This window comes from Sulfuricella sp., assembly GCF_035531155.1.
Classification (GTDB): domain Bacteria; phylum Pseudomonadota; class Gammaproteobacteria; order Burkholderiales; family Sulfuricellaceae; genus Sulfuricella.
Genome location: NZ_DATKTK010000035.1, coordinates 1 through 44,315, shown reverse-complemented (window position 1 = coordinate 44,315; position 44,315 = coordinate 1). Strand labels below are relative to the sequence as shown.

General features: G+C 57.9%; 42 protein-coding genes, 1 tRNA gene and 2 pseudogenes. 33 read left to right on the top strand and 12 right to left on the bottom strand.

Features of this window, described 5'->3' with window-relative positions:
* The first annotated feature begins 147 nt into the window (after positions 1–147).
* From VMV64_RS07315 to VMV64_RS17370, 8 genes are all read left to right on the top strand, one after another.
* The gene (locus VMV64_RS07315) at positions 148–1,683 is read left to right on the top strand and encodes an AMP-binding protein (protein ID WP_325329297.1); all 1,536 of its coding nucleotides are present in this window, start codon (positions 148–150) and stop codon (positions 1,681–1,683) included.
* A 25-nt stretch (positions 1,684–1,708) separates the two neighbouring features.
* Complete coding sequence (gene leuA / locus VMV64_RS07310) at positions 1,709–3,397, top strand: 2-isopropylmalate synthase (protein ID WP_325329296.1); 1,689 nt, start codon at positions 1,709–1,711, stop codon at positions 3,395–3,397.
* A 95-nt stretch (positions 3,398–3,492) separates the two neighbouring features.
* Positions 3,493–4,719, top strand: coding sequence for an aminotransferase class III-fold pyridoxal phosphate-dependent enzyme (locus VMV64_RS07305; RefSeq protein WP_325329295.1), 1,227 nt, complete (start codon positions 3,493–3,495; stop codon positions 4,717–4,719).
* A complete protein-coding gene (locus VMV64_RS07300) occupies positions 4,707–5,417 on the top strand; it encodes an RraA family protein (RefSeq protein WP_325329294.1) in 711 nt (236 codons plus the stop codon). Before VMV64_RS07305 ends, VMV64_RS07300 begins: the two co-directional genes overlap by 13 nt.
* Positions 5,414–5,962, top strand: a complete 549-nt coding sequence (locus tag VMV64_RS07295) for a hypothetical protein (protein WP_325329293.1) — start codon at positions 5,414–5,416, stop codon at positions 5,960–5,962. The genes VMV64_RS07300 and VMV64_RS07295 overlap by 4 nt, the downstream gene beginning before the upstream one ends.
* 411 nt (positions 5,963–6,373) lie before the next feature.
* On the top strand, positions 6,374–6,505 hold the full coding sequence (locus VMV64_RS07290; RefSeq protein ID WP_325329292.1) for a hypothetical protein: 132 nt from the start codon (positions 6,374–6,376) through the stop codon (positions 6,503–6,505).
* 299 nt (positions 6,506–6,804) lie between these two features.
* On the top strand, positions 6,805–7,311 hold the full coding sequence (locus tag VMV64_RS07285; protein WP_325329291.1) for an autoinducer binding domain-containing protein: 507 nt from the start codon (positions 6,805–6,807) through the stop codon (positions 7,309–7,311).
* On the top strand, positions 7,199–7,528 hold the full coding sequence (locus VMV64_RS17370) for a response regulator transcription factor (protein WP_414718854.1): 330 nt from the start codon (positions 7,199–7,201) through the stop codon (positions 7,526–7,528). Before VMV64_RS07285 ends, VMV64_RS17370 begins: the two co-directional genes overlap by 113 nt.
* Here VMV64_RS17370 and VMV64_RS17365 read toward each other — a convergent pair.
* Positions 7,520–7,732, bottom strand: coding sequence for a hypothetical protein (locus VMV64_RS17365; RefSeq protein ID WP_414718856.1), 213 nt, complete (start codon positions 7,730–7,732; stop codon positions 7,520–7,522). The genes VMV64_RS17370 and VMV64_RS17365 overlap by 9 nt on opposite strands.
* A gap of 299 nt (positions 7,733–8,031) precedes the next feature.
* Positions 8,032–8,404: pseudogene (locus VMV64_RS07280) on the bottom strand (IS3 family transposase); the annotation flags it as partial.
* 221 nt (positions 8,405–8,625) lie between these two features.
* Between VMV64_RS07280 and VMV64_RS07275 the strand changes: the two are divergent.
* The 9 genes from VMV64_RS07275 to VMV64_RS07235 all read left to right on the top strand — a co-directional run bounded on the left by VMV64_RS07275 (position 8,626) and on the right by VMV64_RS07235 (position 16,410).
* Positions 8,626–9,216 carry an acyl-homoserine-lactone synthase gene (locus VMV64_RS07275; RefSeq protein ID WP_325329290.1) on the top strand — a complete coding sequence of 197 codons (591 nt, stop codon included), beginning with the start codon at positions 8,626–8,628 and terminating at the stop codon, positions 9,214–9,216.
* A gap of 169 nt (positions 9,217–9,385) precedes the next feature.
* Positions 9,386–9,754 carry a diacylglycerol kinase gene (locus VMV64_RS07270; RefSeq protein WP_325329289.1) on the top strand — a complete coding sequence of 123 codons (369 nt, stop codon included), beginning with the start codon at positions 9,386–9,388 and terminating at the stop codon, positions 9,752–9,754.
* A gap of 74 nt (positions 9,755–9,828) precedes the next feature.
* Complete coding sequence (locus VMV64_RS07265; RefSeq protein WP_325329288.1) at positions 9,829–11,091, top strand: glycosyltransferase family 1 protein; 1,263 nt, start codon at positions 9,829–9,831, stop codon at positions 11,089–11,091.
* Positions 11,021–11,557, top strand: coding sequence for a phosphatase PAP2 family protein (locus tag VMV64_RS07260; RefSeq protein WP_325329287.1), 537 nt, complete (start codon positions 11,021–11,023; stop codon positions 11,555–11,557). The genes VMV64_RS07265 and VMV64_RS07260 overlap by 71 nt, the downstream gene beginning before the upstream one ends.
* Before the next feature lie 125 nt (positions 11,558–11,682).
* Positions 11,683–13,263 carry a methyl-accepting chemotaxis protein gene (locus tag VMV64_RS07255; RefSeq protein ID WP_325329286.1) on the top strand — a complete coding sequence of 527 codons (1,581 nt, stop codon included), beginning with the start codon at positions 11,683–11,685 and terminating at the stop codon, positions 13,261–13,263.
* A gap of 66 nt (positions 13,264–13,329) precedes the next feature.
* Positions 13,330–14,268, top strand: coding sequence for a carbohydrate kinase family protein (locus VMV64_RS07250; protein ID WP_325329285.1), 939 nt, complete (start codon positions 13,330–13,332; stop codon positions 14,266–14,268).
* Between the two features lie 3 nt (positions 14,269–14,271).
* Entirely contained in the window at positions 14,272–14,733 is a 462-nt protein-coding gene (locus VMV64_RS07245) for a glycine zipper 2TM domain-containing protein (RefSeq protein WP_325329284.1), read from the top strand.
* A 107-nt stretch (positions 14,734–14,840) separates the two neighbouring features.
* Positions 14,841–15,608: a GNAT family N-acetyltransferase gene (locus VMV64_RS07240; RefSeq protein WP_325329283.1), complete on the top strand. Its 768-nt coding sequence runs from the start codon at positions 14,841–14,843 to the stop codon at positions 15,606–15,608.
* Positions 15,577–16,410, top strand: a complete 834-nt coding sequence (locus tag VMV64_RS07235) for a lysophospholipid acyltransferase family protein (RefSeq protein ID WP_325329282.1) — start codon at positions 15,577–15,579, stop codon at positions 16,408–16,410. Before VMV64_RS07240 ends, VMV64_RS07235 begins: the two co-directional genes overlap by 32 nt.
* On the opposite strand, the gene VMV64_RS07230 is transcribed toward VMV64_RS07235, so the two are convergent.
* Positions 16,331–17,158: a symmetrical bis(5'-nucleosyl)-tetraphosphatase gene (locus VMV64_RS07230; protein WP_325329281.1), complete on the bottom strand. Its 828-nt coding sequence runs from the start codon at positions 17,156–17,158 to the stop codon at positions 16,331–16,333. The genes VMV64_RS07235 and VMV64_RS07230 overlap by 80 nt on opposite strands.
* 112 nt (positions 17,159–17,270) lie before the next feature.
* Here VMV64_RS07230 and VMV64_RS07225 point away from each other — a divergent pair, with 112 nt between their 5' ends.
* Entirely contained in the window at positions 17,271–19,256 is a 1,986-nt protein-coding gene (locus VMV64_RS07225; RefSeq protein ID WP_325329280.1) for a UvrD-helicase domain-containing protein, read from the top strand.
* A gap of 44 nt (positions 19,257–19,300) precedes the next feature.
* Here VMV64_RS07225 and VMV64_RS07220 read toward each other — a convergent pair whose 3' ends face one another.
* Positions 19,301–19,789, bottom strand: a complete 489-nt coding sequence (locus VMV64_RS07220; RefSeq protein ID WP_325329279.1) for a c-type cytochrome — start codon at positions 19,787–19,789, stop codon at positions 19,301–19,303.
* A gap of 126 nt (positions 19,790–19,915) precedes the next feature.
* On the opposite strand from VMV64_RS07220, the gene VMV64_RS07215 reads away from it, so the two are divergent.
* The 14 genes from VMV64_RS07215 (at position 19,916) to VMV64_RS07150 (ending at position 32,664) form a co-directional block, all read left to right on the top strand.
* Positions 19,916–19,992 (top strand) — tRNA-Arg (locus VMV64_RS07215).
* A 147-nt stretch (positions 19,993–20,139) separates the two neighbouring features.
* On the top strand, positions 20,140–20,430 hold the full coding sequence (locus VMV64_RS07210; RefSeq protein ID WP_325329278.1) for a phosphopantetheine-binding protein: 291 nt from the start codon (positions 20,140–20,142) through the stop codon (positions 20,428–20,430).
* A 202-nt stretch (positions 20,431–20,632) separates the two neighbouring features.
* Positions 20,633–21,271, top strand: a complete 639-nt coding sequence (locus VMV64_RS07205; protein WP_325329277.1) for a hypothetical protein — start codon at positions 20,633–20,635, stop codon at positions 21,269–21,271.
* A 17-nt stretch (positions 21,272–21,288) separates the two neighbouring features.
* Positions 21,289–22,965, top strand: coding sequence for an AMP-binding protein (locus VMV64_RS07200; RefSeq protein ID WP_325329276.1), 1,677 nt, complete (start codon positions 21,289–21,291; stop codon positions 22,963–22,965).
* Positions 22,962–23,900: an acyl-CoA synthetase gene (locus tag VMV64_RS07195; RefSeq protein WP_325329275.1), complete on the top strand. Its 939-nt coding sequence runs from the start codon at positions 22,962–22,964 to the stop codon at positions 23,898–23,900. Before VMV64_RS07200 ends, VMV64_RS07195 begins: the two co-directional genes overlap by 4 nt.
* Before the next feature lie 44 nt (positions 23,901–23,944).
* A complete protein-coding gene (locus VMV64_RS07190) occupies positions 23,945–24,499 on the top strand; it encodes a LolA-related protein (protein WP_325329274.1) in 555 nt (184 codons plus the stop codon).
* Positions 24,496–26,889, top strand: coding sequence for an MMPL family transporter (locus VMV64_RS07185; RefSeq protein ID WP_325329273.1), 2,394 nt, complete (start codon positions 24,496–24,498; stop codon positions 26,887–26,889). Before VMV64_RS07190 ends, VMV64_RS07185 begins: the two co-directional genes overlap by 4 nt.
* A complete protein-coding gene (locus tag VMV64_RS07180) occupies positions 26,882–27,685 on the top strand; it encodes a polysaccharide deacetylase family protein (protein WP_325329272.1) in 804 nt (267 codons plus the stop codon). The genes VMV64_RS07185 and VMV64_RS07180 overlap by 8 nt, the downstream gene beginning before the upstream one ends.
* 167 nt (positions 27,686–27,852) lie before the next feature.
* Positions 27,853–28,533: a phosphatase PAP2 family protein gene (locus VMV64_RS07175; protein WP_325329271.1), complete on the top strand. Its 681-nt coding sequence runs from the start codon at positions 27,853–27,855 to the stop codon at positions 28,531–28,533.
* 73 nt (positions 28,534–28,606) lie between these two features.
* Positions 28,607–29,818, top strand: coding sequence for a beta-ketoacyl-[acyl-carrier-protein] synthase family protein (locus tag VMV64_RS07170; protein ID WP_325329270.1), 1,212 nt, complete (start codon positions 28,607–28,609; stop codon positions 29,816–29,818).
* Entirely contained in the window at positions 29,815–30,621 is an 807-nt protein-coding gene (locus VMV64_RS07165; RefSeq protein WP_325329269.1) for a beta-ketoacyl synthase chain length factor, read from the top strand. Before VMV64_RS07170 ends, VMV64_RS07165 begins: the two co-directional genes overlap by 4 nt.
* Positions 30,622–30,746: 125 nt before the next feature.
* Complete coding sequence (locus VMV64_RS07160; protein WP_325329268.1) at positions 30,747–31,160, top strand: 3-hydroxylacyl-ACP dehydratase; 414 nt, start codon at positions 30,747–30,749, stop codon at positions 31,158–31,160.
* Positions 31,157–31,876, top strand: coding sequence for a 3-oxoacyl-ACP reductase FabG (gene fabG, locus VMV64_RS07155; protein ID WP_325329267.1), 720 nt, complete (start codon positions 31,157–31,159; stop codon positions 31,874–31,876). The genes VMV64_RS07160 and fabG overlap by 4 nt, the downstream gene beginning before the upstream one ends.
* A 14-nt stretch (positions 31,877–31,890) precedes the next feature.
* On the top strand, positions 31,891–32,664 hold the full coding sequence (locus VMV64_RS07150) for a class I SAM-dependent methyltransferase (RefSeq protein WP_325329266.1): 774 nt from the start codon (positions 31,891–31,893) through the stop codon (positions 32,662–32,664).
* Between the two features lie 24 nt (positions 32,665–32,688).
* Here the strand turns inward: VMV64_RS07150 and VMV64_RS07145 are convergent, their stop codons facing one another.
* From VMV64_RS07145 to phnD, 8 genes are all read right to left on the bottom strand, one after another.
* The gene (locus VMV64_RS07145; RefSeq protein WP_325329265.1) at positions 32,689–33,453 is read right to left on the bottom strand and encodes a glycosyltransferase family 2 protein; all 765 of its coding nucleotides are present in this window, start codon (positions 33,451–33,453) and stop codon (positions 32,689–32,691) included.
* Positions 33,450–34,250, bottom strand: coding sequence for a lysophospholipid acyltransferase family protein (locus VMV64_RS07140; RefSeq protein WP_325329264.1), 801 nt, complete (start codon positions 34,248–34,250; stop codon positions 33,450–33,452). The genes VMV64_RS07145 and VMV64_RS07140 overlap by 4 nt, the downstream gene beginning before the upstream one ends.
* 2 nt (positions 34,251–34,252) lie before the next feature.
* Positions 34,253–35,326 carry a Rid family hydrolase gene (locus VMV64_RS07135; RefSeq protein WP_325329263.1) on the bottom strand — a complete coding sequence of 358 codons (1,074 nt, stop codon included), beginning with the start codon at positions 35,324–35,326 and terminating at the stop codon, positions 34,253–34,255.
* Positions 35,326–35,532, bottom strand: coding sequence for a hypothetical protein (locus tag VMV64_RS07130; protein ID WP_325329262.1), 207 nt, complete (start codon positions 35,530–35,532; stop codon positions 35,326–35,328). The genes VMV64_RS07135 and VMV64_RS07130 overlap by 1 nt, the downstream gene beginning before the upstream one ends.
* A 143-nt stretch (positions 35,533–35,675) precedes the next feature.
* On the bottom strand, positions 35,676–38,690 hold the full coding sequence (locus VMV64_RS07125; protein WP_325329261.1) for a hypothetical protein: 3,015 nt from the start codon (positions 38,688–38,690) through the stop codon (positions 35,676–35,678).
* 308 nt (positions 38,691–38,998) lie between these two features.
* The gene (locus VMV64_RS07120; RefSeq protein WP_325329260.1) at positions 38,999–40,336 is read right to left on the bottom strand and encodes a sigma-54 dependent transcriptional regulator; all 1,338 of its coding nucleotides are present in this window, start codon (positions 40,334–40,336) and stop codon (positions 38,999–39,001) included.
* Positions 40,333–41,790 (bottom strand): HAMP domain-containing sensor histidine kinase, encoded by a 1,458-nt coding sequence (locus VMV64_RS07115; RefSeq protein WP_325329259.1) that lies wholly within the window; start codon positions 41,788–41,790, stop codon positions 40,333–40,335. Before VMV64_RS07115 ends, VMV64_RS07120 begins: the two co-directional genes overlap by 4 nt.
* 8 nt (positions 41,791–41,798) lie before the next feature.
* Entirely contained in the window at positions 41,799–42,794 is a 996-nt protein-coding gene (gene phnD / locus VMV64_RS07110) for a phosphate/phosphite/phosphonate ABC transporter substrate-binding protein (protein WP_325329258.1), read from the bottom strand.
* A gap of 682 nt (positions 42,795–43,476) precedes the next feature.
* On the opposite strand from phnD, the pseudogene VMV64_RS07105 reads away from it, so the two are divergent.
* Positions 43,477–44,315 (top strand): annotated as a pseudogene (locus tag VMV64_RS07105) (cytochrome C); the annotation flags it as partial.

The window sequence follows — 44,315 nt, the reverse complement described above, 5'->3', positions numbered from 1 at the left end:
ACCGCATTCGAGCCTGGGCAAGAGAACACCGGATGAGGCTTATGCCGTGATGCTGCCGACGGTTAAACTGGCAGCGTGAGCATCAGCAGAGAATCCACTTAAAAAACTCAGGCTGCTGTTCAAACGAATGGGGCCACTTCTCATGGCCTGCTAACGGATGGGGCTAAACACTGGCCAGAGAGGCTCGCGATCGTCGGCATGGAATGCTCTTGGACTTACCACGAGCTTGCGCAACATGCAGAGGCGTATCGCGCTATGCTCGTAGCGGCTGGCATCTCGGCGGGTGACCGGGTCGTTTTTCGACTACCTAATTGCCCGGAGGCGATTGCCCTAGCGGCTGCGTGTGCCGCCTTGAGGGCTCCTTTCGTTCCGCTGGACCTACATGCACCCGAGGAGCGCATTGCGCTCCTGTTGGAAGATGTGGAACCGGCGCTGATCATCGGAGAAGGAAGATATGCTGGTGCGGCGGCGCGGGGGATTTTTAATGATGGGAAGTTGCACATAGAGGGGCGTGTGCAGCGTATCTCGGATACTGGCTTCGAGCCGCTCTACATCATCTTTACCTCTGGGAGTACTGGCCGACCCAAGGGAATCATGATGAGCGAGGCCGCAGTCCTGGCATTCTTCCATGGACTCATCGGGTTCATGCAGTTGCCCGAGAGTAGTCGCTATGCCACTACTTCACCGCTCCATTTCGACTACTTCTGGTTAGACGCGGGGCTCACCCTCGGTTCGGGTGGCACTTTGTTGTTGCTTGATCGTACCCTATTGCGTCAGCCGCGTAGGTTGGTTGAAGAAATAGCACGCTCCGCGGCTCGTTACGTTAGTGCTGTGCCAACGGTATGGAAAATGATCCTCGCAGTCGCGGAAGACGACCTTGTTAAGCTTGCCAACCTGAAAGAGATTGTCTTCGCAGGTGAGCACTTCCCTCAGGCTTGCATCAAGCGGCTATATGAACGACTACCTGGGCTTGTGGTTACTAATGTTTACGGTCAGTCAGAGTCAATAGCATGCGCGTTCCAGCGCCTGCCATCACCGTTACCGCAGGGGCTTCAGCACCTTCCAGTTGGGGTCGGCCATACTGAAGCTGAGTTGTTTCTCATCGACGCGGCAGGTGCGGAGGTGATTGCCCCCGGGGTCGGCGGCGAGCTCCACTTAAAGGGGCGAATTTTATTCGACGGATATTATCGTAATTCGCTTGAAACTTTAAGGCGGTTGGTGCCCGACCCGCGCGGACTGGACGGCGTGGTATTCCGTTCCGGGGACTGGTGCTATTTTGACGAAAACAAAGTGTTCTATTTCGTTGGTCGCATTGACAACCAAGTCCAGGTAGCCGGAAACCGGGTTGAGCTTGGAGAGGTGGAAGCAGTTCTTTTAGCACACTCTGCAGTCAATAACGTAGCAGTAATTGCCGTCGAAAAGGAGGCGGGTGCCACGCTACATGCCTTTGTGGTGTCATCGGAGGGGCTGGCGGAGAATGAATTGGAAGAGCAATTGCGGACCCACTCTGCTGAATGGCTGCCGCATTATATGCGCCCTAATCGTTTCCATTTGATGAAGAGTTTGCCACTTACATCGAATGGTAAGACCGACGCATTGGTACTCAGAAGTTACTTAAACCTAACGGACGGTGAATTGATTCGGCACTGCAGTGGGCCGCGGAGCTCAATCCTCAGTATTTAATAACGCAACGCCAAGACAAAAGCATATGAAAACCTTTCCGGCACTCAAATACAAAAAGTTTCCACCCATCCAGTTGCCCGTCCGCGCTTGGCCCAATCAGGTCCTTGAGCACTCACCAATCTGGTGCAGCGTTGACCTAAGGGATGGCAACCAAGCCCTCATTCATCCGCTCGGGGTCGAGGAGAAGCTAGGTTTTTTCCGCCTTCTTGTGGACATGGGCTTCAAGGAAATTGAGATAGGCTTCCCATCGGCATCTGAAACCGAATACACGTTCGTGCGCCGATTGATTGAGGAAGGACATATTCCAGACGACGTCACTGTGCAGGTATTGGTGCAGTCGCGAGAACATCTCATCCGACGCACCTTTACTGCGCTTCAGGGGGTTAAGCGGGCGATTGTCCATCTCTACAACTCTACGTCCGAGTTACAGCGACGCGTGGTATTCCAGAAGAGCCACAAAGAAATTATCGATATTGCAGTAGAGGGGGCAAAATTTATCAAGGAATTCGCGCCCACCCTGGAGGGGGGAGAGGTAATCTATCAATATTCGCCGGAAAGTTTTACTGGTACGGAACTCGATTTTGCAGTTGATATCTGCTCCGCAGTGTGCGAGGTATGGCAGCCGACAGAGAAGAAGAAGACCATTATTAACCTGCCGGCGACGGTAGAAATGTCTACGCCTAATATCTATGCCGACCAGATCGAGTGGTTCTGCCGCAATTTTCCATACCGCAAGCAGTCCATCATTAGTATCCATACCCACAATGACCGCGGCACAGGTGTTGCAGCAGCTGAGTTGGCATTAATGGCTGGCGGAGAGCGAGTGGAGGGAACGCTATTTGGTAACGGTGAGCGCACCGGCAACGTTGACCTCGTTACCATTGCGCTTAACTTGTTCTCACAGGGAATCGATCCTGCGCTTGATTTCTCCAATCTAATAGAGATATCCCATATGGTGGCGCGCTACAACCAGATTCCGATCGGGTTGAGGCACCCTTATGTTGGAGAACTGGTATTCACTGCCTTCTCAGGATCGCACCAGGATGCCATCCGTAAAGGGCTTGCGGCGATGCGTAGCAATGGATCATCGTTGTGGGAGGTGCCCTATCTTCCGATCGATCCAACTGATGTAGGCAGACATTACGAGCCACTGGTACGAATCAACAGCCAATCGGGTAAGGGAGGCATTGCCTTCGTACTGGAAGACCAATTTGGCTACAAGCTACCCCCCAAGCTACAGATCGATTTTAGCCGGGTCATACAGAAGATCTGTGATGCTGACGGGCGAGAGCTCGGCCCCGAAGAGATAAAGCATATATTCGAGGTGGAGTATTGTCGTCCAGCGCCGTTCGCGCTCAAAGGCCATACCACTTCCTATGATTTGACCACTCAGAACACATGCATTAGCGCTAGTGTGATTTGCAAGGGCGAACCTCACATGGTGGAAGGTACGGGCTCAGGTCCGCTCAGCGCACTGGTACACGGCATAGGACAACAGTTTGGTTATCACATCGCCATTCATGATTATCACGAGCATGCCATAGGTGAAGGGCTGGATGCGTTGGCGGTGGCCTATGTACAGGGCAGCATCGACGGCAGCCCACCCACTTGGGGCGTTGGTATCCACCACAGTACCGAGGTGGCTACGCTGCAGGCGGTGTTGAACGCGCTCAACCGTTCGATTGAAGAGAGGAAGAAGAATGGTCGGAGATGATGAATCCGGTGTTCCTATGAGGCAACTGCGGAAAATAAGGCCCTGGTGCAGGGGCGGACTCGAATGCTTTTCATCATAACCACAAGGAGAGAATCATGGCTCGGGTAAGCAACGCGCCCGTTTCGAGGCTGAGCTTCCTGAACGACGAGGGGACCTATCCGAAGGGATGGAGGCTCATCGAAGCGTTCAACAGCGATGTTGTCCTGGAGCGGCACGGCAGGCGGCGGTTGTTTACCGACCTAACAAGTGCCTACGGTTCAGTGAACTTTGGGCACCGAAACCCGGAGATCGATCCATTTCAAGGTGCTCGGGCTGATATCGCTCCGGCATGCTACCCGCACGAAGCGGAGGAACTGTCGGGATGGTTGTGCGAGCGGCTTGATCTGCCGGATCACCGCGTGCTGTTCCAAGTTGGCGGCAGCTTCGCGGTGAGTAGTGCGCTTGCGCTTGCACAAAGAGTGAGACCCGGAAAGATTGTCGCAATCCGTGGAGGGTTTCACGGGCTCGGTCTGGATTCGCTTAGCGCTACCACCGCACAGCGTAAGTGGGCCATTCAGAACAGCCCATTGGTAGAGCTACTCCAAAGCCGCATCATTCACATCGAACCCGGTGCCCGCGAGCCTGACTGGAGGAAGATTTCTTGTTTCCTGTTCGAGCCCATCCAGGGGGCGAACGGCTACATACCACTCAACCTGGAGTGGATCGGAAACTTGGTGGAATCGGCTCGGCGCCACGGCGTAGTAGTAATCGCCGATGAGATCCAAGCCGGTTTTTATCGCCACGGCTACCTAAGCCCCACCCGTGCTGCGGGTATTAAGGGTGACATACACCTGTATAGCAAATCGCTCACCAATGGCCATTCACCACTATCGGCAGTGGTATATGATGGTGCATACGACGATATTATTCCACTGGAAAGCGCCTTGGCTCATACCTTCCAGACGTCGGTCTATGGTTACCGGGCCGGCATCGCCGTGAGCCGTTACTTAGACGATAATCCTCCGGAAGATGCTATCAGTGCCATCGAGAAGTTGCTCGATGCAGCCGCCTATCGGCTCGAGCGGACAACGGGGGTAAAAGAAGTGTATATCACCGGTCCTTCGTTGTCCTTTGGCCTCGAGTCCCCCGCCCGTGCCCGTGCTTTGGTGTGGGCCTGCTTCGATCGATACATAATGATCCTGGGCGGCGGCGCCGATGGGAACCGCATCCGCATTGCCCCTCCACTTACCATTGAGCCGACTATCCTAGAGGGGGCCATCGCCGAGGTGTTGGAGGCGCTCGACGAATTGTTGGTTGCACGGGAGGTAGTATGCTTGACCTAGTCCATGAAGACCTGACCCAACTCGCGTCACGCTACCGACCCGAGTATATCGAACGCATCGCGCAGGAGTTTAGCAAATTTGGCTGCGCTCAGATCTACGATGCTGCGCCAGAATATTGCCATGTGCTGCCGGACTACCTACTGCCCCGCGTTTCGCACCTAAGCATAGCTGGTCCTGCCTTCCCAGTGGCTACGCAGAACGATATGCTGCCACTTCTGCAGGCACTCGACTTAGCGCCGCCAGGGTGGGTGCTTTTTGTACGCAACGACGCGCAGGAATCAGAGGCGCTCGCAGGCGATATCTTCGTTACCGCGATGCGCAGCCAGAAGTTGGGCGGCCTAGTGGTGGACGGCGCAGTGCGTGACATGGGGACTTTGCCTGCGCTGCAGATCCCGGTGTTCTCGCGCCAAGTGCGCTTCGTCTCGGCCAAGACTGCGCGTATCCCAGCGGCAGTAGTGCCAGCCTCGCTTGACTATGGCCACTACACGGTGGAACCAGGAGACTTTGTGTTCGGAGATTCGGACGGAATGCTCTTAGTGAAGAAAAAGTATTTGACCGCAGTGATTCACGGAGCGCGTTATCTGCTTCAGCGGGAGAGTGCCCTCAAGGCACGCCTCGACGAGGGATTCCGTCTGGCCGAGTTAGTAGGGCTGACGACGTTTCTCGCAGGCGAGGGCAAATTGAAGTTCGATGTATGAGCGAAAAGCCCGCCGTTTCAGAGGATTCAATTCGCGATCTTGTACAAGCAGGGAGCAGTCCTGAGGCACGCGCCCGATTTGGGGCGTTTCTGGGCATCTCGAAGCCGGTAAGCCAAAAAGTGATGACACGAGTACTTACCGAACCCGCTTACGCTTTACAATTGGTAGAGGCGGCAGGTTTGCCAGACCGGCTAGAGCCGCTTCTCGAAGATATATCCGCCTCTTTGCCCAAAAAAATTTCCGCTACTGACACCGAACTCCTTGCTCACGCAGCTCAGGCGTTCAGTCGCTGGGCCAAAACCGGGTTTGCGTGGGTGGATGATGAGCGTTACCATGCGCGACTCGCCACCTGCCATGCCTGCGAGCATTTTGGTGCAGCCCCAGCTGAGAGGCTCATCTATCGTCTAGTGGGACGGGAGCGAGCGATTTGCGCCCGCTGCGGCTGCGTGGTCACGCGAAAAGCGAGACTTCCTACTGAGAACTGCCCTGAACCTGACATGGTTCACCCAAATTTGAGCCGCTGGGGCGAGCCGAGGGCAAGGTGAGCAGTAGGTTTGCGGATGACATTGCCGGGTCATCTAGCGGTGCGTTTTGAGACAAAATCTAGCGAGCAGATGCAAGTCCGCTAGGTTGAATTTCGCAAAGGCAGTCATCCCCTCTATAGCCTTCTGCGCCGCGCTCGGCTCAGCCAGGCGAGTTACGTCGAGCTTGTTACCAATAAAAGTCGGCACGCTGCGTCAAAAAGAGCCAGATCGACGAGCTGGCGGGACTGGGCTTCATCGAACGCCACGAAAATGTGGTCCTGGTTGGCTTCACTGGCCTACCGAGCGGCGTAAGCGAGGATCCAGGCCAGATTTACCGCAGCGCCGATCTGCTGCTGACCTTGTCGGTGGCGCACGCGCAAAAACAGTGTTTTTCCAGGTCATCGTGGGCGCTATGAGCGAGGCTCTCTGATTATGACCAAATCTACCATTCGGGCGGGTGAGGCCTTCGCGCAGGATGCCACATTGACGGCAGCATGCCGGATTGCCTACCGCACCCGCACCATACACGTATCGTACCAATTACCGGAGAAAGCTACCGATTGAAGCATCAGCGTCAGGCCGGCATGGTTCAGGTCAAGAAAGGGTGTGACGTTGATTGAGTGCCGTGCGGACGCGGCATCCTTCCGGTTGGACCTCCGGAGTCCGTTCCTCGTGGATGCCGCATCCCGCAAAGTCAGCGTTGGTGTATCAAATTTTAGGGTGTACCCAGAAGAAAAAGGTGTCAGTTTTTAAATCAAAGTTGACGATAGTCAATGAAGTAATTGCACAGAGGAATTATAATTAAGAAAATAGCGAGTTGAGGTTGAGCCGTAAATTTAACCAAGCGGAAGCGAGGAGATGGTATGGTGCATATCGAGTCGTTATCCGATATGCTAAATAGCAACGAAGAAAGCGTTTGGCATAAAAAACTATTTTCAATAGCAAACGATCATGGATTTGAACAAACGTTGTTTGCTCTTGTGCCCACCCGGCACACTAACCTAGAAAAAGCATTCCTGCGTAGCAACTATGCAGCCTCCTGGCGAAAAGTCTATGACATAGGAAAGTTCCTCGATTTCGACCCTACCGTAGCTCATTGCATCTCAAGCGCGTTACCCCTAATTTGGTCACCTGAGATTTTTGTGACGCCCCAACAGAAGCAGATGTACGAGGAGGCGTCTGGATATGGCCTTCGTTCCGGTATAACTTTACCCATCCACGGAGGTGGCAGGCGAGTTAGGTATTCTTTGTTTTGTGATGGACATGCCTCCTGGCAAACGGTTTCTTCAGAAAATAAGACGTTACTTGCCGGAGTTGGTATTAATTCGGGATTATGCATTGGAATCTTCAATGCAGTTTGCAAGGTCTAGCAAGGCTGCAGATGAGATACATTTAACACCCCGAGAGTTGGAATGCCTGAAATGGGCCATGATCGGCAAGTCATCGTGGGAAATTGCCCAAATTTTGCGCTGCTCCGAAGCAACAGTTAATTTTCACATCGCAAATATACGGTGCAAATTTGGGGTCATTACTCGCCAACAAGCCGTGGTAAAGGCGATTCGTTTAGGGTTGATTGCCCTATCTTAATTTCTCATCCAACTTCCGCCGTTGCCGTGCTCGCCGTAAATCGTTATCGCTAATCGCACCACTAAGATATAGTTTTAACAGAATCGTAATTGGCCAGGGTATCTCCCACCCTAGTTCAAAACGGCTACCACGGGATTGGGTTACGCCGAACCGTCCCCAAAATTTGGTCTGGCTTTCGCGTCGTGATATGCGGAGTTCACGCAACTCTTCGGTACTTAGAATTCCTCCCTTTTTCAGTCCTTTTTCCAATCGGCGTGTCCTTTCTATCTATTAAGTCCATCGCGTCCAGTCCAGTCGCTTCGTTGCTCGGCCATGGCGCGCGTCAAGGCGGTTGATGCCCTACTTATGCACCAACGGTTGAATATGGTTGCTCGCCAAATGCGACTTAATGATGCAGTCGCCTTCAGGGTTTACCGTTATGTCTCCGACAGGTGAGCAGTTAGGGTTGTTCATATCCAACACCACACTTGGCGCGGCTCGTTTGCAAAGTGCGTGGTCGGCTACCGCGATGGGTAGTTTGGTCCTCGCCCCCTCAGCACGCGGCTGAAAGAGGACTCGCGGGCCAGATAAACGCCCTCATCAGCCTACAGCGGTAACGGTGCGCGCCGGCAGCACGGCGGCAAAGCGCGGCTCGTTGGCCACGGCGGGCGCTTGCGCAGCCTCGCTCAGGGCATGGCTGGGTGTTGGCGCGCCGCGCCTGCGTCCGCCACTCCCCTTGACAAGGCCCGTTGAATCCTTCCAGCGTTGCTGGGTGCGCAACTCGATGTCCGATGTCTCGCAGGCAAACTTGAGCCGCGCGCCTGTGGCGTGTGCGGTATGGATGTCTCGGGCCAGGGCTTGACGATCTTCAAGGCCGATCGTTCGGCCTCGCCCTTGTTAAGCTCCGTCCAATCTTGCCAATTTCTCACCTCGCTATTCGCACCCAAGTACGCATTTATCGAGGCGACGAGGCGCCTGCTCCTGGGGCTGTGGGTAAATTATCATTTTAATACTTGGGTTTCGCTAGTTCAACCTAGTAGACTTGATAGTTACGCAGCATAACCATTACGCATAATTATCTATGCCTCCTGAGTAATTAATATGAATGGGGGCAAATCATGTCGTATTCAATTCAAATCGCTTCACGTCAGAATTTTCAAAGCAAAGATCTTTGGGATATGCATCGGCTACGGGCGAGGATTTTTAAGGATCGGATGGGGTGGGAGGTGCCTATTATGAGCGGGATGGAAATAGATGGTTATGATGCGCTTGACCCTTACTACATGGCTATTAAGGGTGGAAATAACGAATTGCGGGGATGTTGGCGTCTCTTGCCAACGGAAGGACCTTATATGCTGAAGGATTCGTTTCCTCAACTGCTTCATGGCCAAGTCGCGCCGGAGGCCCCAAGAATTTGGGAGCTGAGTCGGTTTGCCATTGAAACAGAAGGTCGGCAAAGCTTTGGGTTTGCAGACTTGGCATTGGCGGCAATGCGTGAGATCGTTCTGTTTGGTGACCGTATGGGCATCGAGCGTTATGTGACGGTTACCACCACCCCGATCGAACGGATTCTTCGGCGTACCGGGATCGAGATTACGCGTTTTGGCCCTCCTATACGGATTGGTGTTGAAAACGCCATTGCATTAGATATCGATATCGGGAAAAAAACACACGAATCGTTATTTGGAGAAAGCGCAAAGGCTGCTTAAGATAAGGCGCACTCAAAAACCAAGTGCAATATTTTGGGAGAAAATATTTCCCGAAGAAAGCGGTGAAATATGGACCGCTCAGGCGGATTTGCAGCCGATTTACTTTAAGTTCGACAGGCTGCTGACTTTCATCAACCTGTAACAAGCGTTCCTTAAACTGAGGTCAGACATGGAAAGCCCGTACAAAGGCAAGACCGGCCTGAAGCGCCTGTGGAACGCTTTCCACTACTCCTTGGCGGGATTCAAAGCCGCCTACCAGAACGAGGACGCCTTCCGGCAGGAATCCCTGCTGGCGGCAGTCCTGATTCCGCTCGCGCTGTTCCTGCCGGCGGGGGCGGTCAGCAAGGCGCTGATGATTGCCAGCGTGCTGCTGGTGCTCATCGTCGAATTGCTCAACTCGGCGGTGGAGGCCACGGTTGACCGGATTTCCCTGGAAGACCACCAGCTCGCCAAACGGGCCAAGGACATCGGCAGCGCCGCCGTGCTGCTGAGCCTGGTCAACCTTGCGGTGGTCTGGGCGCTGGTGCTGTTCGGCTAGGGTTTCCCCGGCCTGTCACAAAAAATTCAACTCGCTGTCACATTAGTTTCTTCTTGCCGCGGCAAATTGGCGGTATGGAAAAACAGACCCCCTTCATCCCGCTGTATCTGCCGCTCGCTCAGCGTTCGCTGCACGTGGCGGTGGTCACGGAAACCTACCCGCCCGAGATCAACGGCGTCGCCCTGACCATCCAGCACATGGTCGATGGCTTGCGCCGGCGCAATCACCAGATCCAGCTGATCCGGCCGCGCCAGGGCAAAGGCGATATGCCTACCTTCACCGCCAACCTGCAGCAGATCCTGCTGCCGGGCTTTGCTATCCCGCGCTATCCCAACCTGCAACTGGGACTGCCGGCCGGATCCGCGCTGCGGCAGCTGTGGCGCGCGAGCCGGCCGGACGTGGTGCACATCGTCACCGAGGGGCCGCTCGGCTGGTCGGCGCTGAACGAGGCGCGCAAGCTCGATATTCCGGTCACCAGCGATTTTCACACCAATTTCCACAGCTACACCCAGCACTATGGCATCGGCTGGATGCGCAGGCCGATCGGTGCCTATCTGCGCCATCTGCACAACCGCGCGCGGCTGACGCTGGTGCCAGATCAGGGCTTGCGCCACGAACTCGAGGCGCAGGGCTACCAGAACCTGGCCATTGTCGGGCGGGGTGTAGACACCGATCTGTTCAGTCCCGCGCGCCGCAGTATGGAATTGCGCCGCAGTTGGGGAGTGGGCCAGAACGGATTGGTGGCAGTCCATGTCGGCCGGCTGGCGGCAGAAAAAAATCTCGAGACAGTGGTGGACGCCTTCGATGCGATGAGTACCAGATTCCCTAGGGCAAAGCTGGTGTGGGTGGGCGATGGTCCGCAGCGCGCAATGCTGCAGGCTCGCAATCCGGGACATGTTTTTGCCGGTATGCAAACCGGCATCGATCTGGCCGAGCATTATGCCTCCGCCGACGTGTTCCTGTTTCCCAGCCTGACCGAAACCTTCGGCAATGTGACGCTGGAGGCGATGGCCAGCGGGCTGGCGGTAGTGGCCTACAACTATGCCGCAGCGGCAGAGCATATTCACCATGGCGAAAATGGCCTGGTGGCGGAGTTCGGCAACCTTTCCCTGTTCTGCGACCAGGCGGCGATTCTGGCCGGTCGGCCGGAGATGGTCGCGCGGCTGGGCGGCAATGCCCGTCATAGCACCGACGGCCTGGCCTGGAGCCTGATTTGCGAGCGCTTCGAACAACTGTTGCTGGAAATCGTGGACGAAGGAGGCCGGCATGGAAAGCAAGACCGTTTCGTACTTGGATCAGATTCAAACCTGGGACCTGGCGCTATGTCTTCACTTTAACCGGGCCAACCGTCTCAGGTCCATCGGCCGGCTGTTCGGTGTAATCAGCCAGTTGGGAGACGGGGTATTCTGGTATGGGCTGATGCTGGCCCTGCTGCTGTGTGAAGAAGAAATAGCCGTGGTGCCGGTGCTGCACATGGCCGCTACCGGGCTGGCCTGCACCCTGCTCTATAAATGGCTCAAGGCCAAAACCCTGCGACCGCGCCCCTTCGAGTTCTACCGCGACATTATTCTCAGCGTGCCGCCGCTCGACAAGTACAGCTTCCCCTCCGGCCATACCCTGCACGCGGTGGCCTTCACGCTGGTGGCGCTGAACTACTATCCTTCCCTTGCCGTGCTGCTGCTGCCTTTCACCCTGTTGGTGGCCGCTTCGCGCATGGTGCTCGGCCTCCATTACCCGACCGATGTGCTGGCTGGCGCGGTAATCGGTGCGCTGGTCGGCGGCGCCTCGTTCTGGCTGGTGTGATCGAAAGCGCTTCTCCTGTCACATTCCGGTAACACAGTGTCAGCATAATTCCAGCCTGCACGGCTCTATGGGCAACGTCTGCACACGAGCCGGCCTATCCTTACCACAGCTGAATCGGATCCCTCGTGACACTCCAAAAACAACTTACCCTGATGACTACGGTCACCGTTGCCGGCCTGCTGGCGGTCGTCATTTTCGTTTCCCTGAGCTTGGGCCGCCTGCAGCATCAGTTCGATGATTATCAATCCAGGCAGATCCTGGACAAGAGCCTGATCGAAATCAAGGCCAGCGCCTTGGCTATATCCCGGCTCGACCCGATCCTGCCCGATACCCGGGAAAAGCTGGTCCAGGCGGATACGCATATCCGGGAGCTGGGTCAGATGATCATCGGCCAGGCGGAGGGCGAAAAGATCAAATCAGTGCTGAATGCCTGGCAGGAGTATGCGCGTGGTTTCGATGGCGCGATCAAGATCGCCGCCGAAAGCCCGGCTGATGCCCTGGTGATTCCGGATGCGCTGTACAAGTCGCATCTCGAACCGATGGTGGCTGACCTGGACAGCATCGTCGCCGTCAACAAGGCGGAGGAAGTTCAATCCAGACAGCGGATCAGGTCGGACATGACCCGGATCCTGTGGGTGGTGCTGCTGCCGCTGGTTCTGGCCGGGCTGGTGGTGACGGTGTTCCAGGTGATATTCAGTCGTAGCCTGAAACAGCGGGTAGAGGATATTACCGAAGTGGTGACCCATCTGCATCAGGGCGATCTGAGCCGCCGCCTGCCGGCCGCCAACGACGATGAAATCAGCAACATGGCCAGGACCATTAACGGCTTCGTCGCGCGCTTCGAGAGCATCCTGCGCGACGTGCATGTGTCTGCCGACCAGACCAAGCAAACCGCGCATGGCATCAGCGACATGACCAATGCGGTGACCACCAATGCCAGGGAGCAGTCGGACAAGGTGTTTCAGGTCAGCAACGCGATCGAGGAAATGGGCAATACCATCAACGAGATCGCCACCAATGCCGCGAGCGCCGCAACGGCGGCCAACGAATCGCTGGAGCTGGTAAAGTCCGGCAACGACACCGGCCGCCAGACAATAGACGCTCTCGGCCGCATTGATGAAACCGTCGCGGTCTCGGCTCACAACATCGGTGAACTGGGTGTATCGATCCAGCGCATTGCGGCGGTGAGCAATATGATCCGGGATATTGCCGAACAGACCAATCTGCTGGCACTGAACGCCGCCATCGAGGCTGCCCGTGCCGGCGAACAGGGGCGCGGTTTCGCGGTGGTGGCCGACGAAGTGAGAAAACTATCGGAGCGCACCGCCGCCTCGACTGCCGATATCTCACGCATCGTACAGGTGATCCAGGCCGGCACCAGCCAGGCGGCGGAGTCGATGGCGCTGGCCAAAGACGAAGTCAGCCAAGGGGTGAGCCTGGGCGAGAAAATTGGAAGGGTGCTGCAGGAGATCGACCGGTCGGTGCATGTCGTCACCGACATGCTGCAGCAGATCGCGGTGGCGACCGAGGAACAGTCGGCGGTGGGTACCGAGATCTCGGCCAATATCGAAACCGTGGCGAACATCACCGCTTCCACCGCCAACGATATCGAACGGGCGCGCAATGCCATGCTGGACCTGGTCAGTACCTCCAGAACCTTGCACGAGGCGGTCGGACAGTTCAGGCTGGCCGGTGCTAATGCCTAGATGGAAAGGCCAGGCGCGGGGCGGTAAGCTGCTATAATCTGCCGGAATTCATTTCCGGAGTAACCCATGCGCACATTGATTTGCGGCTCTCTCGCCTACGACACCATCATGGTGTTTCACGACCACTTCAAGAACCACATCCTGCCAGAGCAGATCCACATTCTCAACGTCGCTTTCCTGGTCCCGGACATGCGGCGCGAGTACGGCGGCTGCGCCGGCAACATCGCCTACAATCTGGAGATGATCGGCGGCGAGCCGCAGATCATGGCGACCGTGGGCGATGATTTCCTGCCTTATGCGAAGCGCTTGGAGAAGCTCGGCCTGGCGCAGGAGCATGTGCGCAGCGTGCCCGAAACCTTCACCGCGCAGGCCTTCATCACTACCGATCTGGCCGACAACCAGATCACCGCTTTTCACCCCGGCGCCATGAACTATTCGCATCACAACCATATCGGCGATGCGCAGAACGTCGGCCTCGGCATCGTCGCGCCGGATGGCCGGGAAGGCATGCTGCAGCATGCCCGCGAGTTCCGCGAGGCGGGGATACCGTTCGTGTTCGATCCTGGTCAGGGCCTGCCGATGTTCGACGGCGAGGAGCTGCTGAACTTCGTCGAGCTGGCGGATTATGTCGCCCTCAACGACTACGAGGCGCAGCTGTTGCAGGAGCGCACCGGACAGAAAATCGAACAGCTGGCAAAACTTGTCAAGGCGCTGGTTGTCACAAGAGGTGGGCAGGGCTCGGAGATTTATGCCGAGGGTCAACGCCACGAAATCCCCTGCGTTAAAGCACAGGAGGTGGTCGATCCCACCGGTTGCGGCGATGCCTACCGGGCCGGCCTGTTGTACGGGATCGCTCGCGGCATGGATTGGCAGATTACCGGGCGGCTGGCTTCGCTGCTGGGCTCGGTCAAGATCGCCAGTCGCGGCGGGCAGAACCATACGCTGGCGCGCGAAGAGCTGCACTCGCGTTTTAAGGAACACTTTAGAATGAACCTTGAGGGTTAAACAATGAATACCAGGTTGGTGAAATTGATTGCGGTTGCGGCGGCGTCTGTTGCAGTACTCGGCGGCTGTGCATCGAGCATGTCGGGCGGGGCTTATAGTCGCGAGCAGGCGCGTCAGGTGCAGGAAGTCCAAATGGGCGTGGTGGAAAGCGTGCGTCACGTCAAAATCGAAGGCACCAAGAGCCCGGTCGGAACCGGTGCGGGCGCGGTGGTCGGCGGCATCGCCGGCAGCAATATCGGGCAGGGCAAGGGCAGCGCCGTCGGCACGATTCTGGGTGCCGTGGCCGGTGGCGTGGCCGGCTCCATGCTCGAAGAGGGCGTGATGAGCAAGGACGGCCTGGAAATCACCGTCAAGCTGGACAATGGCCGTATGATCGCCATAACCCAGGAAGCCGATGAGCAGTTCAGGGTCGGCGAGCGGGTAAGGATATTGTCTGGCGGCGGCGTCACCCGCGTCACCCATTGACGCTCAGCCCAATAGGCTCGCTGTCATATAAATGTCATTCTGCTGACATTCTGCCGTAATACGTTTCTCTTATTGTTCCTCCATCCATCAACGGATAGGAGGAACAAATGCAACTTCAACAGGCACAAACGCCGGGTAGCGCGGTATCAAAGAAGCTTTTTGTCTCTTACGCCCAGTCAGCGGACGAGGTGAAGCAGGCGCAACGCCTGCGCTACCGGGTGTTTGCGGAGGAAATGGGTGCGCGCCTGCCGGGCGGCGAGGCCGGGCTGGACCGGGATATTTACGATCCGTTCTGCGAGCATCTCCTGGTGCGCGACGGCGATACCGGTGAGGTAGTCGGCACCTATCGCATTCTCCCGCCGGATCGGGCAAAGAAAATTGGCGGGCTCTACTCGGCAAGCGAGTTCGATCTTACGCGCCTGCTGCATCTTTCCCCCGGCATGGTGGAGGTGGGGCGTTCCTGCATACATCCCGATTACCGCACCGGTGCAGCCATCAGCCTGCTTTGGTCGGGGTTGGCGAAGTACATGCTTAGCCACGGCTACGAATACCTGATGGGCTGTGCCAGCGTAAGCATGGCCGATGGTGGACACGCCGCCGCCAGCCTTTATAATAATCTCAGAGTCGATAACATGAGCCCTATCGAGTGGCGCGTTTTCCCGCGTTGCGCGTTGCCCCTGGACAAGCTCACTCGCGAGTCTTCCGTGTCTGCTCCTCTTCCCCCGCTGCTCAAGGGGTACTTGCAAGCAGGCGCTTACATTTGCGGCGATCCCGCTTGGGATCCCGATTTCAATACTGCGGACTTTCTGGTGCTGTTGCCCATGTCCAAGGTGAACAGGCGATATGCACGACACTTCCTGGGAGCGGCCGCCTAATCGGAGCAACGGCTTTCTGATCCGCACCTTGCGGTTGGCGCGACTCGTCCTTCATCTGCTGGTGGCGGTGATCAAGGTCGCATTGCTGCTTCCCCTGGTTGGCCGGGCTCGGCGCACTGAGTTGATCCGCCGCTGGTCGGCACGCGTGCTCGCCATTCTCAACGTCAGGCTCAGCGTCAGGGGCGAGGTGCCGGAGGTCTCGGCGGCAGGCGTGATGTTCGTCGCCAACCATGTTTCCTGGCTGGATGTCTACCTGCTCGATGCGGTATGCCCGGTGCGTTTTGTTGCCAAGGCCGAGGTGCGTGCCTGGCCGGTGATCGGCTGGCTGGCGGTGAAATTAGGAACCCTGTTCATCGAAAGGGCGCGGCGCCATGACACGGCGCGGGCCAACCGGGAAGTGGTCGACGCCCTCAGACAGGGTGATTGCGTGGCGGTATTTCCCGAAGGAACCACCAGCAACGGCACCTTGCTCCGGCCGTTCCATGCCTCCCTGCTGCAATCGGCAATCACCAGTGAAGCCCGACTCCGGCCGGTGGCGATCCGCTACGTGCATCGCGACGGCACCGTGAATTTATCCCCGGCTTATGTGGATGACATGAGCTTCGGCGCTTCCCTGCTCCGCATCTTGAACGAGCCGGATCTGGCGGCGGAAATCACCTACCTCGAACCGTTGCCGGTTCATGGGCGCAGCCGGCGCGAACTGGCCGTGATGGCGGAGAAGGCTATTGCCAATGCGTTGAACTTGACAGAGCCTGGCAGGAAATCTGGTAAACCTGCCGATCCTCCAGCCGCACTGCCGTAAGGTCTCCCCCCCACAAACAGCCGGTATCCAGCGCCATCAGATTGCTGCGCACCTGCAGCCCCAGCGCCGACCAATGGCCGAAAATAATCGTGCTATCGGCACTTTTCCGGTTGGGGGCCTCATACCAGGGCAGATGGCCCGCCGGGAAAATTTCCGGCGGCCCTTTGTGGTCGAATTCCATTTCCCCTTCCGGGGTGCAGAAGCGCAGCCGCGTCATCGCGTTGGTGATCATGCGCAGCCGTGCCATCCCATGCAGGTCCTTGCTCCAGGCTTTGGGCTCGTTGCCGTACATGTGTGCGAAAAAATCGAGATGATGCTTGCCGCGCAGTTCCTGCTCGACTTCGTGGGCGAGGGCGGCGGCTTTCTTCACCGACCACTGCGGCAGCAGGCCGGCATGCACCAGCGCATAGTCGTCCTCGGCATAAAACAGGCGCTGGTGGCGCAGCCAGTCGAGCAGTTCGGCACGGTCGGGCGCCGCCAGCACTTGAGCTATCGTATCCTTGCGATGCGGTTTGACGAAGCCGTAGGCGACCGCCAGCAGGTGCAGATCGTGGTTGCCGAGCACGACCACCGCCTTGTCGCCCAGCGACCTTGCCCAGCGCAGCACCGCTAGTGAATCCGGCCCGCGGTTGACCAGATCGCCCACCAGCCACAGCCGGTCGCGCGCGGGGTCGAAGTCGATTTTTTGCAGTAATAGCTGCAGTGCCTGAAAGCAGCCTTGAATGTCGCCGATGGCGTAAGTGGCCATAGTGCCAAGTCCTGAATGGGTTTGCGCTCATTTTACAGGGCGTGCCACCCCATGTGTTAAAATCAGCTTCAGTGCTACTCAGCACCCAGCACTCAGGACTCATACTCGATTCATGCTTTCCCATCTCAATGCCCCGCAGCGCGAAGCGGTGAAATATCTCGACGGCCCCCTGCTGGTACTGGCCGGCGCGGGCAGCGGCAAGACCCGTGTGATCACCCACAAGATCGCCTACCTGATCGAGGAATGCGGCTATTCGCCCGCCCATATCGCGGCGATCACCTTCACCAACAAGGCGGCGCGCGAGATGTCCGAGCGCGCCGCCAAGCTGTTGCAGGGCAAGCCCAGCCGGGGACTGACCGTCACCACCTTTCATTCGCTGGGGATGCAGATATTGCGCAAGGATGCCGCGCACCTCGGCTACAAGCCGCGGTTCTCGATATTCGATGCCACCGATGCCGCCCAGATCCTCAGCGACATCATCAAGACCACCGACAAGGGTGAGATCCGGGGCGTGCAGCAGCGCATCTCGCTATGGAAAAACTCGCTGATATCGCCCGACCTGGCGCTGAATCAGTCCGAGAACGAACTCGAACAGCATGCCGCAAAAACCTACCGGGCCTACCAGGACACATTGCGCGCCTATCAGGCGGTGGATTTCGACGACCTCATCCGCCTGCCGGTGGAACTGTTCAGCACGGTTCCGGAAAGCCTGGAGAAATGGCGCAACAAGCTGCGCTACCTGCTGATCGACGAATACCAGGATACCAACGGCTGCCAGTACCAGTTGCTGCGTCAGCTGACCGGCAGCGGCGGTGCCTTCACCGCGGTGGGCGACGACGACCAGGCAATCTACGGCTGGCGCGGCGCGGATATCAAGAATCTGCATACCCTGCGCGAGGACTACGATCACCTGCACGTGGTCAAGCTGGAGCAGAACTACCGCTCCTGTATCCGCATTCTGCGCGTTGCCAACAGCCTGATCGCCAACAACACCAAGCTGTTCGAGAAGAAATTGTGGAGCGATCTTGGCCTGGGCGACCCGATCAATGTGATGGCCGCCAAGGACGAGGAGCACGAGGCGGAAAGCGTGGTGATGCGGCTGCTGGCGCACAAGTTCGAGCATCGCACCCGCTTCGCCGATTACGCCATCCTGTATCGCGGCAACCATCAGGCGCGGGTGTTCGAGCAGCAGCTGCGCAACGAGCGCATCCCTTACCAGCTGAGCGGCGGCAGCTCGTTTTTCGACAAGCCCGAGATCAAGGATGTGATCGCCTACTTGCGCCTGCTGGCCAATAGCGACGACGATCCCGCTTTCATCCGCGCCGTCACCGCGCCGAAAAAAGGCATCGGCACACAAACCTTGGAAAAGCTCGGCAACTATTCCGCGCAGCGCAACCAGAGCCTATTCGCCGCCGCCTTCGAGGCCGGGGCGGAAAACCAGCTTGGCTCCAAGCAGTATCATTCCCTGATGGAGTTCTGCCAGTTCATCAACAACCTGCAATTCCGCGCCGAACGGGAATCGGCCGCGACCATCATCGAGGATCTGCTCAAGGCGATCGGCTACGAGATGCACCTGTTCGACAGCGAAGAGCCGCGCGCGGCGGAAAGCAAATGGAACAACGTGCGGGAATTCGTTGCCTGGCTCTCCAAGAAGGGCGAGGAGGACGGCAAGAATATCATCGAGCTGACCCAGACCATCGCCCTGATCAACATCCTGGATAACCGCGACAGCCAGGATCTGGATGCGGTGCGCCTGTCCACCCTGCACGCGGCGAAAGGGCTGGAGTATCCCCATGTCTTCCTGGTCGGAGTGGAGGACGGCATTCTGCCGCATCGCGAATGCATCGACAACGGGCTGGTGGAGGAAGAGCGCAGGCTGATGTATGTCGGCATCACCCGCGCCCAGCGGGGACTGACCCTGAGCTACTGCTCGAAGCGCAAGCGCGGCCGCGAATGGCAGGCCTGCGAGCCGAGCCGCTTCATCGCCGAGCTGGCGCAGGACGACTTGCGCATCAGCGGACGGGAAAGCGCGCCGGAAGTGCAGAAATCGGAAGGCACGGCGCGGCTGGCGCAGTTGAAGGCGATGCTGAAAAAATAAGGGCGGCTGAAGCCGTCCTTATTCCGAATCGAAAATCCAAGTGTTTACTTCGCCAGCCCGATTATGTGTTCCACCGCCGCCTTTACTTCAGCGTCGGACAGAGCCGGGTTGCCGCCTTTGGCAGGCATCGTGCCGGATTTGCCGGTGTAGCCGCCGATGGCATGCTTGAACAGGGTGTCCTTGCCTTGCGCAATGCGCGGGCCCCAGGCGCCCTTGTCGCCAGCCTTCGGTGCGCCCGCAGCGCCGGTGGCGTGGCAAGCCTGGCAGAGGCCTTCGTAGACTTTCTTGCCGTCCACCACGCCGCCAACATCAGGCTTGGCTTCGCCGATGGCGACTTCGCCCACCGGTTTCAGGCGCTTGGCAATTTCTTCCGCCGCCGCCTTGGTATCTTCAGCGCCAACGTGAGTGGCCTGGATGCCCATAACCAGTTTGAAAATCAGGAAAGCAACGATCAGCACCGGGATCAACGCACCTACCAGGGCGATCAGGAATTGCGTAACTGTGGTTTTTTCCATTTCTTCGGGGCCACTCATGGGGAAATCCTTGTCTTGTGTAATGTCTAAAACCCGCAATTATAACGGTAATTCAGTCAACTGCAAAAGCCTGGCATGGACGTTTCCGGAAAAAACCGCTATGATTTGCGCCTGATTTTCTCAAATGCGCCCGTAGCTCAGTTGGATAGAGTATTGGTTTCCGAAGCCAAGGGTCACAGGTTCGAATCCTGTCGGGCGCACCATTCTGATACCAAGCCGGGCACCCCAAAATCAGGGTGCCCGGCTTCTGTTTTGAAACCGCAGCGGCAAGTTGCAATCGATCAAAACTGGCTTTGATACTGGATTTGCAGCCTTCATGACTGAATTTAACCGGACACTATTGAACTGCCATGCAAGATAACCAGAAACCTACCGCCCCCAGTCCCGCGGATTTGCAACGTGAAGTTGCTGAATTGATGATCGAGTGTCTGAACCTCGAGGTCACAGTAGATCAAATTACCCCTGACGCCCCGTTGTATGGCGAAGGCTTGGGCCTGGACTCGATTGATGTGCTGGAAGTCGCATTGGTGGTCTCCAAGCGTTATGGCCTGCAACTGCGTACCGACAGTGTAGACAACCAGCACATTTTCAGCTCGCTGCGCAGCCTCTCCGACTATATCGCAGCACAGAGAACCCGCTAGCAGCCTGTCAGACTTGAAGAATCGAAGCGAAGTGGGTCAAGCAGGCAAGCCGCATAGCGGATGCTCGCAAAATTCGGCTGGGCGAGGACAGATTTTGCCGGTTTTGCAGGTCAATAGTCGTTCTATTGACCAAAAAAGCGGCGAAATATGGACCGGCCAGACGGATTTGCAGCCGATTTCCTTTAAGTCTGACAGGCTGCTAGTGGTACGCCGCATCGCGCGCTGGCTGGGCATCGCCGCGCTGGTGATCGGCTATCCGCTGCTGGCGCACTACACTAACGAATCCGCGCACAGCAGCAGCCTGGGCGCGCTGGTGGCCATTGCGCCCGTAGTGCTGATCGCACTGGTGCTGGCCTGGAATTCACCCCGGCGCTTCGTCATGCTGGGTGTGCTGGCGCTGTCGTGTATTGCGCTGTGGGCTGGATGGTCGGCGCTTGAGCGCCATTTTGGGCTGGTTTACTGGCTGCAAAATGTGGGTATGCAGCTAATATTGTTGATGACTTTTGGCCGGACTTTGATCGCTGGGCGGCAACCGCTCTGCACGCGCTTCGCAGAGGCGGTGCATGCCCCGTTGACGCCGCAGCATGAAATTTACGCAGGTCAGGTCACGGTCGCCTGGACCTTGTTTTTTGCCGCGATGGCGTTGGCTTCCACCTTGCTCTTCTTTCTGGCACCGTTGGCCACATGGTCGGTTTTTGCCAATTTCCTGACGCTGCCTTTGGTCGCGCTGATGTTCATTGCCGAATACTGGGTACGCAGATGGATGCTGCCCGAGGTGCGGCACACGCACATCCTCGATGCGGTGCGGGCGTTCAGGAACACCTCGGCGCGTCCACGCTAGTCGTTACTGCCTAGATCATGTCTTCTCTGTCGCTGGTATCACACGTCTCCCCGGACAGCATCATCGCATGGCGCGCCGATGGCGCCGTCACGCTGCGCCAGTTCCTGGCGGAGGTCAGCCAGCTTGTCGCACGGTTTCCCGCAGGGAATCACCTGCTCAATATGTGCAGCGATCGTTACCGTTTTAGCGTGGGTCTGGCGGCCGCCATTGTGGCCGGCAAAGTCAGCCTGCTGCCGTCTACCCACACACCGGAAGTGGTGCGCCAGATCAAGGTTTTTGCACCGGATGTGTTTTGTTTGACGGATAGCGATCACTGCACGGTGGATCTGCCCCAACTGCGATACGCGGTCACGGGCGTTAGCCAACAGGACGCATTTGCCATTCCGCAAATTGACAGCCAGCAGCTCATCGCGGTGGTATTCACTTCAGGCTCGACCGGTACCCCGCAACCGCATCCCAAAACCTGGGGTGCACTGGTCAGCAGTGTGCAGGCTGAAGCATTGCGCCTGGGGCTGTTGCACAACACACCCTGCACCCTGATCGGCACGGTACCACCACAACACATGTACGGCTTTGAATCCACGGTACTGATGGCCTGGCTCAGCGGCAACGCACTCAGCCATGCGCAGCCGTTTTACCCGGCCGACATTTGCCATGCACTGGCGGCTGTGCCCACGCCACGAGTGTTGGCATCCTCGCCCGTGCATCTACGCGCCTTGCTGGATGCGGAGCTGGCGCTGCCGGAGGTCACACTTGTGGTATCCGCCACTGCGCCGCTGTCTGCCCAACTCGCGCAGGAAATTGAGGCACGTTGTAATGCGCCGCTAATGGAAATCTATGGCAGCACCGAAACCGGCCTGATTGCGACCCGCCGCCCCACGCGAAGCGCAGAATGGCAACTGCTTCCGGGGATAAAATGGGTCGTGGAGGATGATTGTGTGTGCGCTTGCGGCGGCCACATCGAGACACCGATTGCCATGAGCGACAGGATCGAACCGATTACAGACGAGCACTTTTTACTCCACGGACGCATGGCCGATCTGGTCAATATCGCGGGCAAACGGCATTCCCTGGCGAGTCTCGACCACCTGCTCAACACCCTGCCTGGCGTGGTGGACGGCGCTTTTTACATGCCCGACGAAACCAGTCCCGACCACGTCACACGGCTTGCTGCGTGCGTGGTGGCTCCGGGAATGGAGGCGTCAACCCTGCTGGCGGCGTTACGCGAACGGATTGACCCGGTTTTCCTGCCGCGCCCCCTGCTGTTTGTGGATGCGCTGCCGCGCAACAGCACAGGAAAACTGCCGCGCGCAGCTCTGCAAGCCCTGTTTCAGAAGCACCGCAGCGCTGCAAGCGTTGTTTCAGACGCACAGCACGAGAAAACCCGCATGAATAACGCCACGCACTGGATCGTTCCGCCAGATCATCCCACTTTTGCCGGGCATTTTCCCGGCACCCCCATCCTCCCCGGCGTGGTGCTGCTGGACGTGGCGCTGCAAATCATTGCCAGGACCCGCGGGATCGCGCTGGATCTGTGCGAGATCAGCTCGGTCAAGTTTCTGAGCCCGGCGAGTCCCGGCGACGAACTGGTGATCCAGCACACCGTCTCGGCCAGCGGCACGATCCGTTTTGACATCGTGGCGGGTACGCGCAAAATCGCCAGCGGCAATATCGTGCCGGGAGCGCCTGTATGACACCTCATCCGACAGCCAGTCACACCGCATGGGCACATGCCCCGGAGCGCAGCAACATGCTGATGCTGCGCGTCATGACCTGGATATCACTGCGTCTGGGGCGGCGCGTAGCGCGCGGCGTACTGCACCTGATCGCCGCTTATTTTCTGCTGTTTGCACCGGCCAGTCGTCGTGCTTCCAGCGCTTATCTCGGGCGTGCGTTAGGTCGGCCTGCCCGCTGGCGGGATCTGTATCGGCATTTCTTCACCTTTGCCGCCACCATTCATGACCGTGTCTATCTGGTCAACCACCGCTTCGATTTGTTTGATTTTGAAGTGCACGGCGAGGACACGCTGCATCGCCTGCTTGCCGACGGCAAGGGCTTGTTCCTGATGGGTGCGCACCTGGGCAGCTTTGAAGTGATCCGTGCGATTGGCCGTAAACACACGGATTTGCGTGTCGCCATGCTGATGCACGAGGATAACGCACAAAAAATCAACGCCATGCTGGCTGCGATTAATCCGCAGGCGGTGCAGGATATCATAGGCCTGGGGCACATTGATTCCATGCTCAAGGTGCGTGAGCGCCTGGATGCCGGGGGTGTGGTCGGCATGCTAGTCGATCGCACCCCCGGCAACGATACGCTGTACCCGGTGCAGATCCTCGGCGCTGACGCCCACTTGCCCAGCGGGCCGTTCCGCATGGCCGCATTGCTGCGGCGTCCGGTGGTGTTCATGACCGGGCTGTATCTGGGCGGCAACCGTTACGCCATCCATTTCGAATCCCTGGCGGATTTTTCTGACGTCACGCGTGGGCAGCGCGACGCCGCCCTGCAAGCGGCGATCACCCGTTATGCCGCGCTGCTGGATCAATACTGCCGCAAGGCACCGTATAACTGGTTTAATTTTTTCGATTTCTGGCAGCCCGCACCCACTGCAATGCCTCCCAAATCATGATGACACTGCCCCCCCTTATTTTTTTGCTGCGCGTCCTACGGAGCATGCTCGTTGCACTGGCGCTGTTGCCTGCCATCAGCCACGCCGCCGACTGGGACATTGACCAGCTCATGCGCGACTTGGCGCAAACCCGTTCCGGCCGCGCCAGCTTTGTCGAAAAGAAATCCATCGCCATGCTCGACAAACCGGTGGAATCCTCCGGCGAACTGTTCTACACCGCACCCGACCACCTGGAAAAGCGCACCCTCAAACCCAAAGCCGAATCCATGACGGTGGATGCCGGCACCCTGGTGATCGAACGCGGCCGCCAGAAACATCGCCTGCAATTGCAGGATTACCCGGAACTGGCGGCTTTCATTGACAGCATCCGCGGCACCCTGGCGGGTGACCGCAAGGCGCTGGAACGCAATTACCGACTAAATCTGGACGGCACAAGCGAACACTGGACCCTGCAACTTCTGCCGCTGGATGAAAAAATGCAGGCAGTGGTAAAGCGCATCCGTATTGCGGGGGTGCGCGACGCAGTGCGCAGCATCGAAATCACCCAGGCCGACGGCGACAGCTCGCTGATGCTGGTCGAAAAGTTGGCCACACCGTGAGACCAATCCCAGCGCGGCGCGGCCGGACAGCGATAGCCTTGTGGCTGGCGTTCATCCTCGTCTGCGGCATCATCATCAGCCGCAGCCAATTCACCACTGATTTATCGGCATTTTTACCGCGCAGCCCCACGCCAGCACAGCAGTTGCTCCTCGATCAGATCACTGACGGCCTGGCCTCGCGCCTGATTCTGGTGGGCATAGCAGGCGCCGATGCGTCCGCCCGCGCCAGGCTTTCCAAACAAATCGCCCAGCGCCTGCGCGCCGATCCTGACTTTGTCAGCGTCAATAACGGCGAACCCGTCAGCGCCGAGCGCGACCGTGCTTTTCTGTTCAATAATCGCTACCTGCTCAGTCCCGCCGTGACGCCTGCACGCTTCAGCGTGGACGGCCTGCATGCTGCCTTGAGCGACAGCATCGACCTGCTCGCCTCGCCCGCCGGTCTGCTGGTCAAGTCGCTGCTGCCACGCGACCCGACCGGTGAGATGGTGCAATTGCTCGAACAGCTCAACGGCGGCACCCGCCCGCGGATGGTTGATGGCGCATGGGCGTCACGCGACGGCGCGCGCGCCTTGATGCTGATACAAACACGCGCTTCGGGTGCCGATACCGACGCCCAGCAACGCGCCATGGCCGTTATCCGGCAAGCGTTTGACACGGCGCCCAGCGCAATCCCTGCCGCCAAACTGGTGATGACCGGCCCCGGCGTGTTTTCGGTGACTTCGCGCGACACCATCAAAAGTCAGGTCAGCCGCCTGTCGATTATCAGCGTGGCGCTTATCGCGACCCTGTTGTTACTGGTTTATCGTTCCTTAACCGCACTGGCATTGGGTTTTTTGCCCGTCATCAGCGGCGCGCTGGCAGGCGTTGCGGCAGTCAGTCTGGGCTTTGGGGCGGTACACGGCATCACCCTGGGATTTGGCACCGCACTGATCGGTGAGGCAGTGGATTATTCAGTCTACCTGTTTGTGCAATCGGAACGGGGAGGGGTAGATCAGCAGGGCTGGATCAAGCGCTTCTGGCCCACCGTCCGCCTCGGCGTGCTGACCTCGATATTCGGCTTTGCTTCGCTGCTGCTGTCCGGCTTTCCGGGCCTGGCTCAACTCGGCCTGTACTCGATTGCCGGTCTGATCGCCGCTGCAACGGTGACCCGCTTCGTCTTGCCTCATCTGTTGCCGGCGAATTTTCGCATTCATGATGTATCGGCTATCGGCTTGGTCCTGTCCCGTCTGGTACAGCGCGCCGCTGCGCTGCGCTGGGCGGCCGCGATCCTGCTGCTGGCGGCCTGTGCCGTCCTCGTCCAGCACCGCGCCAGTTTGTGGAATGACCAGATATCCTCATTAAGTCCGGTATCGCAAGCCGATCTGGCCTTGGATGCCAGTCTGCGCGCCGACATGGGGGCGCCTGATGTGCGTTACCTGGTGGTGGTATCCGGCGCGAGCCGGGAATCCGTATTACAGTCTTCCGAACGGGTTTCCGCGGCGCTGCAAACGCAAGTCGATCAAGGCGAACTCGCCGGATTTGAAAGCCCCAGCCGTTATCTTCCCAGCACCGCGACGCAGCACGCCCGCCAAGCCAGCTTGCCCGCCCCCGCCGAGCTGGAAACGCGGCTGGCGCAAGCTGTTCAGGGCTTGCCGGTGCGCGCACAACGGTTTGCGCCGTTTCTTGCCGATGTCGCAGCCGCGCGCAGCCAGCCCTTGCTGCAAGCGTCCGATCTTGAACAGACCTCGATGGCCATGGCAGTGGATGCATTACTCATCCGGCAAGACCGCCATTGGAGTGCCTTGTTGCCGCTTACCGCCGCTGAGGGTGTCGGAATCAACGCCAGTCGAATTCACGCTGCGCTGAGCGCCACGGGTTTATCCAATGTGCTGTTTGTGGATATGAAAGCCGAGTCCGACCGCCTGTATTCCGGATATCTGCATGAAGCCATCCTGTTGTCACTAGGCGGGCTGGTCGCCCTTATCGGACTGCTGCTATGGGTTTTTCGCTCGCCCATGCGCGTGCTACGCATCGTCGCGCCGCTGGCGGCCGCGGTCATCACCGTCACGGCGGGATTGGCCGTGTTTGGCCAGCAATTGATTATTCTGCATCTGGTGGGCTTGCTGCTGGTGGTCGCGGTGGGCTCCAATTACGCCCTATTTTTTGATCGGGCTGATCACCCTTTCGCGCCGGGAGAGGGGGCAATGGCCGAGACCAAACCGATAGCCCGCACCATTTCGCCGCGCACCCTGGCCTCGATGCTGTTTGCCGCCCTGACTACCGTCGCAGGCTTTGGCCTGCTGGCGTTTTCCAATGTGTCGATATTGCAGGCAATGGGTGTAACCGTGGCTCCGGGCGTCATCCTGGCGCTGATTTATTCCGCGATTTTCGCCAGGAAAGCCCATGCGTAGTGCACGCTGGCAACCGACGCTGCTGATCCGCGCAACCCTCGTCCTGCATGTGCTGGCCCTGGTTCTCGTCATCACCGAACCTGGGCAGTGGCGCTGGGTGCTGGGCGCCGTGCTGGCTAATCACGCCCTGCTCACGCTGCTCGGACTGTGGCCGCGCAGCCACTGGCTGGGCCCGAATTGGACACGGCTGCCTGTCGCTGCCACGGCCAGAAACGAAATCGCCCTGACCATCGACGACGGCCCCGATCCCATTGTCACCCCGCAGGTGCTGGATATGCTGGATCGTTACGCGATCCAGGCGACCTTTTTCTGCATCGGTGAAAAAGCCGCGCGCTACCCGGATTTGTGCCGCGAAATCGTGTGCCGCGGCCATGCCGTGGAAAACCATAGCCAGCATCACCGCCATCATTTTTCACTGATGGGTCGTTCCGGCATCACGCGTGAATTGCAGGCCGCCCAGGACACGCTCACCACGATTACCGGCCAGCGGCCCTGGTTTTTTCGCGCCCCAGCCGGCTTGCGCAATCCTTTTCTCGACCCGGTGCTCGCGCGACTGGGGCTACAGCTTGCCAGCTGGTCGGCACGCGGTTTCGACACCCGGATTGGCGACGGCGAACGCGTTAAAAACAAGCTATTGCACGGTTTGCGGGCGGGAGCCATTTTACTGCTGCACGATGGCAACGCGGCGCGCACACCTGACGGCATCCCGGTTATTCTCGAAGTGCTCCCCACTGTACTGGCCTCCGCTGCGGCAGCTAATCTGCGTTTTGTCACCTTGCGTCAGGCCCTTGCATGACTAGTAGTGCGTCCCAGAAAACCGGTTGCCGTTCGCGGTGAGCTTGTCGAACCGCTAGTCCCGCACCAATGCTGGCCTTCGACAAGCTCAGGCCGAACGGTTTATTGTAATTGTTTTAACAGAACGATCTACTAGCAGTATTGCAGCATCTCCATGGAGAACCAGCCTTGAACGAAAATCGCCAGCAGACGCCCTGGTACCGACAAGGTGCAGCGGTCATTCCCCGGCATCTGCACCTCAAAAGTATCGGGACCATGCTTTTCATCAGCCTGTTTTTCGGTGCTTACTTCTATTTGCTCAAAGACCCGGCCTACCCGACAACGGTGATGCCCATCACCTTGCTGGATCGCCTGATCGGCTTTCAGCCTCTGGCCTTGCCCATGTACCTGTCACTGTGGGTCTATGTTTCCCTGCCCCCGGCATTTCTGGCGACGCGGCGCGAGCTGCACGGCTATGGATTGGCTATGGCCGGGACCTGCCTCGCCGGGCTGATCGTCTTCTACTTCTGGCCCACGGCAGTACCCGCAGCCCATATCGACTGGGCTCGGTATCCTGACGTGGAATTCCTTAAAAGCATGGACGCCTCGGGTAATGCCTGCCCTTCGCTTCACGTCACCACAGCCATTTTTTCGGGGATCTGGCTACATCACTTGCTGCGCCGCTTTGACGCGCCGCAGTGGATACTCATCGTCAATTGGACGTGGTGTATCGGCATCATCTATTCCACCCTGGCCACACGCCAGCATGTAGCGGTGGATGTGTTGGCCGGTCTCGCGCTGGGGGTGCTGGGGGCCTGTCTGTCATTGCGACATCGCATGGACACGGACGGTGTCGGTGAAGTCCGTTAATCATCGATTTAATCCAACCCAGCCACTGGAATTTGCTAAAATTCTCCTTTACTTGCGATAGGCTTACTTTTCTTTGAACCCGCTCTGGCTCTCCCATTTCACCGCGACTAGCAGCATCGGTCGCGGCCTCGACCAGACTCTGGCCGCGCTGCGCCAGCGTCGCCCCGGGCTGGCGCCGTGCGCGTTCGATACGGTGGATCTGGCGACGTTCATCGGCGAGGTGGAAGGGGTGGATGCGGTGCAGTTTCCCGCGCACCTGGCCGAATTTGATTGCCGCAACAACCGGCTCGCGTTGCTGGGATTGATGCAGGATGGCTTTGGCGAGGCGGTGCGCGCTGCCATCGCAAAATACGGTGCGCAGCGCATAGGCGTGTTCCTCGGCACCAGCACTTCCGGCATTCTGCAGACCGAGCTGGCCTACCGGCGACGCGACCCGGTGACTGGCGCACTCCCCGCCGATTTTATTTACCGCACCACGCACAATACTTTCTCCGTCGCCGATTTCACGCGCCATTATTTTGGCCTGACAGGTCCGGCGGTCGTGGTGTCCTCGGCGTGTTCGTCCAGCGCCAAGGTGTTCAGTTCGGCACGGCGCATGATGGCGGCGGGGCTGATCGACGCGGCCGTGGTGGGAGGCGTGGATTCGCTGTGTCTGACGACGCTGTATGGCTTCAACTCGCTCGGCCTGATTTCCGAACAGGCATGTCGCCCCTTCGATGCACAACGCAACGGCATCTCGATCGGCGAAGCGGCTGCCTTCGCGCTGCTGGAACGCACCCCGGAACATCCCCAAGAAAACTTGAGCGCCGATGCCGTGCTACTGCTCGGGATAGGCGAATCCAGCGATGCCTATCACATGTCATCACCGCATCCGGAGGGCTTGGGTGCACGCATGGCGATGCAGGATGCGCTGAAAATGGCGGGTTTGAATCCGTCTGAAATTGACTATATCAACCTGCACGGCACCGCGACCCAAAGCAACGATGCCGCGGAGGGCAAGGCAGTTTCTGCCATATTCGGCCCGGCCACGCCGTGCAGTTCCACCAAAGGGGCGACCGGCCACACCCTGGGCGCTGCCGGTGGCGTGGAGGCGGTGATTTGCGCGCTGGCGCTGCAACACGGCTTGCTGCCCGCCGGACTGAACACCCGGCAACTCGACCCCGCGCTGGATCTCGATTATGTATTGGATAATCGCGAGCAGCCGGTGGCGCGCGTGCTCAGCAACTCGTTTGGATTCGGCGGCACCAATTGCAGCCTGATTTTTGGACGGGCGGGTAACCTATGACGCTCACCGCGACTCTCACCGCATATGTCGAAGGCATCGGCCTGCTCGGCCCTGGTTTGACCGACTGGCCAGGCAGCCAGGCGGTTCTTGGCGGACAGCAGCCCTATCAGCCGCACAAGACCATCCTGCCGCCCCCCGCTTTGTTGCCTGCGGCAGAACGCCGGCGCAGCGGCGCGATAGTCAAACTCACCCTGGCGACAGGGCTGGAAGCCATCGCCGCAGCCGGCCTCGATGCGGCCAGCTTGCCCAGCGTGTTTGCTTCGTCTGGCGGCGATGGGGAAAATTGTCACGCCATCTGCGAAATGCTCGCCTCGGATGACCGGCAAATTTCCCCGACCCGCTTTCATAATTCCGTGCATAACACTGCAGCCGGCTACTGGGGTATCGCCACCGGCGCGATGACCACATCATCGGTGTTGAGTGCGTATGACGCCAGCTTCGGCGCGGGTCTGCTGGAAGCGCTCACCCAGGTGGTGGTAGATAACACCCGCAGCGTTTTGCTGGCGTGCGATACCGCTTACCCGGAGCCGCTCTACAGCACCCGCCCCATCCCCGATGCGTTCGGCATTGCGCTGGTGCTGGCGCCGCAACGCAGCGCACAGGCGCTGGCGCAAATCACCGTCAGCCTGACTGACGCCAGCGCGGACCGGCTCGACGATGCCGCGCTGGAAGCCTTGCGCATCGCCATTCCCGCCGCGCGCGGGTTGCCGCTGTTGCGCGCCATCGCCCTGCGGCAAGACCAACACGTGGTGCTGGATTACCTCGACGGCACGCGTCTCGCCGTGGCCATCACGCTGTGCTGAATCAAACCACTCCCATTTCCCTCTCTCCTAACTCTCTCCCAGAGGGAGAGAGGGACGCTGGCTCGCTTTGCGAGACTCACTTTAACCACGCCTGGATTGCCCGCCACATCCCGCATCAGGGCAGTATGTGCTTGCTGGATCAGGTGGAGGCATGGGATCAGCAGCGCATCCAGTGTCGCGCAAGTAGCCACCGCGCCGCCGACAACCCGTTGCGCGCTGGTGGCCGACTCGGTGCTGCCTGCGGTATCGAATACGCGGCACAGGCCATGGCCGTGCACGGCGCCTTGCTGGCGCCGCCAGACGGTGCCGGCCCACGGGTCGGCTATCTGGTCAGCGTGCGCGGCACACAATTGCATGTGCCCCGGCTGGACGACATCGCTGCCGATCTGCGGGTGGAAGCCACCTGCATCATGCGCAGCGAGAACAATATTCTTTATCAGTTCAGCGTCAGTGCAGCGGGTCGCCTGCTGCTGGAGGGCCGCGCCGCAGTCGTGCTCGATGCTGACGCACTCACCCCCGTTTCAGGAGAAGCGCCATGAAAAACGCCCTGGTGACCGGCGGCAGCGGCGGCATAGGCGCTGCCATCTGCCGCCGTCTTGCTGCCGATGGCTGCCATGTCTACATTCATGCCCATCGCGGTCTGCAAGCCGCACAGGCGCTGGCCGATGCCATTTGTGCCGGCGGTGGCAGTGCGCAGGTGCTGGCATTCGATGTGACCGACAGCGCGGCGGTGGCCGATGTGCTGACCCCCCTCGTCGAACACCAGCCGATCCAGGTTCTGGTCAACAATGCCGGCATCCATGACGATGCGGTATTCCCCGGCATGCGCGCCGAGCAGTGGCACCGGGTGATGGATGTTTCCGTTAACGGCTTTTTCAACGTCACCCAGCCGCTGATGATGCCGATGATACGCAGCCGCTGGGGGCGCATCATCAATGTGTCATCCATCGCAGCGCTGACCGGCAATCGCGGTCAGGTCAATTATTCCGCTGCCAAAGGCGCGCTCAATTCGGCCACCAAGTCGCTGGCGCAGGAAGTCGCCAGCCGGGGCATCACCGTCAACGCGGTGGCGCCCGGCATTATCGACACCCCGATGAGCGAATCCGCGTTCAACGCCGAGGATATCGCGCGCATGGTGCCGATGAAGCGCGCCGGCACCCCCGACGAAGTCGCCGACCTGATCGGGTTTCTCGCCTCGATGCAGGCGGCCTATATCACCGGTCAAATTATCTCCATCAACGGCGGCATCATTTAAAGGCAAGTGACAACATGACCACCCCTGACCCTGCTCCGGTGCACGCGCCGCACGTCCCGCTGACCGATTACTACCAGACAGAACAAGATCGACAAGCTTATTTGCGCCAGATTTTTGACAACACCGCCGCGGATTACGACCGTATCGAGGCTATGCTGGCGTGGGGAACCGGTTCCCGCTATCGCCACCAGGCGCTGATACGCGGCGGTTTGAAAGCGGGCATGAAGGTGCTCGACGTCGGCGTGGGCACCGGCCTGGTTGCAGCGCAAGCCTGTATTTTGACCGGCGATGCCGCCCTGGTCACCGGGGTCGATCCCAGTCCCGGCATGATGGCCGCCAGCAAGTTGCCCGACACGATGGTGTTGATGGAAGGTCGCGCCGAGTCCTTGCCTTTTCCCGACAATCATTTCGACTTTCTGAGCATGGGCTATGCGCTGCGCCATATCAGCGATCTGAGCATGGCATTTGCAGAGTTTGAACGGGTTTTGAAGCCCGGTGGCCGTTTATGCCTGCTTGAAATCACCCGGCCGCAAAACCGTTTCTGGCGATGGCTGCTTAAAAACTATATGCGCGGCGTGATACCGCTGCTGACACGGTTCGTTTCCACTCAAAAAGATAACGCGACGCTGTGGCGCTATTTCTGGGACAGCATAGAAGCCTGCGTACCGCCAGAACAAGTCCTAGCCACACTGAGCGCTACGGGGCTGACCCAGGTTAAACGCCATCTGGAAGTCGGCGTGTTTTCAGAATATCAAGCGATCAAGGCTGCCCCTGGCCAGCCTAAGTAAGGTCGAATCGTGAAAATCACGAACCTAAAATCGCCCCAGCGCACGCCTTGCCAGCAAAACAGGTAAGCGCATCACAAAGCCCAGAAACAGCCGGGTGTGCATCCAGGTCAATAACACGTTGTCGCGCAGGTAGCGGAAATGCGACACGCCGCCTTCCTCCGCGCGGTAGTAGCGCACCGGGGCGGGCAGATTGACCGGCCTGACCCCACGCCAGCACAGGCGCACCACGGCCTCGGGATCGAAGTCGAAGTGACGCATCCACGGCTGGTGGCGCATCACCTGCCGCAACGCTTCAACCGGATACACGCGAAACCCGAACAGCGAGTCGCCGATGCCTGCCCACAAGGTTTCCAGGTTGGCCCACCAGTTGGAGACGCGCCGCCCCTTGACGCGCAAGCCCGGCGCATTGGCGTCGAATACCGGCACGCCCAATATCATTGCCGCCGGCTGGCGCGCGGATTCCGCCATGAATGCAGGAATACGCTCGGGGGGATGCTGGCCGTCCGAATCCATGGTTAAGATGTGGCTGAAACCCGCTGCTGCCGCCTGATCCAGGCCATGCAGTACCGCCGCTCCCTTGCCCTGGTTGCGCGGCAAGACCATCACGCGCAGGCCGGCATCCTGCGCTGCCATCGCCAGCAAACCCTCGGCGCTGCCGTCGTTGCTGCCATCCACCACCACCCACACCGGGGTCCAGTATTGGCGTGCCGCGCGCACGGTTTCATAGACTTTGGCGCCGGGGTTATAACTGGGGATGAGGACGAGATGCGTGGTCGATGGCGTCGTCATGACAGGGTACGGTCAGCCTGCGCGGGCAGGGAGTGGGTCGGGTAAAACGCCGAGCCTTGTACCAGCTCATGCGCAAAGTAATGTTCCAGTTCAGCCATGAAGCGCTGGGTATTTTGCGGTGGATCAAAGCGCCGGCCCAGGCGCACCCGGTAATGGATCGGCATCGGCGGTTTGCGGAACAGCGGCCAGCCCTTGCTCAGATACGCCGAATCGGTTTCTATCAGTACCGTCTGCACCGGCACCTGTGCATGAAGCGCGATCAGGCCGATACTGCCCTTGAACGGATTGACCGGGCACGAGGTGGTGCGGGTACCTTCCGGGAACAGCAGCAGATGGCTGCCGCAGTCGAAATCCTGGGTTGCCTGCTGCACCATGCGCCGCACCGGTGTATTGCGAATATAGCGCGCCAGCCGTGCGCCGGCACCGAGAAAAACATTGTTCATCAGATCGTCTTTAAGCACGCAGGCGACATTCGGCAAGCGTGAAATCACCATCACCGCATCCAGCAGGCACGGATGATTGGGCGCAATAATCAGCGACGGTTCATCGCGCAGGACATCCAGCGCCTCCAGGTCAAAGCTGCACCGGCGCGACAGGCTGAGACTGGCAAGGTAAAACCGAAACGCCGCCATGGTGAAGTAACGCCCCAGCGCCCGTCCCCGGCGCTCGGACAGGAGCGGGTAAATCAGCAGCGCAATCGGCGTCCATGCCAGGCACAGTATCCCCAGCCAGGCCAGGCCGAGATACAGCACCAGGTAATCGTAACCATTCAGCAACACACGCAATGCGGCGCGCATGATCAGTCCCGCTGGCCGGACATGGACACCAACGGATGCGCAGCAGTGGCCTCAATTTCCAGCAGCAGTTCCTGGCGGCATACATCAGCCTGCAGATAGACCGCCTTGAGCGTATCGCCCACGCAGTGCGCCAGCTCGGCGCGAATCTGCGCCAGATCGGCAGGGTGGCGCACGTATACTTTGTAATGCAGGCTGGACAGGTCGAACCTCCGGCTCGCCAGACGGTTTGCCTCGGCCAGCACGGCCTTGATATTGGTCATGGTCTCGCGGGTTTGTGCCACGACATCGGCGGGGTGCAGGGTTGCGTGGCCAACAATGCTGGCGGTGCCGGATACAAACAACACCTCATCTAGCCCCAGGCGCACCAGGCTGGCGCGCGAAAACGTCGGGCTGCGCGGGCCATATTGCTGCGGATATTGGTAGGCACTGATCTGACGCGGGTTTTCGATGTTCAGCGGCGCCATACGACCGGCTAAAAAGGCAATGGTCAACGGGCCCTGAGCCGAACGCCCCTGTCCAAAACCTAGGGCACACGCAGCAGGGACATTCCCCACCACATCGCGTCCGTGAGCAAGGAACGCGTCCTGCCGTCCCTGGTTGAACTGGCGATAACGTTCCAGCCCGAAACTGTGGGTGTTGATGTCAGCAATGTAATTCCAGAAGCGGAACAGATACGGGTAGCGCAGCGTTTCGAGCAGCGCAAACACCTGGCGATAGGCCGACTCGGTGGCCTGCTGTAACGGCGTTTTGTCAGTGCCGGCTTCAAATATTGTTTCAGACAGTACGATCACGCCAAACAACACCTCCTCGTCATGGCGATAATGGATGGCGCCACATTGACCCCGCGTCAGCGGTCCGCTGCCGTGCCAGACTTCGCAGATTGAATCGCCGGCATCCAGTCTCTGCATGGATACACACATGCAGGGGACCCCCATGTCAGTTTGAATCTGGCTCTCGACCGCATCCGCAGAAAAACAGAGGGCGCCCAGCACGCTGTTTTTCCACTCTGCCGGTTGTTTCAAAAACGCCGCAATGGACAGGTTTGAGCCATTCAGGGGGGATACCGTGTCGCACATCAGTTCATCGCTGCGCCAGTTTCATCCACAACCCGGATGTTGTGTTTGCGCATCCGCGATGCCTTCAATGTGCGCCTGAAATTGAGCAAGGATGCCGCGTAATACAGTCCTTTTAATAGCCGCAACGGGCTATGAATCGGGGTATTACGAAGCACGTCGCCGGCCAGCAACGCAGTGGCTGTCGAGCCTGCGGGGGGAGTGTTCATGGCTTACTCAGGCTGGTTATTCATCTCCCCGAATTGTATCGCATCGCACTGGTAATCATGTGGCTTTTCATAAGCCAGATTTTTTGAGGGTGCGCGATACTGAGTCACCCGTCAGAGGGTGGGGAGGAGCGAGGGAACTGTCCTTACCGGCGCAGCACCGGTTGTTTCAGGTCGCCAGACACGGTCAGGCGTGCGCGAACCGTGGACGACTTCAATTTCATTTCTACGCTGGTATTTCCCGACAGTTGCTTGTTCGGCATGATGTCTGCCTCGCCGCTGGCGGTGAGCAGGCCGGCTGCGAGCTTCATCTGCCTGTATTGATAGCGCTGGCCGTCTAGCGTCATGTTACCCGAGAGGCTCGCGAACAGGGTTTTTCCGCCGCTGGTTGCCACGGCTCGCGGCTGGATCGCGCGCGCCAGATCGATGTTGCCGATGGCGCCATCGCGGACGTTAAAGCTGGCCTTGATCCTGGGCGCATCGAAGAGGGTGCCCAGGTCTCTGGACTGCATGGAGTAAACGGTTTTTGCATCGAGCTTGCCGGTCAACGCAATGTCATTTGTCAGTGCCGGCATCGCTCCGGCCAGCAAGATGTTTTCAATGTTGAGATCCCCTTCCGCGCTCCAGAAGTCGCCCCATTTGATGGTCGCGCTGCCTTTTGCCTTGCCGCTGTAGAGCCTGCCCTCGATTTCGCTGATCCACAAACTCCCCGAGGTTGCCATGGCCTTGGCGCGCAGTTCGGAAAAGGTCAGGTTCGGCCAGAGCGGGGGGTGCCAGTCATTGGCGGCAATATTGACTTCGAACCCGTCGTTTTTCGGGGTGATAGCCACTTCGATTTTCTTGTCCGTGCTTCTGATGTTAGCCCGTTCGAATTTGCCCGTTCCAGCCAGCGCGACATCCGCCTCCAATGGGGGTAGCGGTATGCCTTTCACTTCGATGGTTGCGGTTTTGACAGCGATCCGGCGGACCTGGATTTTTTCGGCGCTATCGCCCGGCCCGACCCAGTCTATCACCCTGGACAAGGCGTCCTGATTGAGCGTGAGTGACTCCACCTCAATGGCTTTGATCGTTTTGGTCTCGCCGAAAAAAGCGGCCAGTTCGGGCATGAGCCGGACCGTGGGGATTTTGATGTCACGTAATTTGCCGATGGTGACGCCATCAAGTCGAAGATGGGGCGCGGGCCACAAGGAAGCGCGCATGGAATGGATGGAAACGGGCTCGCCCATCCTGTCCGAGGCCAGTTTTTCAATGGGCGGGATGAAGATATTCAGGCTCATTACCTGCAACAACACGAGCGGTAACAGAATCAGCGCTACCAGCGAAATCATTGCAGCCTTGCCCAATTTGAAGGGGCGCTTGAGTTTTTTGGGTTTTGCCAGCGCCTTTTGCCGGGCTTTTTCAGCCTTCTCGGCGCGTGCATCTGCCAGAGCTCTGGCTCTGGCTTCGATTTCTGCCCGTTCCCGCTTTTCCTGATCCGCCTCTTCTCGCGCCTTCCTCTTTGCCTCTGCACGGGCTTTTTCTTGCGCCTCTTCCTGTGCTCGAATTTTTTCATCGGCTTCCCGGCGTGCCCGTTCTTCGGCTTCGGCCATTGCCCTGGTTTCTGCCTCCTCGCGAGCCTTGCGTTCAGCTTCCCTCCGTGCCCTGGCCTCGGATTCGGCTTTTATCCGTGCTTCCTCTTCGGCCCGCGCTTTTTCCTCTGCTTCCACGATTGCCCGTACTTCGGCTTCCCGCTTTTCCCTGGCTTCCTCCTCCTCGCGAGCCTTGAGCTCGGCTTCTTCCCGCTCTCTGGCTTCAGCCTCGGCTTGTATCCGAGCCTCCTCTTCGGCTCGTGCTTTTTCCTCTGCTTCCCGGCGTGCCTGTTCTTCAGCTTCTGCTTCGAGGCGCTTCCGTTCTTCGGCTTCTTCCCGGGCGCGGGCTTCCAGCCTGAGCTGTCTACGGGCTTCGGCTCTTGCTTCTTCCTCCGACTTTGCTCTGGCCTCGGCTTTTCCCCGTTCCCGCATTTTTTTGCGCTCGGCTTCTTCTCTCGCCTGGGCTTCCATCCTGAGCTGTTTACTCACCTCGGCCCGCGCTTTTGCTGCAGCTTCCTCTAGCGCCTTGCGCCCTGCCGCCTCTCTGGTGCTGGCTTCTTTGGCTGCCCTCTCCTGGGCCTCCTGGCGTAATCGTTCTTCGGCTTCGGCCTTTTCTTTTTCCGCTTTTTCCCGACGAGCCTGGATATCGGCTTTCTCTGCTTCCTCGCGAGCCTTGCGCTCTGCCGCCGCTCTGATTTTCGCTTCTTTAGCCGCCTGCTCCTGGGCCTCCCGGCGTGTCCGTTCCGCGGCTTCGGCCCGGTCTTTTTCCTCTTTTTTCCGTTGCGCCTGGTCCTCGGCTTCCTTGCGGGCTAAACGTTCTGCTTCTCCGCGTGCCTTGGCCCCGGCAATTTTTTGTTGCTCCGCTTCATGCCGCGCACGCTCTTCGGCTTCTTCCTGTGCCTTGCGCTCTGCCGCCGCTCTGATTTTCGCTTCTGTGGCCGCCTGCTCTTGGGCCTCTCGGCGGGCTCGTTCCGCGGCTTCGGCCCTGTCTTTTTCTGCCTTTTCCCGGAGAGCATGGTTCTCGGCTTTCTTGCGAGCCTTAAGTGCAGCTTCTTCCAGTGCCATGGCTTCGGCTATTTTTCGTTGCACTCCTTCCCGCCGTGACCGCTCTTCTGTTTCGGCGGCTTCTCGCGCCTTGATTTTCTGGCGCACCATCTCCTCTTCGGCTATTGCCGCCGCTTTTTCATGGGCTTTTTGCCGCGCTTCTTGCGGGTTTGCCGTGGCTTCTTTCATGAGCTTCTTGCGGGCTTCGGTTTCGGCCAGCACCCTGAAAAAGGTTTCGTCGATGGTTTCTGAAACAACCATGGAGGCGGAGGTATCGGGGGTGATCGAAAACTGGGTAAGGGGTTCTCTTGCAACCGCCTTGAGGTAGCCGTCTTTAGACAAATTGACCAGGATCTGAGGGAGCGTGGAGGAGGGCAGCTCACCGGCTTTTTCCAGAATTTCTTCGACCGTTGCCCTGCCATCCACCAGGCTGAGTGCTCGCGCGAGGTTGGCGGGCAAGCGCTTGCCTTTCTGGGTGATGGCCTGCACGCCCTTAGCTGTTTTGCTGTATACCGTGGTCAGGTCCATATTCAGTTCGTCAATCGGCAAGGTTGCTCGAACAGTGCCCAACTACGCGCCCCAATATTTCGGGAGGCAGGCTTTAAGCCCATTTTAATTTTGGGGCGAGATGGCAATTCTAATTGATTTATTATGCCACTGAATTAACAAAACTTAATCTTGATGATAGGGTGTCGGCACTTCCCTTGTTTTTCCCCGGAGCGCATCTGCCAGCGGGGCGTAATACGGAGTCTACCACCGAATTGGTAGAAATGAGGCTACGGAAAATCACCAGGAATTGTGGCTCACATGCCCGAGTGATGAATTGCTGCTGAAGCTGTTCTACTTGCTATGGCAGTCTATTGAGCTGCTTCGTTCTGAATCTCGAGCTTCTTCATTTTCTCCCACAGGTTCTTCCGGCTGATGCCGAGCGCTGCAGCCGTATCAGCGATACGGCCACCATTGGCGCTTAGCCTGTCTTCGATGTATTTCCTTTCGCAGGCATGAAGATATTCGTTCAGTGATTCGGCCCCTTGAGATTGTTCTGGCGGGGTCGACGGCAGTTCGTCGAAGAGCAGCTCCGCCGTGAGCCCATTTTGTTGGGAGAGGATGCATGAGCGCTCAAGGCAATGTTTGAGCTCACGGACGTTGCCCGGCCAAGGGTAATCTAACAATGCTTTTTCTGCTGATCGGAGCAGCGTGCGAGCGCCGCAATTTCCCGCAGTACAGGTTTTGAGCAGCCGTCCAGCCAGCCACAGGATGTCTTCCTTGCGTTCGCGCAAAGGTGGAATGTGCAGTTGGATTACGTGGATCCGATAATAAAGATCTTCGCGGAACTTGCCGACTTCCACCATTTTCTTGAGATCCTGGTGCGTGGCACAAATCAGCCTGATGGTTACGGGAATCAGCGCTTCCCCACCAACACGGACTATTTGGCGTTCCTGAATGGCACGCAGAAGCTTGATTTGCATCGTTGGCGACATTTCGCCAATCTCATCAAGGAACAGTGTTCCGCCATTGGCCAGCTCAAAAACCCCCTTTTTGTCACGAACGGCTCCAGTGAAAGCGCCCCTGACATGACCGAATAACTCGGCCTCCAGCAGGGTCTCTGTCAGCGCGCCGCAATTGACTGCTATAAAAGGCGTCTGGTCAGCAGGATCGTGGTGATGGTGGAGTGCTCGCGCCACCCACTCCTTGCCGACGCCGGATTCGCCGGTAATCAATACGGAGGTTGAGTTCTGAGCGATCCGGGGTAGCAGCGATTCAATCGTGCGCATTGCGCGGGAGACGCCCAAGTTGTTTTCACCAGCAACTGCTGGTCTCGATTGGATACACAGGGATTTTACTGTTTCCAGGAGCGCATGAATGTCCAGCGGTTTGGTGAGATAGTCATGGGCGCCAAGCTTCAGGAGCCGCACGGCCCGGTCGACTGTGCCGTAGCCGGTAGTAAAAACGAATGGAGGTAGAGTAGTTGCAGTCGCTTTCAATTGCACAAACAGGTCTTCGCCATTGATGTCCGGGAGCTGTATGTCGCTTATCACAGCATCGTACCGCTTGTGGCCCAGAGCCCGTAATGCGTCTTGCCCAGTCTTGAACCAATCACATTCGAAGTCCTCCAGATCCAGGCGATCCGAGAGCGCTTCGCCCATGATCAGATCGTCTTCGATCAGGCAGATACGATAAGGCTTCGTGTTCACGCCACACCTCCTATGGGAATGCTGACAGTGAAGCGCATCTGATTATTCGACTCCCTCTTAACGGTGACCTGTCCGCCGAGTTGATGCACGATCTGATAGGTGACCCATAGGCCGAGACCGTGCCCGCCCTCGCTCAACGGGGAGAATGGTTCGAACAGATGGGCGATCTGCTCAGCCGACAGCATCTTGCCGTCGTTTGCCACGGAAATCCGCATCTGACTGTCTGCGATGCCGATATCGACGGCGACCTCGCCTTGCTGCGCCACCGCCTGAACTGCATTAAGTAGCAAGTTGATCAGAATCTGGCGTACCAGTGTAGCAGGAAGAGGAACATCTTCATCCAGGCTGTTGTGCCAACCGATGTGCAAGGCTTTCTTGCGGGCCATGGGTGTGATCAGAGTTAACACGTCCTCAATGTCCTGTGGCGTAAGACTGCGGCTTTTTATCTTGGCTTCCACCAGCAAGGCACCCACAGTGTCTTTGATTTGGGTTAGTCCACGCTCGATCAGGGCTATAGTTTTCATCGTGCGCTGATCCGCATCGCTATGGCATTTCAGCGTGTCGATGGCAGTGAGCATGCCGCTCAGCGGGTTATTGATTTCGTGAGCAATGCCTGCCGCGAGTTGCCCCAGCGCTGCCAGCCGCTCCGACTGCACCATTTGCTTTTCAAGCTCCCCCTTGTCCTTAAGATCTCTAAGCATCTGGGTATAGGCATCGAAAAGCTTACCGATTTCATCGCGATAGACATAGAGTTCAGGATCCAGATCTGCTGGCCATTTCCTGCTGATTTCCCCCATGCGCGCAGTAAGCATTACCAGCGGTAATGCCATGCGCTGACCCCAGTACCAGTTGAAAGGGAGCAGGATGGCGAGAATTATGGCCCCTACTGACAAACCGCGCCCGACAATTCGGGTAAAGCGCGGCAAGAAGACGTCCTTGGGGTGGACGATAATCAGGGTTCCGAGATGTGCGTTCTCGCTGGAAATGGGGGTTACGTAATAATAATATTTCGACTCGGGCAGATTTATCTCCTGCGAACTGCGCCCATCCATTCGGGTGATCCGGTCTGCGAGCACGGCATACTCCGGACTTAAGTGACGCATCTCTGTGAGCATGGGGGCGGATTTTGGGTGAGCAGAGACAACAACACGCAGCGCACTGTCGACAACTAGTATGGTTTCCGCATTGACTGGATTTGAACCATCTATCGCCCTGTTGATTGGGGCGGAGATGATCTCATACGCCCGCCATATGTCATCGTGCAGCATCGCGGGAAAGAGAGTTGTTTTAAGCGAATACCCCATGGTTTCCGAATTGATGAGTAAATCCTCTTTGAGTTCATCGTAGGAGTTGATGATGAGCGTAAACGACACGGCCAGCGCAGTGATGATGATGAGCAGCCCCCCCCATAGAGGAATTTTGTATCTGAAGCTGAGATCCAAAATGGGTTTCATGATGGATTTCATAGATCGGCCATGGTGTGCATCATTTTGCGCACACCGTCGTACAGCTTTGCGTCGCCGGGGGCGAAACCGCTCAGGTTAAGCCGTTTAAGCAGCTTGGCCCCCTCAGGATCGTTTGCCATGTCCAGCAGGGCTTGTTGCATGGCAGCAGAATCAGCCCTGTTTACGTTGCGGCGGGCGACGATGGGCGGAAAGCCGTACTCGGGTGATTTCGCGACGATCCGTGTTTGATTGGTTAGATCGGGCTGAATGATTGATAACGTGTCCCACACGAAACTGTCCAGCGAGCCGGCGTCTACCAGACCTTGAGCGACGGCTTCGACAATTCTTCGATGGCCCCAGGTAAAGAACGTCTTGCGAAAGAAGCGGTTCGGGTCTTCCCCCGCCTGTTGTAACTGGTATCGAGGTACGAGGTGGCCTGAATTCGAATAGGGATCGGCATAGGCAAATATCTTTCCTTTCAGTTGCAGCAGCGATTTTGTCGTAAGGTCTGAGCTGGGCACAATAAGGTAGGAGCAGTAATAAGGCCGACCTTGGTAGAGAGGTGTAACAAGTAATCGTGCAAGGCGCTTATCCTCGAGATAGACATAGGGGTAATCGGAAACCCAGGCGAAATCAATTTTCTTCTGTTTTATTAAATCTATGGTCTCGCGGTAGCTGTCCCGTGATACGAACTCCACCGGGCGTCTGAGCTTTTTCTGGAGGTATTCGCGCCAGTCAATTAGCAATCCGTACTGATTGTGAATGATAGCCGGCGTGAGACCAAACCGAATGGGTTCACTATTCTCTTCTGCCCAAACCGTACTGGATGCAAACAAGATAATTATTATTGAAAATATCTGTAACAATATGAATTTATTATAAAAATAGATCATCATGTTACTTGATGGTAACTTCTTGTTACATTTGTTTTCAATTTTGTTACCAAATGGAACATTTTTCATTTTGAATTTTTTTCTAAATATTAGATGAAAGTTCTTCTGTACGCCGTTCATCCACTATCTGAGATAATATTACGTTAATTCATCATGATACATGGATGTGGCGTACTTCCAGCAGGGCGCATAGCTTAGACATAAATAGATAACCGCCTACAAAGCGCCACACCAATCAGCTTCTTGCAAGTCTCGTGCCGTGTGGACTCCGACCGTTGTGCTGCACTGAGGCTTCTTCAGTTGCTGAATACCCCTTCACTGGCTACAGCCCAGATGTAAGCAGTGATAGTCGGATAGTTATTCCCGCAAATATCAAAGATGAAATCGAATCCTTACCCCAACATCAGCCACGATTGTCTAGCCATCGTTATTGGCAAGCATCTTAATGTTACCGGAAAGTAACGCGATCATGCGCAACAAGTTCCGGATTCCATCTTGAAATTACCTATCCACCTTGAAAATCGATTTGAATGATCTACTGGAGAATTCGTATGAAAGAGCCCAAGCATACGCACCACCATGTATCTCAAGGTTTTATTCTACGATGGCACTGGCGCGATTCTGATGGGGAAGTCTGACAGGTAGCTCGCGGCAACAACATGGTACATCTATTGCTTGATACGAGACGTCGGCATCCTGTATCGGTACAGGATATTCATTAAGTTTTTGGATAAGAAAATGAGCTACCAAGTTCGTAATCATGTTCCGTACCCTGTTTTCTTAACATAGGCAATCGAAAGTTATGCGCATTCCCAAATCTGTATCGTGGTCTTTGGCTGGCCTGATCTGCCTAATAGGTGCTTCGGGCATTTGGCAGACCGAGGTCAACGCCGCGGAAGCAGCCAGTGGCGGGCTTGTGCCTGTCGCCGGAAAGCTTGACAACGCCTCGTGCCAGACCTGCCACGACGGCAAGAAAGAAGAAATAAAGGTGCCGGGCGCAGAAGGGAAAATGCGCCCGTTGCACGCAATAAACGGCGACAAGTACGTTAAAAGCGTGCATGCCAAAATGCTTTGCGTCGATTGCCATAAGGAAATTACCGATAGTGCGGCCCCGCACAAGAAAGGCCCGGCGCAAAAGGTCGGCTGCGTGCAGTGTCACCAGGACTTGTGGGCGGCCGCCAAGAAGGAAAATAAAACCCAGAAAAAGCCGAGACTGGGCGTGGTGGTAAAGAACATCGAGGCCTACAAGAAATCCTTCCACGCCCGTCCAAACCAGGATGATCCGTCCCAAGTCAACGCAACCTGCACCCAATGCCACGACACGCACGGCTTCAACGTGCCGGCCGACAAGAAGAGCCCGCAATACGCCGCATGGCGCAAAGAAGTTCCCGCCCTGTGCGGCGAGAAATGCCACGACGAGCAGCTCGAAACCTACACGGAGTCCGTGCATGGAAAGGAAGTTCTCGACAAGAGCAATGCCAAGGCCCCCGTCTGCACCAGTTGCCACACCAACCACGAGATCACCAATACCTCGCTGGACTCGTTCAAGCTCCTCAACTCCGAGGTATGCGGCAATTGCCACAAGGACCGGCTCGAATCCTACCGCGACACCTATCACGGCCAAGTCACCAAGCTGGGCTA

Coding starts and splice junctions, on each gene's coding strand:
- leuA (WP_325329296.1), top strand. CDS start 1,709: ATGAAAACCTTTCCGGCACTCAAATACAAAAAGTTTCCACCCATCCAG.
- VMV64_RS07305 (WP_325329295.1), top strand. CDS start 3,493: ATGGCTCGGGTAAGCAACGCGCCCGTTTCGAGGCTGAGCTTCCTGAAC.
- VMV64_RS07300 (WP_325329294.1), top strand. CDS start 4,707: ATGCTTGACCTAGTCCATGAAGACCTGACCCAACTCGCGTCACGCTAC.
- VMV64_RS07295 (WP_325329293.1), top strand. CDS start 5,414: ATGAGCGAAAAGCCCGCCGTTTCAGAGGATTCAATTCGCGATCTTGTA.
- VMV64_RS07290 (WP_325329292.1), top strand. CDS start 6,374: ATGACCAAATCTACCATTCGGGCGGGTGAGGCCTTCGCGCAGGATGCC.
- VMV64_RS07285 (WP_325329291.1), top strand. CDS start 6,805: ATGGTGCATATCGAGTCGTTATCCGATATGCTAAATAGCAACGAAGAA.
- VMV64_RS17370 (WP_414718854.1), top strand. CDS start 7,199: ATGGACATGCCTCCTGGCAAACGGTTTCTTCAGAAAATAAGACGTTAC.
- VMV64_RS07275 (WP_325329290.1), top strand. CDS start 8,626: ATGTCGTATTCAATTCAAATCGCTTCACGTCAGAATTTTCAAAGCAAA.
- VMV64_RS07270 (WP_325329289.1), top strand. CDS start 9,386: ATGGAAAGCCCGTACAAAGGCAAGACCGGCCTGAAGCGCCTGTGGAAC.
- VMV64_RS07265 (WP_325329288.1), top strand. CDS start 9,829: ATGGAAAAACAGACCCCCTTCATCCCGCTGTATCTGCCGCTCGCTCAG.
- VMV64_RS07260 (WP_325329287.1), top strand. CDS start 11,021: ATGGAAAGCAAGACCGTTTCGTACTTGGATCAGATTCAAACCTGGGAC.
- VMV64_RS07250 (WP_325329285.1), top strand. CDS start 13,330: ATGCGCACATTGATTTGCGGCTCTCTCGCCTACGACACCATCATGGTG.
- VMV64_RS07245 (WP_325329284.1), top strand. CDS start 14,272: ATGAATACCAGGTTGGTGAAATTGATTGCGGTTGCGGCGGCGTCTGTT.
- VMV64_RS07240 (WP_325329283.1), top strand. CDS start 14,841: ATGCAACTTCAACAGGCACAAACGCCGGGTAGCGCGGTATCAAAGAAG.
- VMV64_RS07235 (WP_325329282.1), top strand. CDS start 15,577: ATGCACGACACTTCCTGGGAGCGGCCGCCTAATCGGAGCAACGGCTTT.
- VMV64_RS07230 (WP_325329281.1), bottom strand. CDS start 17,158: ATGGCCACTTACGCCATCGGCGACATTCAAGGCTGCTTTCAGGCACTG.
- VMV64_RS07225 (WP_325329280.1), top strand. CDS start 17,271: ATGCTTTCCCATCTCAATGCCCCGCAGCGCGAAGCGGTGAAATATCTC.
- VMV64_RS07220 (WP_325329279.1), bottom strand. CDS start 19,789: ATGAGTGGCCCCGAAGAAATGGAAAAAACCACAGTTACGCAATTCCTG.
- VMV64_RS07210 (WP_325329278.1), top strand. CDS start 20,140: ATGCAAGATAACCAGAAACCTACCGCCCCCAGTCCCGCGGATTTGCAA.
- VMV64_RS07200 (WP_325329276.1), top strand. CDS start 21,289: ATGTCTTCTCTGTCGCTGGTATCACACGTCTCCCCGGACAGCATCATC.
- VMV64_RS07195 (WP_325329275.1), top strand. CDS start 22,962: ATGACACCTCATCCGACAGCCAGTCACACCGCATGGGCACATGCCCCG.
- VMV64_RS07190 (WP_325329274.1), top strand. CDS start 23,945: ATGCTCGTTGCACTGGCGCTGTTGCCTGCCATCAGCCACGCCGCCGAC.
- VMV64_RS07180 (WP_325329272.1), top strand. CDS start 26,882: ATGCGTAGTGCACGCTGGCAACCGACGCTGCTGATCCGCGCAACCCTC.
- VMV64_RS07165 (WP_325329269.1), top strand. CDS start 29,815: ATGACGCTCACCGCGACTCTCACCGCATATGTCGAAGGCATCGGCCTG.
- VMV64_RS07160 (WP_325329268.1), top strand. CDS start 30,747: ATGTGCTTGCTGGATCAGGTGGAGGCATGGGATCAGCAGCGCATCCAG.
- fabG (WP_325329267.1), top strand. CDS start 31,157: ATGAAAAACGCCCTGGTGACCGGCGGCAGCGGCGGCATAGGCGCTGCC.
- VMV64_RS07150 (WP_325329266.1), top strand. CDS start 31,891: ATGACCACCCCTGACCCTGCTCCGGTGCACGCGCCGCACGTCCCGCTG.
- VMV64_RS07145 (WP_325329265.1), bottom strand. CDS start 33,453: ATGACGACGCCATCGACCACGCATCTCGTCCTCATCCCCAGTTATAAC.
- VMV64_RS07140 (WP_325329264.1), bottom strand. CDS start 34,250: ATGCGCGCCGCATTGCGTGTGTTGCTGAATGGTTACGATTACCTGGTG.
- VMV64_RS07135 (WP_325329263.1), bottom strand. CDS start 35,326: ATGTGCGACACGGTATCCCCCCTGAATGGCTCAAACCTGTCCATTGCG.
- VMV64_RS07130 (WP_325329262.1), bottom strand. CDS start 35,532: ATGAACACTCCCCCCGCAGGCTCGACAGCCACTGCGTTGCTGGCCGGC.
- VMV64_RS07115 (WP_325329259.1), bottom strand. CDS start 41,790: ATGAAACCCATTTTGGATCTCAGCTTCAGATACAAAATTCCTCTATGG.
- phnD (WP_325329258.1), bottom strand. CDS start 42,794: ATGAACGGCGTACAGAAGAACTTTCATCTAATATTTAGAAAAAAATTC.